Source organism: Blautia sp. AF32-4BH (assembly GCF_003460565.1).
GTDB classification, from domain to species: Bacteria; Bacillota; Clostridia; order Lachnospirales; family Lachnospiraceae; genus Fusicatenibacter; species Fusicatenibacter saccharivorans.
In genome coordinates, this window is record NZ_QTVL01000003.1 from 249,728 (window position 1) to 307,398 (window position 57,671).

Consider the following 57,671-nt stretch of genomic DNA (forward strand, 5'->3'; position numbering starts at 1 on the left):
TTGAAACGATTGGCAATATAACAGATGAAGCAGTTCAAAAGTATATAAAAGAGTAAGCAGAAGAATCGAGACGAGAAGATTCGAGTAGTACCGCTTTATAGCGGGCTAGCAAAAGTGCTTGCGATACCGCCCTTTGGGGCGAGCAGTAACAATAGCCCTTTGGAGGGCTAATAATAAACCACCAGTTGAACAGGTGGTTGCTAACTAGAATGTAGGAAACATTGTTTTTCGGCAGAAATACATTTACGGAGCTTCATTTCCTGCTTATGATGTTTGGCATATATCCCATAGTAGCGAAGCATTTTAAAATGTTTTTCGGAGATGTGGACAATGAGTTTTTGAATGAAGTTCAAAGCAGGAATGGTTTCAGTAACAGTTTTATTGTCTTCGTGTCTGGTGTAATGAAAGGTTACATTTTTGCCGTCATAAGTATCAATACGCGATGTGGCAATAACAGGTCTGCCGAGGTATCGGCTGATGTATTTAATGGTGATATCAGGAGTGCAAAGATTTGGCTTTGCACGGACATAAAAGCCGTCAGCGTGTTTCGTGTACATTTCATTTTTGACTTTGCGAAAAGTCGGACCAATGCGGGAGGTAAGTCGTTCAAGCAGGACTTTGCGGAAAGCATTACGAAGGAAACTGTAATCAAAGTGTTTGACAGGACGCCAAGGAGTGATGTTACCAGCCCCACCCTCGGAGATGAGATCGTGGATATGAGGATTCCATTTTAAATCACGCCCAAAAGTGTGAAGAATACAGATAAGCCCAGGAGTAAAGTTTTCGGTTTTATTCATTTTGGAAAACATGCGTAAAACAACATCACGAACAGAATGAAATAAACAATCTAAGAGAGTCCTGTCTTCGAGAAAATAAACGCGAAGTTCCGCTGGGATAGTGAAAACACAATGGCGATGAACGCAAGAAACAAGCTTACAGGACATATGAAAAGAACGAAGCTGGTTGTATTTGTTTCCGCAGGAAGGGCAAAAACGGCTTTTACAGCGAAAGGGAACAAATTTAAGATTTCCACAGTGAGGACAGCCATACATGGCACCACCGTAAGAAGGGTCACCACAATGAATCATCTTGTTGACATTTTCAATGACAGCAGGACGAGGATGGAGTTCATAATAATCGGTAAAGATGGATTGTAATATATTCATAATAGAATTTTACAATAAAGAAGGAGATAAGAAAACCCCTTCCCCTCATGAATGAGGGGTTAGGGGAGTTGAGAGTGTCGCAGACACTTTTTTATTGTGGGAGAAGCCTTGACCGCGGTCTTTGCTGAAGATGCATTGCTGGGCAAAATCAAGGCAAACCCTCTTGGCTGTATGGACAATTTGAGGCAGAACGATTGGTTCGGCTTTTTTGGGGAGACTGCGTTTTTACCGGCTCCCGTTACAGCTCTTCGTACTTGGGCAGCGACTTTACGGTGCCGCCTTCCATGGCGCTTTCGTGGGCCAGGAGACCAACGCCGGTCCAGTAGGCCGCATCGATATCGGAGGGGAAGGGAGTTCTGTCTTCCAGAATGCTGGTAACGAACTCATGGACCAGATGCGGATGGGAACCGCCATGACCGCCGCCCTGCTTGAAGGACAGATGGGGATTGACCTCGTCATAGGCCACTTCGTAGGTAAACCGGCCAATGACGTCCGGAAGCAGATGGGCATAATCGGGGACCTGAACGTATTCCTCATCGATCTTGCCGCCGCGGTTCTCGTTCTCCCAAACCAGATCCCGGCTGAACATCACATGTTTGTCGCCGTTGAGCTGATCCCACTCAAAGGACTTGTTTTCACCATAGATATTAAAGCATTCGCTGTAGCCACGGGCGACATGGTACAGGAAGCGCTCCATTTCAACGGTCGTCTCGCCATCCTCCAAGGCCACCAGAGCAGACTCAAAGGCGAAGGGGCAGCCGTACTGCTTTTCCAGTTCCGGACGGACCTTGCCGGAGCCTCTGCCGAAGACGCTGACCGGACGCTGCCCTGCCAGAGCAAAACAGGGGCCGATGGCATGGGTGGGATGTGCCAGGGGCGGGAAGCCGTCCCAGTAAGAGGGCCAGCCCTCCATATCCTGATAGTGGGCGCAGCGCATATACTGCAGCTTGCCCATTGCGCCGGATTCGTACAGCTCCTTCACATACAGATACTCGCGGGTGTAGACGGAAGTTTCCATGAACATATAGTGTTTGCCGGAAGCCTTCCGCGCCTTGATAACGTCTTCCAGCTCCTTCATGGACATACCCATGGGGATGGTGCAGGCGCAGTGCTTGCCTGCGTTGAGCACCTGAACCGACATGGGCGCATGCAGCGCGGGCGGAATGACCAGATGGACCGCATCCACATCCGGGTTCTGCAATACCGCTTCAAAGTCGGTGGTGTAGTAGCTTTCGTCCAGCAGGTACATATCTGCCAGCGCCTTCAGCTGGTCCGGATTGGTATCCACCATAATGACATGCTCCACATCCGGATGCTTCAGATAGATGGGCAGGAAGCAGCTGCCGAAACCCATGCCCACGATGGCAACCGTCAACTTTCCATTTTTCATAAAATTACTCCTTTCATGCTGTGAGCGACTTGCTGTTTTCATTTTATTTTTTTTTGCATTCCGTGTATGTTATTCGACGAGTGAAATACTGATACAGGCAACGCTGCGGGGTGGAAGCTTCGCCTTGATAATATCATCCTTGACATGAATCATCAGGGGATTTTCCGTAAACGGGGTACCAGGCAACAGATTTTCGGCCTGAAGTACCTTGTTTTCCAGAATTGTTCCGCATTTATTCAGAGAGTAAGTAGTTTCCTCCTGCCAGTTCAGGTTGAGCATCGTCAGGGTCAGCACATGATGATCATCGATGGTGGCAACGACTTCAAAGTCTTCTACACCATCTACCGTACACAGCTTTCCGCCGGCATGCCGGGAGAGCAGCGCAAAGGCCTGACCGGTTGCCGTCAGCTCGGTATGATCCGGATGCACCTGCATGGCGCCTTCGTTAACCGGCTCAAAGTAGCAGGCCATGGGCATGCGCTGTTTTTCGCTTTCATGCATGAACATGTGCAGCATCTGCGCAGTGAAGATGCCCTCCATGGAGGAAGGATTGCGGCACCATGTTTTCCACAGATTCCATTCATCGTAGGAGATGAATGTCTTTTCCGGGAGCATGTCATGCAGCCTGCGCAGGATTCCTAGATTGTGGATGGGCATGCGGATCATTTCGTTATAGCAGCGCTCCATGCCCTCCGGAGAGGTGAAGTCCCAATGGACTGAATTGTACGTATGCAGAGAAACGTATGGCGCAATGGGAGCCAGCTTCTTGATGGAAACATCTACCCACTCCTGATTCGGATAGGGGCCGGAAGAAACAAATTTCAGATCCGGCGTAACCTTCAGCATGGCACGCGCATGCGTTTCCACCAGCGATGCGTATCCATCCGGCGTATTTGCGCCCTCCATGTGGCCATAACCCATTTCGTTGCCCAGCGACCACCATTTGACATTGTAGGGCTCCTGATGACCGCGCTGGGCACGCAGCCTGCCGTATTTGCTCTCGGCAGGGCCGTTGCAGTATTCCACCCAGGCGGCGCATACTTCGGGGGAATCCCAGGCGGCATTGATGGTGAGGAAGGGCTCCGCGCCGATCTCACGGCACAGTGCAATAAAATCGTCGGTGTCTATTTCATGCATGTCATAGCCGTGTGTAAAGGGCTGCGTTTCATTTTCCATGTAGCCCTCCATGGGAGCGCGCCTGTCGGGATGCAGGAACATATCCTGCCAGCGATATTCGCCGGCAAAGTTGCCACCCGGCCAGCGCAGCAGACGCACGCCGATTTCCTTGAGCTTTTCCACGGTGTCCCTGCGCATGGTATGGAAATGATTGTCCGGCATCATGGAAACTGCGCCGATGAGCAGTTGTGCCTGCTCCGTGTAGGTAATGCTTATCACGGCATGCGCATCGTCGACGCCGGGGGTCAGAATCGTCTCAAAGCGCTGCCATTCATCCACCTCTTCCTGTGCATCCTCCTTCGCTAGAACGGGCTGAACAGGAAAAACGGTTTCCGCATAAATCTGCGTACCATCGGCGTTGGTGAGCGCGACGCGCACATCCAGCGGCTGCTGTACTTTGACAACGACGGCAAACGGATAGCTCCTGTCCTTTTGAAGGAAGAGCTCTTTTTGACGGATACCGCTCACCTGATTCGGAATTGGGTTCTGAATCATCTGGGACTGACATTCGTTACGCCGCCACATGCCGTTGTGCGCGTAATGACATACATAAGCTTCGTTTGCGTTGCTACCGGGAAGGCGGTGTTCATTGGCAAAGTACACGCATTCGCCGATGCCTTCCCAGTCCAGCGCTACGCCGTTGCGCGCCGCAGCGCCGGCAAACTTCCGGTTGCGGATCATCTGGGCGCTGAGACCATCCATGATGCTGGCTCTGGTATGCTCCAGGTTGTGGCCAAACAAATGGGGCGACACCGTAGAGGTGGTTTTGAGATCGATATACAGGTAATGGCTGTGCTGCTGCGCCGCAAACAGCGTGTCCTGCGCAGGATCTTCCGTGGTCTGGCAGCCGGGGGTATTACCGAATTTGCCGTCGTATTCATCCAGCAGTTCCTGCACCGTCAGACCCAGAACACGGCATAGAGGCACCAAAAGCGAGATGTCAGGAAGTGTGACGCCACATTCCCACTTGGAAACGGCTTTGTTGGTTACACAAAGCTTTTCCGCTAACTGCTGCTGTGTGAGTCCCAAACGTTCACGGGCTTGGATTATTTTGTTGGAAACAAGGGAGCATCGCATTGGTGAGATCGTCTCCTTTCACTATTGTAGATTGTAGCTATGTGTTGCAACATCACTGCTTATGGCAATATCGTATCATGCTTTTTTCGAAAGCACAATCGCTTTACAAGCGATTTGATGGGGCTGTTGCCCCGAAAGACCGTAACAAGAAAATGAAAAAAGAGTGAGCAAGGATATGTGCGTTGTGCCCTTAAAAAAGACGTGTTGGGGATGTGGGTAGGAGAAAACGAAAGTGCCAAGTACTGGGCAACGGTACTCAACGGGCTAAAAAACGAGGCGTGGAGGACATTTTCATTGCCTGCACGGATAACCTGACGGGATTCTCTGCGGCGATTGGGGCTGTATTTCCCAAGACGGAAATTCAGAATTGCATCATCCATCAGCTGCGTAATTCGAGCAAATACGTAACGCCATTCCTCAATCCAAAGACAAAAGCCACAGTTTTGTTTTGAACTGTGGCTTTGCTCAATTGTCTTGTAGCTTTCTTACACGATTCCCATGCCCATCTCCACTAGCAGCGCCACAATTACAACCAGCGCAGAAATGATGAAACCGTGAATCATGGGGCGGATGCCAGCCTTCTTCATGCTGGCGAAGGAGGTATTCAATCCGATGGCAGCCAGTGCGCAGACCATCAGGAACTTGCTGGCAGTCTTGGTGCCGCTCACCGCCGTACCTGCCCAGATGCCAAAGGCCTGATCCGTCATACCCAGTGCCCGGCCCATGATGGGAAACAGCACGATCATCGCCATGTCAAATAGGAAGGTGGCGGACATGGCGTAGGCAACGTCGTTGTCGTCCGCGTCGATGGTGGGGGCGATAGCGGCAATGGCAGAGCCACCGCAGATGCCTGTGGACTTTGCAATAATTGAAGGCGTGTTCGATAAAGAAAAGTATCCGCACCGCCTCTATAAAAAAGAGAGCTTTTTGGGCATATGCAGCCGCCGTCATTCTTTTGCAGGCAGAACCGTTTCTCTTGAGGAAGTTCTTCAGGAAAGCCTGCTTGTGCGTGAGAAAGGTTCCGGAACACACATGCTTCAGGAACAAGCCGTGGCCGCAAGAGGTTATTCACTGGACAGCTTCAGTCGGCATTCGTCCATCAGTAATTTTTCTATTATTTGCGACTTGGTTGCAATGGATCATTTGATTACTTTTGCATATGAACCAATTAGCCACTGCCGAAATGACTTGGCAACATTTAGAGTGGAGGACATGGAGATCACTGGTGAATTCAATCTTGTTTATATTAACCGTTCGGTTGCAGAACCTAAAGCCGATCTATTTCTTGCAACCTGCTAAAGCTCTGATTTGTCAGATAGTTTCTAATAGAAAAACGAAAGCTCGGTGTTGCACCCACCGAGCCTTTTTTGCTTTATAGGAAATTTCTCAAATCGTCAGAAATAGTGTATAATGGGCTGGAAATAAAAAATGACATAACAAAAGAGCGAAGGGGGCTTCGCCATGACGTTGTTTATGAAGTTTTTTGTTTTGGTTTAGGTTAGCTGCACTATCTGACTATGGAGAAAGAATTATTATGAACATGGATTTATCCATATTTATTTCCCGTCTTTCTGCGAAAGCCACCAATGCGCCATGAAACGTGTTGGTTACCTTCACTTTCTATTTTTGTTCCCTTCTGATATGATGGTTCCATAAGACTGACACACTACAGAACACGTGGAGGTGAGTGGCGGGGCTGTATAGCGGCAACCTCGCATATTTATATGTTGTCGGTCATCCGTTAAGGCATCAATGAGTGGCGCATAACTGTAGCCCGGAAACTTATCTCTTCCGAAGTCGACTCGATCTCGCCGGATGACCAGTCACTGTCCGTTTTATCATTATGCTATCAGGAGGTAGTTACTTGTCTTTTAAAATTTTTAAATTTAACTGCTGTGGACTTGATGTCCACAAAACATGGATTTATGCCTGTATCGGTATCACGGATTCCAATAATCGTACAGAGTATAAGCAGGCTCGCTTTTCTTCCTTTTCTAAAGGTTTGCATCAGCTGTGTGTCTGGCTTGCTAAATACAACTGTAACGATGTCTGTATGGAATCTACCGGCAAGTATTGGATCCCTGTTTTCAATATCTTAGAGCAACACAAAATCCGGGTTACTCTATCCCATCCGAAATACACCAAACCCATGAAAGGAAACAAGACCGACCGCAAAGATGCCAAATGGATCTGTGATCTATACATGTGCGGCATGGTGAAACCTTCTTTTATTCCACCTGCTGACATCAGAGAACTCAGGGATCTCGTAAGATACCGTTTCAAACTCACCTGTATGATTACCGGTGAGAAGAATCGTGCCCAAAATTGTCTTACTGTTTCCAATCTGAAGCTTGATGATGTCTTTTCTGATGTATTCGGGAAATCTTCCCGTTCCATTACGGAACAGATTTTGCAGCACCCTGGGGAAAAATTTGATGTGTCACCCTTTGTTGACAGCCGCTGTAAAACTCCAATAGAAGAAATTCAGGCGGCCGTTGATGGTAATATCTCGAAAGAACAGGATGTAAAGCTCAGACAGTGCCTTGATCACATAGACGAACTTCAAAAGCACATTTCAGAAGTAGAACAGGAAATCCTTCGTCTCAGTGATAAATACGAGGCTGCTTTAAACTTAATAAGAACGGTTCCTGGATTCGATAAGAATCCAATGACTGCAATTCAGGTGCTTTCAGAGATTGGTGGTGATATGCCTGTCTTCCTCACAGCAAAACACCTCGTCTCCTGGGCTGGATGTTGTCCCCGAAATGATAAGAGCGACCGTAAAATCAAATCCACTCGGATTTCCTGTACTGGTTCTTATTTTAAACCAGTTCTGGTACAGATTGCAAATGCTTTAATCAAATCGAAGAAACATTTTGAATTTACCACCCGCTATAAGCGTATCAAAACACGTCGTGGCCACAAGAAAGCCATTATTGCACGCTGCCGTATGATCCTGACCGCTATCTGGCACATACTCACAGATTTAAAACCTTATACATCCGATGGTTTTCTTGAATCACGTCCTGTGAAAAAAGAAAAAGTTCTTACAACTTCACAGGCACTTAATCTTCTAAGGCAACGAGGGTATCTCATTAAAGATGAGCCTTCGCCGGTCTCCTAATTAGGTGTTGCGTTTATATATTCAATTTTCAAAACCAGCTAATCCGGTGGTTTGTTTGCTATGCCCTCTATTTCGTGGCTGTTCTCTACTTATTTGTTTCAAACTTCATTTTTGGTTCTTGGCGAACTCTTGTATCATACACAAAATCTTCAAAAATTACAATAATCTTGAAATAGTGTTATGTTTCTTGGAATTTTATTATATCTTATTTTGGAACTTTTTCTTATAATAACATCATCAAGAAAAACAAAGAAAAGTAATCATAAAAGGAGGATTCAATTATGAAGAAGAAAAAGATTCTTGCACTTGTACTTGCAGCTTCAATGGCAGGAGGAATGCTTGCAGGATGTGGAGCCACATCAAGCGGAGATGAAACAGCGAAAGGAGATAAGTCATCCGGAAAAGTTTATTATCTGAACTTTAAACCAGAGCAGGCTGACCAGTGGGTAGAACTTGCAAAAGAGTATACAGATGAGACGGGTGTTCAGGTTGATGTACAGACAGCAGCATCAGGAACTTACGAGTCACAGTTGAAATCAGAGATGGCAAAAGATGAGGCACCAACATTGTTCCAGGTAAACGGACCGGTTGGACTTGCTACATGGAAAAATTATTGCTATGACCTTTCAGACAGCGATGTTTATAAAGATGTCGAGTCTGACGATTATATATTAAAAGATGGCGACGCAGTAGATGGAATCGCTTATGTTATTGAGACTTATGGTCTGATCTACAACAAAGCTCTTCTGAACAAATACTTCGAATTGCCGGATGCAAGTATCAAATCAATTGATGATCTGAATAACTTCCAGGCACTTAAGACAGTTGCAGAAGAGATTCAGGCACACAAAGATGATCTTGGAGTAGAAGGAGCTTTTACTTCAGCAGGAATGGATTCTTCCTCTGACTGGAGATTCAAGACACACCTTGCAAATCTTCCAATCTACTATGAGTATAAGGCAGACGGAATTGACAGCACAGATGCAATCAAAGGAACATACCTTGACAACTACAAACAGATCTGGGATCTGTATCTGAACAACTCTACATGTGAGCCATCTATGATTTCTTCTAAGACAGGAGATGACGCAGCAAGTGAATTTGCACTTGGCGAAGCAGTATTCTATCAGAATGGTACATGGGCTTACAATGATATCAAAGATAATGAAGTAGCAGATGAAGATATGGGAATGCTTCCAATCTACATCGGAGTTGATGGAGAAGAAAATCAGGGACTTTGTACAGGATCTGAGAACTACTGGTGTGTAAATAAGAACGCTTCAGAAGAAGACATTCAGGCAACACTTGATTTTATGAAATGGGTAGTTGAGAGCGATGAAGGTCGTGACATGCTGGCTAACGAGATGGGATTTGTAACACCGTTCACAACATTCTCAGATTACCTTCCGGACAACCCGCTTGTAAAAGCAAATGCTGAGTATACAGAGGCAGGAAAGACACCAGTAAGCTGGAACTTTACAACAATGCCATCTGAGAACTGGAAAAACAATCTTGGTGGAGCTCTTCTGAACTATGCACAGGGTACAGGCGCATGGGATAGTGTACAGACAGCATTTGTTGATGGATGGGCTGAAGAATACGCAGCAGCAAACGAATAAAAAAGACTTTTCACAGGATAGGCAGATAAAAAGGCTGTGAAATAGAGAAGAAGATCAAACAGCCTGCCAACGAGCATACCGGGGCAGGCTGAAATTATGTAATTAGAATTGTGAAAAGCAAAGGCGCAGAAAGGCTTTTTACAGAAAAGAAAGACAGGAGGAGAAGAACATGCAAAAAGCAATAAAGAGATATTTTCCGGTATTTGTATTACCGACGCTGATTGCATTCACGATAGGTTTCCTTGCACCGTTTGTGTTAGGCGTATATCTTTCGTTCTGCAAGTTCACAACGGTGACAGACGCTAAATTTATTGGACTTAGCAACTATGCAAAGATCCTTGGAGACGGAGATTTTCTTCACTCTCTTTGGTTTACCGCATTATTTACAATTGTGACAGTATTATTGATCAACATTTTTGCATTTGCGGTAGCAATGCTTTTGACAAAGAATATTAAGGGAACCAATATTTTCCGTACTGTATTTTTTATGCCGAACCTGATCGGTGGTATTGTACTTGGATATGTATGGCAGCTGTTATTAAATGGTATTCTGGCACATTTCCAGAAAACACTTACATATTCTTCAAAATATGGTTTCTGGGGATTGGTTATCCTGATGCTCTGGCAGCAGGTTGGATACATGATGATCATCTACATCTCAGGAATCCAGAATATTCCTGGAGAGCTGATCGAGGCAGCACAGATTGATGGAGCGAATAAAGTACAGCTTTTAAGATATGTTACAATTCCGATGGTTATGCCATCCATTACAATCTGTACTTTCCTGACACTTACAAACGGATTTAAACTTTTCGACCAGAACCTTGCATTGACAAACGGTGGACCGGACAAGATGTCAGAAATGCTTGCCCTGAATATCTATAATACATTCTATGGAAGAACTGGCTGGGAAGGTGTAGGACAGGCGAAAGCAGTTATCTTCTTTATTATCGTAGGAGTGATTGCATTGATCCAGAATAAACTGACAACATCAAAGGAGGTGCAGCAGTAATGAATAAAAAAGTAAAACATGGTACATTATTAACCGTTATTTTTACACTACTCAGCCTGCTGTATCTGTATCCGATCATACTGGTATTTATCAACTCCTTTAAGAAAAAAGCCTATATCAGTAAAGCACCGTTCAAGATACCGACCGGAAAGATGTATGTCGGATTAGAGAACTATATCCGTGGTATTAAGCAGACACAGCTGATTCAGGCATTTGGATGGAGTTTATTTATCACAATCTTATCTGTAGCAGTGATTATCTTATGTTGCTCCATGTGTGCATGGTATATCTGCCGCGTGAAGACAAAATTTACAAAGATCCTTTACATGCTTTGCCTGTTTGCAATGATCGTGCCATTCCAGATGGAAATGTTTACATTATCCAAGATCGCAAATATGCTTCATATGGGAAATCCGTGGGGACTGGTTGTGATCTACCTTGGATTTGGTGCAGGACTTTCCGTCTTTATGTTTACCGGGTTCATGAAATCCATTCCATTGGAGATTGAAGAGGCTGCAATGATTGATGGATGTACACCAATCCAGACATTCTTTAAAATTGTACTTCCGATTGCCAAGCCGACTTGCGTAACAGTTACAATTCTTCAGGCAATGTGGATTTGGAACGACTACCTGCTTCCATCACTTGTACTGGATCAGAGAAAATATAAGACAGTGCCGATGGCAGTTCAGTATCTGAAAGGTGGATACGGTTCTGTAGATATGGGAGCAATGATGGGAACTCTGGTTCTTGCAATTGTGCCGATTATCATCTTCTACCTGTTCTGCCAGAGATATATTATCGAAGGCGTTGTAGCCGGAGCGGTTAAAGGCTAGTGTGGACATTGTCTAAAAAATGAATTAAAATAGAATTATAAAAATTAAAAAAAGACAGCAGAGAGTGAGTGAACATTCCCTGCTGTTTTCGGACGTTATAAAAGGAATAGTGAAAATGTAAAGTGAACGTGTGGGAGGCGTGGGGAAATGATTACAATATTGATCGTGGATGATGAAAAACTGGAGCGAAGGGGAATCCGCTTTCTGTTAAAGAGGGAGGAAGGAGAATTCCAGATCCTAGAAGCAACGAATGGAAAGGATGCACTGGGAGTATTAGAATCAAACCATGTGGATATTTTATTTTCGGATGTAAAGATGCCTTATATGAATGGACTGGAGCTGACGAAAGCAGTGAGAGAAGATCATCCGGATATGGAAATCGTGATCTTCAGCGGATATAATGATTTCTCTTATGCAAGAGAAGCATTGCGGTATGGAGTTGTAGACTATGTTCTGAAGCCGGTTGATCCGGAGGAATTCCATAAGACTTTTCAACGAGTGATGGAAAATATTTCTTCCAAGATAGAGAAAAAAGAGCAGCAGGAAAAGAAAGAAGATTATCTGAAAAAATACTTTTTACTGAAATATCTGTATGGGGGAAAAGAGGAAGATTTTGTTCAGTTTAAGAAACTTACAGATGGAATGGAAGATGATCTGTCCCAATTTACCCGTATGGTTCTTGTCAGTGCCTCAAATGGATTCTTCGAAACGGAAGAGGAACATTTCCTGATGAGCCTGAAGGAAGAGGTGCAGAGAGAGTTTCATTATGTGAATCTGAATTCGAACGAATCCATCTTTTTGTTCACGGAAAAATATGCAGATTATCATGGAATCGTAGAGAAAATGTACCGTTTTTTTGCGCACCAGTTTGACAGTGAATGTTATTTTGCAGTCAGTGAGGAAATCGAAGATGGAAAAAATCTGGCAGAGGAATTTAAGGTGCTGGAAGGAATGTTAGAAGAGCAGTTCTATCAGCCACGTCAGCATCTGTTTTTCCACGGGGAGAAGCAGGAAGAGAAGAAAGCTGATCCAGCAGAAGATTCTGAAATCATGGAACAGATTACGAAAGATATTCAATATAAAGATCTGCCACATCTCCGTCAGGATTTTCAGAGACTGGAAGAAAAATATCGTGCGCATAAGCAATTTTCGGATATGTATATAAAGTTTGTATTTTCTGGAATTATGAAAGAATTGCTCGACCAGATGGAAGGGCTGGATGAAAAGATGCTTTCAAAGAGAGTGGATCGATTATATCGTTGCAGAAACCTTAATGATGTGATTGCTATAGTAGAAGAAGTACTTCAGGAATATGAACATTGCATACAAGAGCAGGAAGATGGGTTCCGATCAGAAGTTACAACCGTGAAGGGATATATTTATCACCATTATAAGGAAAAGGATCTGGGAGCAGAGACACTTTCCGCAATGGTTTTTCTGTCACCGGGATATTTAAGTGCTGTATTTAAAGAAGAAACAGGGATGACACTGAACCGTTTTATCCGTGAAGTGCGAATGAATAAAGCAAAAGAGCTTTTAGAGACAACGAATATGAAAATCTCCCAAATTGCGAAAGAAGTAGGATTTTCCAATAACTCATACTTCTGCAGAAGTTTCAGAGAGTTTTTCGGAGATACACCGGAAGCATGCAGGAAAGGAATAGCGGCGGATGAAAAAACAAATACGGAAGTTGATCCATCGATTTGAAAATCTGAAATTTCGTAAAAAACTGTCTGTTTTGATGCTGATTGCAGGACTGGTTCCGGTAGGATTCCTTGCTTTTTCCATGCAGTATGGCATGATGAATCAATTGCGAGAGAAGGAACAGTACAATCTGGAGAAAATGTTGGAACAGTCAGTGAGTTCGATTGAGAATCAGTCTCAGATCTATAAGAACCTGGTTGATTATCTGTCTTATTCTCAAAATCTCAGGAATATTTTTGATGTGGAGACAGAGTCGGATTATGAGAAGTATTTGAAATATGTGAAGGTGGCTGATCCACTGTTGCAGATGCCGACGATCTATCACAAAGAGATCCAGAGCATTACATTATATTCTGACAATATAGAAGTGCCACATGGAGATACACTTCTTCCAATGTCGGAAGCGGAGAATCAACAGTGGTATTCCAGGTTGAATGAGGGAACATTAATGCAGTGGAGCATCACTCGCGGTGTGAATAAATCAATCATTGCCAGTCGGAAATTCTATGACAATGATACGATCAAAGCGGTGTTGGAGATGCGTCTGGATTATGAAAAAGTTCTTGAACCATTCATGAGCCAGCTTACAGATAATACAGGAGGCATGATTCAGGATGATAATGGAAATATTGTCTATGCCGAGTGTTCTATGGATAAGAAATATCGTCCGAAGGATATTGAGAGTCCGAAAGATATCAGTGAGAATTATTATCTGGTACAGCGGACAATGAAGGATACAGGATGGAATTTCTATATCTATCGTCCAAAGGCAGTAAGTGAAAACGCAATCCATAAGCTTTTGCTCAAAAATATTCCGATTATTTTGATCAGTGTTCTTCTTCTGAGTTTTCTGGGATATGTTTTTTCCCTCCGTATGGTATCGCAGTTGGAGTTATTGACTGAAAATATGAACCTGATCAATATGGGACTTCGTAAAGTTACCGTGCAGAGTAAATCCAAAGACGAGGTGGGTGTGCTGATCCGGTCATTTCGGCGCATGATGGATCAGATGAACCATTTGATCTCAGAAGTATATGAGAGTAAGATCCAGCTTCAGAACAGTGAGATGAGAGCACTGCAGGCACAGATCAATCCACATTTCCTTTATAATTCGCTTTCAATCATCAACTGGAAAGCAATTGAAGCGGGTGAGGATGAAATCAGTCATGTGACATTGGCACTGTCTACTTATTATCGGACAAGCCTGAATCGTGGTGAAACAATGACCACAGTGGCAAAAGAAATTGATAACATCCGTGCATATCTCAAAATCCAACTTGTTATGCATGATAACGAGTTCCGTGTGGTTGAACAGATTTCGGATGGTCTTAATGATTATCTGATACCGAAGTTGATCCTGCAGCCACTTGCAGAAAATGCAATCGATCATGGAATTGATGTGTCAGATAATGAGAATCCGACGTTGTGGCTGACGATTCGTGAAGAGGCTGAGCACATTTTCTTTGAAATCAGGGACAATGGTGCGGGAATGACGCAGGAGAAGGCGGATCAGATTCTGACATATCAGTCCTCCGGTTATGGTGTGCGAAATGTCTGTGACAGAATCCATGTCCTTTATGGAGAAAAAGGTGAGATGAAGATAGAAAGTACTCCAGGAAAAGGAACGCGGGTCTTTATCCGGATTCCGAAGAACACGGAGGCGAAGGTGTTATGAAAAACGATATGAAAAAGCGAATTCTCTCAGCCCATCTTGCATTAATTTTATTGCTGATGCTTTGGTGCGGAACCTATTTTGAGACGAAGGAAAGTCAAAGACAGATGGAACAGTTAAAAGCATCTCAAAGTGAGTCTGGTGCAAGCAATGCAGTTAAAGTGAAAAGAAAGCTGATGTATAAAGCGATGCATACACCACTTGGGAAATATCCTGAGACTGTTACCTATACACTTGGCAAGATTGCAGGGGCGAATAATTCGAATCTTCCTGTAGGAGATACGTACGAAAATAATGCATATACGAGATATTTGAAGAAAATACTTAATATTCAGAATGAAGATGTCTTTGAATTGCAGGATGGCAATACTTATGAAGAGGCGGTCAATGTAGCGATTGAAGATCGTGATATTCCAGACGTGCTTGTTGTGAAGGGAAGAGATAACCTGCTCCGCCTGATTGAAGCAGGCCTGATCGAAGAACTTACAGAAACGTATGAAGAGTGTACGACAGATACGATCAAAGAAATGTATGAAAGTTATGGAGATTCTCTTTTACAGTCTGCAACCGTGGATGGAAAGCTATATGCATTTCCGAATACGGTGATTGACGATGGAACTCCGCTTCTTTGGCTGCGGAAAGACTGGATTGAGAAGTTGGGATTAAAGGAACCGGAAACAGTAGGAGAAGCGTTGGAAGTGATCCGGGCATTTGTAGAACAGGATGCAGCAGGAGACGGTCAGACAATCGGCCTTGCCTGTAGTACAGACGTGGTTGCCGGTGCGGATCAGACTTATGGAGTGGATGCAACTTTTATACATGCCGGTGCAATGCCATGTCACTGGATCCTGGATAAAAATGGAAATGTAGTTTATGGGTCAGTAACACAGGAAACAAAAGAAGCGCTTTTGAAACTTCACAATCTATATGAGGATGAGATACTCGACCAGAGATTCCTGCTACGAAAGACGGAAAACATAGATGATCTGTTAAAAACCGGACATTGCGGTGCTATCTATGGACGCTGGTGGGCTCCGAATAACCCGTTGAGTGCAGCATATAATGTCGATTCAAATGCAGAGTGGAAACCGTATCTTTTAGACAAAGAACAGGTAAATGAGACGCAGAAGATATCAGTTTTTGAATCGTATGACCAGTGGATGTATGTGGTGGTGCGTAAAGGATATGAGCATCCGGAAATTGTAGCAAAGTATGTGAGTGCGATTTTTGATCAGTCTAGATATGCAAATGATAGTGCGGCAAGAGAAGTGAATGATTATTTTTCTATTAATGTAGATCCGACGGCCCGGCCACTGAATATTAATGTGGATTATGAGGATGCACTTTACCGTACGACAGAACATATTCAGGCAGCACTGGATAAGACGCTTGATGTATCAGAGCTTAGCGGTTTGGAAAAGTCTTATTTTAATACATGTAAATCTTACTTGAATGGACAGCTGACAACCGCGAATGGATGGGCGGCGTATGCGTCAAGAATTCAGGCTGTGGGGGAACTGCAGAAGGCAGGAATAACAAGTACATCGACATTGCCTCTGGAAAATGTAAATGCAGAAATTCCGCAAGAATTACAGGAACTGGAACAGGAAGCATTTCTTCAGATCATTAGTGGGGAGAAACCAGTGGATTACTTTGATACTTTTGTGATAGAATGGTATGCAAACGGTGGAAAAGTGCTGACCGAACGGGTGCAGAACGCCTATGAAAGTGGAAAGAACTAAAAAGCTTGGATATTAATCAGAGACTGACAGAAGAATTAAAGAAACAGATTCTGGCAGCGGAAACGCTTGTGGCAGTAGAAGACCTGTATCGCCCATATCGTCCAAAGCGCCGCACACGTGCGACAATCGCGAAGGAGAAAGGTTTTGACAGGTTCTGATCTGATGAAATGTGATGACAGGATAAGCGAAAAAAGGTATAATGATTTCATGAAATCAGAAGCTGGAGGAAACATACATGAAAATTGTGATTATTAACGGAAGTGCCAGAAGGGGAAACACGCTGACGGCGATTGACGCATTTATAAAAGGGGCATCAGAAAAGAATGAGATTGAAATCATCCAACCAGACAGACTTCATATAGCACCTTGTAAGGGATGTGGGGTCTGTCAATGTTATAAAGGATGTATTGATCAGGATGATACAAATCCCACGATTGATAAAATTACTGCTGCAGATGTGATTCTTTTTGCTACTCCGGTATATTGGTGGGGAATGTCTGCGCAGTTGAAACTTATCATTGATAAGTGCTACTGCCGCGGTTTGCAGCTGAAAAATAAAAAAGTTGGAACAATCGTTGTGGGAGGATCCCCGGTGGACAGTATCCAGTATGAGTTAATTGACAAACAGTTCGACTGCATGGCGAAATATCTTTCATGGGATATGATTTTCCAAAAATCATATTATGCAACAGCCAGTGATGAACTTGCAAAAAACAAGGATTCTATAAAAGAACTTGAAAATATTGGAAAAAACTTATAAAGCATATTTAAAGTTCCAGGTTTCAGGAAAGAAAGAAATAAAAATAATGATGAAAGCATTTGTCAGGATGTCTGGGACTCGAAAGAGAAAATAAAAAAATCTAAAAAAACATAAATAAATTATACCATCCCAGAAAAATCGCAACCGGTAGAACACTTACTATAAAGTGAAGCGGCCTTGGTCGTCTCCCGTGAAGACGTGAATTGAAATGAAGAAGAATAACAGAAAAATACACTCAAAATCAATTGAAAAATCAATCGTAAAAAGTTACGATTGATTTTTCGCGTATTTAAACATATAATATAATCATTAAGACTGGGAAAGGAAATGATTGCTATGCGTGAAACAAGAATATTGGAATTCAAGGAAACGATTACGAATACTTTTTTGAAAACAGTCAGTGCCTTTTCGAATTATAATGGCGGAATGATTCTTTTTGGCGTAGATGATGATGGAAATGTAAAAGGCTTGCCAGATGTAAAGCAGGCTTGCCTGGATATCGAAAATAAAATCAATGACAGTATTTCGCCTCAGCCAAATTATATGCTTGAACTACAGAACAATGATCAAACGATAAAACTTACTGTAAAAAGTGGTCTTCAGAAGCCATATTTATATAAATCGAAAGCATACAAACGAAATGATACAGCAACGATAGAGGTAGACACACTTGAATTTTCAAGGCTTGTATTAGAAGGAAAAAATATTAGCTTTGAAGAATTACAGTGTAAAGATCAGGAGCTATCTTTTGATTTTTTACAGCATAAACTAAAAGAAAATATTCAGATTGAAAGTTTTAATCAGGATACTTTAAAGACACTGAATCTGTATGACAATGTAAATGGTTTTAATAATGCAGCAGGACTTTTAGCAGATAAAAATCATTTTTCCGGAATTGATCTTGTTAAGTTCGGTGAGAACATCAGTATTATTCAAAAAAGAGTAACCTTTGAAAATGTATCAGTTTTAGATGTATATGAAAAAACACTTGCTGTATTTAAAGACTATTACCAATATGAAGTCATACAGGGCGCTGATAGAAAAACGATGGAGAAAATACCACAAGCAGCTTTCAGAGAAGCAATTGCAAATGCTTTAATTCATAGGGTATGGGATATTGATTCACACATCAGAGTTTCTATGTTTGATGATAGAATAGAGGTTGTATCTCCTGGTGGATTGCCAGCTGGAATAACAGCCGAAGAATATTTATCAGGTAAACTTTCTGTTTTAAGGAATAGAAATCTTGCAAATGTGTTTTACAGATTGGGATTTGTAGAGATATTTGGAACGGGAATTACACGAATAAAACAACTGTATACAGAGAGTCTGATAAAACCAGATTTTGAGGTATCAGAAAATGCTATAAAAATTGTGCTGCCGCTATTTGAAACGAATGTTAATTTGACTGAGGACGAAAAAGTAATTTACAAATTATTAAGTAAGACGATGTTAAAATCAATAAGTGAAATTGCACCATATGTCCCATTTGGAAAATCAAAAACAACACATTTACTTAAAACCATGGGAGAAAAGGGTGTGGTTGCAGTTGAAGGAAAAGGCAGAGGAACAAAATATATAATTAAGTGACCGAGAACATAGAAGATTCATAGCATTGGGGTCAGCGCCTTACATCAAGAGGAAACATAAAATAATGACTTATGATAATCGAGAAGACCAGTTTTTACGCTAGCGATTGCAGAAAGAAATCCCGATTTTGAGGGCATTAATCCAGAATTTGTATCAGGAACTGGACCGGAAGTTTCATTTAAACGGAGCAAAAATCCCGATAACTTTTGGATTTGACACGGATTCTCTGGGATCCTATACAAGACGACATCTGCAACAGGTACCTGACCCCGCGAACACGGGAAATGCATCAGATCATTTTTGGACACTTGAGAAGCGCATTAGGCAGGACAAGAAAAATCTAGGAGTTCTGATTGAACTTCGGAAATCTACGGCAATTTGGGATATTGCATATTTAGTCGGAGATGGAGTTATTAAGATGGATGAGCTCGAAGGATTTAGTGAGGATCTGATTGATGCAGTAAAGCTGATTCTAGGCAGATAAAGGTTCAAAAGGTCGGAATTAAAAAGTAAGAACTGAAATCTTGTATAATCAAGGAAGAAAGTATGTAAGATAATACGCAAGATTATGGCATACGGCAATTTTGGCTCCAGAAGGGAATATTACAATGAATATACAAATATTTGGAACAAAGAAATGCAACGATACAAAGAAAGCCGAGCGTTTTTTCAAAGAGCGCGGCATCAAGTATCAGTTTGGAGATATGAAGGAAAAAGGCATGAGTAAAGGGGAATTTAATTCTGTAGCTCAGGCAAATGGCGGACTGGAAAATATGATTAATTGGGATGGCAAAGACAAAGATTTATTAGCTTTGATTAAATACATTGCCGATGAGGATAAGCTTCAAAAAGTGCTGGAAAATCCATCTGTAATTAAGACGCCGGTGGTCAGAAATGGAAAACTTTCTACGCTCGGTTATCAGCCGGAGATATGGAAGAAGTGGCAATAGAAAAGCTGGGAGGAAACATGAAAGAATGACTTATTATGATCAAGAAAACCAGTTTTTACGCCAGCAGTTACAGAAAGAAATCCCGATCTTGACAGCATTAATCCAGAAGTTGTATCAGGACCTGGACCGGAAGTTTCATTTGAACGGAGCAAAAATACCGGTAACATTTGGATTTGAGACAGATTCTCTGGGATCCTATACAAGGCAGAGTGCTCATGAAAAGGAACATTTTCATTTTTCCCTGCTCTTTGTTGCGTATGGAGTCAACAATCCGTTGTCAAAAGAGGACCGTATCGATTTATTCAAGCATGAATATGCGCATTACATGCAGTACAATATGCGGATACCTGAGAAGTATAAATGGCAGGCTGGAACACATGGAAGTGCGTGGAAATATTGTTGTTCTCTTATAGGTGCAGCACCGACACCTTATTATAAGGCAGGAGAGGCGCTGTTGGATCATAACTATGATAAAGTATTAAAAAGCCGGATTCATGATAAGACAGTGCCGATTCGAGATACGTATCAGCGCCAGCAGAAAGCACAGAAGCAGAAGGATGAAGTTGTTCAATATAAAATTGGAGACAATATCACACATCCGAAATTCGGAGATGGAATCATAGAAAAGATTAATCTGAGATCTGGTGGAGTTCATCTTCATATTCGGTTTGATGGTGAGGTGAAATGTATTGATCAGAAGTGGTTGATGAGGAGGAAATATACATAGGTTTATAAAAATTTCAGAAAGACAACATGGCAAAGATACTACAAATTATTATAGTAAAAATAAAGGAGGAACCTAGCTATGGACATATCTGATTTTATAGGAGCTGCAAAAACATTTCACGTTCTTGGAATAAAGGTCACAAAAGATGGCGACCTCATAAATGAATGGTACAGCGAACCCGAATGCCGTAGAAATATCTATTCTGCAACGAAGAGCTTCACATCCTGTGCAGTTGGTTTTGCTGTCCAGGAGGGATTATTGTCCTTGGATGAAAAACTGACCGATGCCTTTCCCGAAGATTTACCCGATGTGATCGATGATAATCTGAAAATGGCAACGGTTCGAGACCTGCTTACGATGTGTTTAGGACAGGAACAGGGCAGCCTTATGGGAGAACAGCGGCCATTATACCAAGAGGATGACTGGGTAAAAATGTCTTTGGCGATTCCGTTTCAATATAAGCCAGGTACACATTTTGTATATAATAATGTTGGTCCCTACCTGGCAGGCATTCTTGTACAGAGACGTTCCGGATGCGATCTGGTCTCTTATCTTACACCAAGGCTTTTTAAACATCTTGGAATCAAGCGGCCGACATGGGAGACAGATCCTCTTGGAAACAGTTTTGGCGCAGGTGGATTGTTCCTTACACTTTCTGAACTTCATAAATTCGGATTGTTTTACCTGAATAAGGGAAAATGGAATGGAAAACAGATTTTATCCGAAAAATGGATAGAAGAAAGTACAGCAGCATCCGATACAGACAATTATGGTTATCTTTTCTGGAGAGGAGAATACAATTCCTACCGGGCGGATGGAAAATATTCTCAGATTTCTATGATCCTTCCGGACAAGAATGCGGTTATTTCGATGGTCGCAGAATGCCGGAACGGGGAAGAACTTATGAGTGCTTTGTATGATTTGGTATGTGCAAAGTTATAGATTATTATTGCATAATTGTGAAAAAGGAAAGACCAAAAGAGCTCAAACAGCTCGTCTATATAAGATAGATGGGCTGGATTCCGAAGCTGATGAAGGTGCTGGAATTGATCTTGGAAGAAGGAAAATAATTGCCGATCCTCCGTTCCTGTGCTGAAATGATTCCGGCAAAAGATACAGGATTATGGATAAATTATATTTGATTGGAGATGGAGAAATGTTATTTATATGTTACCCAAAATGCTCAACCTGCCAGAAAGCGAAAAAATGGTTAGATGCACAGAAAATAGAATATACCGAGCGCAACATCGTGGATGTGAATCCAACCTGCGGTGAGTTAAAGGAATGGTATTCTAAGAGCGGCTTTCCACTTAAAAAGTTCTTTAATACCAGCGGCCTTCTTTATAAAGAAATGAAACTGAAGGACAAACTTCCTGCCATGAGCGAAGAGGAACAGCTGCAGCTTCTTGCCACGAATGGTATGCTGGTGAAACGCCCGCTGCTGATCGATGGTGATACCGTGCTGATCGGCTTTAAGGAAGCAGAATGGTCTGAAAAGCTGGGATGATTGGAGAAAGATTGGGAGTCAGATGAACGGATAGAGTAAATTCATTGCCGCATTTTCCCTTCTGTGCTAAAATGGTTTCCGGTATGAAAATTTAAGCAAAGAGAGGAACATGAAAATGAACGAAAAACGTACCGGCCTGTTCGAGAATGGCCTGATCTGGTTTGGGGCAGGTGTCTCGATTGCCGAAATCCTGACCGGAACCTACCTTGCACCGCTCGGCATGGGAAAAGGTCTGGCAGCGATTCTTATCGGCCATATCATCGGATGCCTGATGCTGTTTCTGGCGGGCGTGATCGGCGGAAGGGTCAGAAAAAGTGCCATGGAAACTGTAAAAATGAGTTTTGGACAGAAGGGAAGCATCCTTTTTGCTGTCCTGAATGTATTGCAGCTCGTTGGCTGGACCGCCATCATGATCTATGACGGAGCGCTCGCCGCAGACGGCGTAATGCATACGGGCAGATGGATCTGGTGCCTTGTGATCGGAGTCCTGATTATTCTCTGGATTGTGATCGGAATCACGAATCTTGGTAAAATCAACACGGTTGCCATGGCAGCATTATTTCTGCTTAGCCTGATCCTGAGCAAGGTCATCTTTGCCGGAGGCGGAGCAGGAGCGCCATCGGATGACAGTATGACATTCGGTGCAGCAGTAGAACTTGCGGTTGCGATGCCGTTATCCTGGCTGCCGCTGATCAGCGATTACACAAGAGAAGCAAAAGAACCGGTCAAAGCAACGGCCATCAGCGCGGTTGTCTATGGAATCGTCAGCTGCTGGATGTATGTGATTGGAATGGGAGCAGCGATCATCACCGGAGAATATGACATCGCGCAGATCATGCTGAAGGCAGGCCTTGGCATTGCGGGCCTTCTGATTATTGTATTTTCAACAGTAACAACGACATTTCTGGATGCCTACTCCGCAGGAATTTCCAGCGAGACCGTCGTAAGCAAATGGAATGGAAAGCATGTGGCCATCGTTGTCACCGTCATTGGAACCATCGCAGCGATTGTATATCCGATGGACAACATCACAGATTTCCTCTATCTGATCGGCTCGGTCTTTGCACCGATGATCGCAATTCAGATTGCCGACTTTTTCCTGCTGAAACGGGACAAGAGCAGCCTGGCCGTACATATTCCGAATCTGATCATCTGGGTGATTGGATTTGTGGTATACCGAATTCTGATGAACATCGACATGCCGCTGGGAAACACTCTGCCGGATATGGTGATTACGATTGTAATCTGTCTGATCGTTGGAAAATTTGTTTCATAAAAAGTGAATAAAAAGATCAGATGACTGTTCTGCCTGCATTTGAGCAGGCGGGGCAGTCATTTTGTGTGCCGAGCATGGCACTAATCTTGCTGGTGCAAGTCCAGTCACGGGTATTTACCGCCAAGTGTAGCGGACAATAAATTGTTTAATCCTCTTAATGTCCGTGTATAGCAGATTTGTTTGTACAGTTTTTCAAATTTGCTCATTTATAGCTATACATTTAAAAGTTTTGCACTTGCTTTTTATCTCACCAAGAAAATTGTAAGAGGGTCAGACCCCAATGTCTCTCACACGCTTTCTTTTATACTCTGCGAGATGCTTTTAATCCTCGATTGCTGCCTTACGGGCATTGATTGCCTTTATCACATCCATATCAAACTTGGGTTTACGTTCATAGGTATACAGACCGTTTAACTCCTGCTCCACATCATACAGCTGGGTATAGCAGAAGGCAAACATATGGGGATTGTCCAAAAGGGCATCGGTCAGTCCCTTATATCGGTTCAGGAATTCCTCCTTGGTAGCAGGACCTGCACCATAGCCCCAGCCATCCTTTTCAACACCTTCCTCGTCCCACTTGATACCGCCATACTCACTGATGAAGGTAGGGATACCCTTTACAGGTGTCTGCCTGTAGCCATGATTATCTTCCAAATCACCTCCCTGTTTAAAGGACTCGTAGGTTGCTGCAAACTTTGCCGGATCCTGCTCATAATTGTGTAAGTCATAGATGTCCGTCACCACATGATAATTTCCGCTGGTATCAATGCAGGGTCTGGTGGTGTCATACAGCTTTGTCATCTTATACACATTGGCCAGTAAGCTGTCATCCTGCCTTCTTCCCTCATAATCCCATGTCTCATTAAACGGACACCAGCCGATGATGGCGGGATGGTTGAAGTCTCTCTCCAAGGCTTCCATCCACTCAGGCAGGAAATATTTTAATGCTGCGGGATTGCTGTAATCCAGTCCCCAACAGCCCTGCTCGCCCCATACCAGATAGCCTGCTTTATCGCAGTGATACAAGAACAGAGGCTCAAATACCTTCTGATGGAGTCTTGCGCCGTTGAAGCCTGCAGCCATGGACAGTTCCACATCCTTGACAAGTGCTTCCTCTGTAGGCGCTGTGTAAATGCCATCCGGATAGAAGCCCTGATCCAGCACCAGTCTTTGGAACACGCTCTTATCGTTGATGAGGAATTTCTCTCCATCCAGTCTTACCTCACGCATACCAAAGTAGCTTTCTACCTTATCTTCTCCATAGGTTAATGTAAGGTCATACAGTCTGCCATGACCCGGCTCCCACTTTTCCAGACGGGACAAAGGAAGTGTCATGGTAACGGTGCCGCCCTCTGACTTTGCGCTTACGCTGCCACAGGGCTCTCCCCCATAAAAGGCCTTTGCTTCCAGTGTGCCCTGCCCCTTTACTACCGCCTTAATTCCCAGAGTTGCCTCTGCCAGGTTTGGATAATATTGCACTTTTTCAATGTAGCTTTCCGGTACCCACTCAAGCCATACCGTCTGCCAGATACCTGTCGTTCTGGTATAATCACAGCCTCTGGAGTTGAAGAAATGACTCTGCTTTCCCTTGGGCTGCTTTCCGCCTCTCACATCATCTGCTGCAAAAAGCGTAATGTCATTTTCTCCTTCCTTTACAAGCTTTGTAATATTAAACGTAAAGGAAACATAACCGCCCTGGTGTCTGCCTGCCTCTACTCCATTGATCCATACTCTTGCATCATAGTCCACTGCGCCGAAGTGTAAGAGAAGATCTCCCTTCAGCTCCTCCCCTGTCAATGTGATGGTACGGTGATACCATACGCCGGGGATAAAGTCCTTATAGCCGATTCCGCTCAGATCACTTTCCGGGCAGAAGGGCACCAGGATCTTCTTCTCCCAATCTGTCTTTCCTTCCTGCCATTTCTGATCTATGCCGCTGCATCCAAAGTCAAAGGAAAAATCCCATTCTCCATTCAGGTTTTTCCAATGCTCCCTCTTCATCTGGGGCTGGGGATGCTCCGGTCTGGGTATTTGTGTCATAATTTTGTCCTCCTGTGATCATTTATTTGGGTTGATTTCATTTTTATTTTATATAGTGAAAGCCATAGTTGACAGGCTTGCTCCTTTTTACTACAATGCTGTTATTACATTATTGCAATTTGCTTTCAAAAAATGGAGGAACCACCATGCCTCAGGAAATTACACGCACACAGACTGAAAAATACACTGTCTACACCGGCCCTACCGCGGAAAGCTTTTCTCCCACCATGGCCGGTATCACTTACCCGGATCCTGCCTATGAGATCCTGGTTTATCGCAGACCCCTGTGTGTGTTTGAATACGTTTTAAGCGGCCGTGGACATATCGAGCGAAACGGCAGTATCCTCACTGTAAATGCCGGAGATGCCTATATCCTTACTGCCGGCACCTACCACCACTACTATTCAGACAAAGTTGATCCCTGGACCAAGATCTGGTTCAATGTCAGCGGCAGTCTGGTACAGCATCTTCTCTCCGATTACGGCTTAGACGGTGTCACCCTGATCCCCCGCTTCCATAACGAAACACCTCTGACCCGGATCCTTGATGCCTTTACCGCCGACCCTGTACACTCTGCTGACAAGCTGGCTGTACTGCTCCATCAATATATTCAGGAGCTGGCGGATTTTCTGGCAAACAAAGTTCCCATCAATCCTACTGCACTGGCGATCCGCAATTATATCGATATGCACTTAACAGAAAGTCTGTCCTTGGATCATCTGGCAGATACCGTTTCCCTGTCCCGCTCCAGGCTCATCCACCTGTTCCAGGAGGTATATCATGTTGCTCCCTACCAGTATTACCTGTCCCAGAAGTGCAAGCTGGCCCAGTCCATGCTAAGCCGCACCACTCTTCCTGTTTCTGCCATCTCCACACAGCTTGGGTTCTTAGACCCTCACCACTTTTCTTCCTTTTTCAAGAAACAGTGCGGTCTGTCCCCGGCTTCTTACAGAAAACTCCACACAGCGCCTGGGAATTTTCCCACCTAAGTATTATTCTTTCTAAAAATGGAACCAAGGCAACGAAACTACTTTTTTAAGTACTTTCATTGCCTTGGATTATAGTGTATTTTCTTTCTGTTTACGATACAAAATACAGCTAAAAAGGTATGAATTATTGCTACTACATATTTACTCCTAAGGGAGTCAATTATTTCTTACAGTACTTTCTCCTCATTTTTTTCGGGGACAGGCACCGGAAGCTGTAGCCAATCTCGTGTGGTCTATATTTTTTTGGTGGTCACAGATCAACGATATACAGAAAATGTTAGCTTTGCAGAATAAGCTGCAGTCCAATCGGATTGATATGAAAGGGGTCATACAGGAATATCAGGAGACTCAGAGAACTGCTGAAGTGAGTGAGAAGAAACAAGCCTTTCTTCAGGATTTTAAAGAAATGATTACGGAGGCAATAAGGGCGTTAAAATCGGACACAGAATGGGCAGAGCTGGACTTATCAAAATACTTTGACACACTCAATCATGAAATTCTCATGAACTTACTTCGCAGGAATGAAAAGGATGAACGAGTGGTGCAGCTGATTAAGCGTTATCTGAAAAGCGGTGTAATGGAGAATGGAGTAGTCATGGAAGAAGTTTAAGTCAAAGCTGAAAGGATTATCTTCCCGTAAATCCGTACAGGCAATTAAACCAAGCTTTGTCGTAGCCGATGTATTCAAAATGAACATTCCAGTAGCGTGCCATAAGACGTAAGGTATCATATCCATAGCCGCTTCGTTTTCCGGTTTCATCCTGCATATGGTATCCGTCCATCTCAAAGAATCCCACGCGTATGGTTTCACGCTGTGAAATGGCTTCGGTGGCATAGGGCGATTGTGGATACAGTACGATCACACAGATAAATGTTAATAGTATTTCAAGATATTTTTGGTAGTTTGATATCATACAACATCCCCATTTCATAAGGAATCCCCATTTCCATTATGATTTTTATATATTTGTTTATAAAATATCATATCTTTTGGTATATATTGTCAATAAATGTTGATTTTATCGAGAGTTCATTGTATACTACAAAGTTTTATTCCATATATGGACAAAAAAAATTATGGATGTATACTATTGTAGTATTTACTAAAAAGCAAAAGCAGGAGGAAATAATACTGTGCGCGATGTACTGCGGGAAGAAAAGAAATTTCTACTTAATCAGGCAGAAGCATTAAAACTTCGGAATTATTTGTCAAATGTGGTTCATACTGACTCACATAACGGACCGGATGGTTATCAGGTACGTTCTTTGTACTTTGATTCTTTGTCAAATCGGGATTTTCAGGAAAAGGAAGATGGTCTGGAGTTAAGAAGGAAGTTTCGTTTGCGGGTATATAGTCCTGATGCGGATTTTGCACTGTTTGAAATGAAGCAGAAGCAGGGACCTTATCAGCGGAAGCGATCATTAAGATTATCCAGAAGGGAAGCGCAGGCTCTCATTGAGGGTGATTATTCTGTACTTTTAAACAGTGGCAGTGAGTTTGGACAGGAATGTTATTCAATTATGGAAATGTGGGCATACCGTCCTAAAACAGTTGTAGAATATGACAGATTTGCATTTATCGCGCCGGAAAATTCTATTCGAATAACTTTTGATTCTGGAATACGGGCTAATGAAGTAAATTTCAATATATTTGATAGAAATCTGGTGTTAAACAGTGTAATGTCTCCTTTTGCTGTAGTGTTGGAAGTAAAATATAACGGTTTTTTGTTAAGCTATATCAAGCATATGCTTCTGCCCGTTCAGAAAAGCGAGCTTTCTGTGAGCAAATACTGTATGGCAAGACAAATTGGCTGTGACTACAGATTTTAGGAGGAAAGGAAATGAAAGAGACGATTTATAACCTGCTTGCCCAGCAGGGGGATATGACCTGGCAGCAAATTACAATGCATATTCTGGTAAGTGCTGTCATTGGTCTGTTTATTTTTATTTCATATGTGATCTCACATAAGGGAACGATTTACAGCAAAAAATTTGGAGTAACACTAATCGTTCTGACTGTTATGACAGGAACAGTTATGACTGTCATAGGAAACAATATTGCATTGTCGCTTGGTATGGTCGGTGCATTATCTATCGTGCGTTTTCGAACTGCAATAAAAGATTCCAGAGATACTGTATATATTTTCTGGACGATCATTGTGGGAATATGTTGTGGAGTTGGAGATTATCTGGTTGCTGCAGTAGGCAGTTCTGCTATTTTTCTTATCTTTCTTATCATGGGAGCAATCCGCAGTGATAACCGTATGCTTTTGATCATCCGTGCAAAAAGAAGCCGCTGTGAAAATATAGAATCCCAGATCTTTCGTTATTTTGGGACTGGTGCCGTTCTTCGGGTAAAAAATACGACAGAGGAGAATGCTGAGTACATTTATGAATTATCCAGAAAAATACTGGAAAAAGTTCAGAAACAGCATCCGGCTTTAACAGATGATTTCTATAACCTTGGACAAATTGAAAGTGTTAATATTGTAGCTCAAAGCGATGAGATTTATAACTGATATGAAATATAAAATAATAGGATTTACATGCTGCTTTGCGGTTATTCTGATTGCCGTTTTTGCGCCATTGTTTTATAAGGACTACCGAAAAACAGAGAGAATTCATCAGCATGAACAGGAAATTCCCCAAGAACCATGTACGGATCCTGCGGATGGCGGTCTGTGTACATATCTTCCGATTGTCAAAATTGATACAGATGGGGTGGTAATCCCGGGAAGACCCATTAAGGATGATGGAAACAACCGCATTTATACACGTGCTGCTGATGGGGAAACTACAATTGCTGCTCAGATGGATATAATCGGAAATGACAGCAAAGAGTACCATCATGCAAATGAAACGGCAGATGTATCTTCTGCAATCCGCATACGAATGAGAGGTAATTCCTCAAGAGAGTTTGATAAGCCAAGCTATGCCATCAGACTTGTAGATAAAAAAGGGGAAAACAATCCGCTTTCCATTATGGGAATGGATGCGCACCATGAATGGGTATTATACGGTCCCTGGCTCGATAAAACAGCCATACGAAATTATATGTTTTACAATCTTGCCGGAGAAATGATGTCTTATGCGCCAAATGTAAGATTCTGCGAAGTAATTCTTAATGGTGAATATGAAGGTCTATATGTAATGACTGAAATGATAACCGGCGGAAAAGATGGCGCCAGGCTGGGACTTCGTGTAAATGCCAAGCGCAGCACATTTTCCGGATACCTGCTTCGCCTGGATCATCAGCATGCGGGCGAAGAAGCTTTAAACAGCTTTACAACGTATACCTACAAAACCCCCTTCATGCTGCAGATAGAATATCCCGGAAGCAGGAACAGGGATGCCAGACTGACAGAAGAAATCCGGCAGGATTTTTCAAATTTTGAAAAAACTCTGTACTCATATGATTATGACAGGGAAAAACATGGCTACACTTCTATGATAGATGTAGACAGCTTTGTAGATTACTTTATTATCAATGAGCTTTCCAGTAATGCAGATGCCGGAAACTATTCCACTTATATTTATAAGGGAACAGATAATCTGTATCATATGTGTGTATGGGATTTTAATAATGCCTGTAATAACTATTTCGAGGAGGAACTTCCTTATACTGGATTTTTCCTGAACAACCGATTATGGTTTGAAATGCTTATCAAAGATGAGGATTTTACTGAACGGATCATCCAGCGATATCATTCCTTGCGAAAAGGTCTGTTAAGTGAGGAATCACTTTATCGTTATATTGATGAAACCCTTGATTTTATCGCACCAGCTCTTGCAAGAAACGATGCACGATGGGGAAGTGTAGAACAGCAGGCAAAGGGACTTCTGGTTCCGGTATCAAGAAATCTGGACAGCAGATCTGCCGCTGAAGGACAGCTAAAAGGTTACTTGCGAAACAGAGGAAAATGGTTGGATGAAAACATTGAGACTCTGCGTCAGTATTCAGCATCCTCCCGTGTAAAGCAGTATAATGAGGTTAATGATTAAAATATGAAACGATTTATTATCAGCATATCTGCCATCATTCTGCTTCTATTTATTGGATTTATAGCTGTGTTTTATGGCGGATTTTATATGGACTCAGACCGGGACAATCATATAAACACATTTGTCCGGACTGAGAATAAAGAGATACTTATAAAGGACAAAGATAAGTGGAAACCATTTGAAGTCAGGGGAATTGATATGGGAAGCGGTATTCCTGGTGAATGGTCTACAGATTATGCGATCACCAAAGAAACCTATCTGCACTGGTTTCAGCTGATCCAGGAAGCAGGAGCAAATACGCTGAGAGTCTATTCTGTCCAGAATCCGTCTTTTTATAAAGCGTTCTATGAATACAATTCCCAACATGAGGAGCCGTTATATTTACTTCAGGGAATCTGGGTAAATGATTATATACAGAACTCCCGAGTGGATGCATATGCCGACTCCTTTGCAGGAAAGCTTCTGGATAATTGCCTGGTCACTGTAGATGTGATCCATGGAAAACGACTTATCATCAATAATGATGCAGATACAAGTACAGGACTTTATTTACACGATGTCTCGAAATGGGTGCTGGGATATATTATCGGAAATGGATGGGAAGATACAACAGTTGCATATACAGATGAGAAATATCCGGATATGGAACCTTATAAAGGAACCTATCTTATTGCTTCAAAAGATGCCTCTGCCTTTGAATCCCTGCTTGCCAAAACAGGTGACAGGATGCTGCACTATGAATCAACAAGATATGATGAGCAGCGTCTGATCTCCTTTTCCAGTGGAAATGCAACAGATCCCTTTGATTATCCTAAAGAGATTGCAGAATATTTCAGAAAATGTGCCCGGATCGACACAGAACATATAACTGCAACTGATAAATTTATATCAGGTCAGTTTGCCAGCTACAGTGCATCTCCATATGATCAGGATTACTTTTCCTGTATGGAATACACAACATGGAACAGCTTGTCTGATAAAAAGATTGACTTTAGTGACTGTATCACTCCTGACGGAAAACGGAATACTTATCGGGCATATTTAAGACTTTTAAACGAACATCATACAATGCCGGTTTTGGCTGTTGAATTTGGTGCAGCCACAGGACGAGGTGAGATTCATGAGAATCAGGTGACCAGCAGAGGACTTGGATACTATTCTGAAAAAGAACAGGGAAAGATTCTGGTAGATTGTTATGAAGACATTATGGCTGCCGGACTTTCCGGAGGCTGTGTCTATTCCTGGCAGGATGAATGGTTCAAGCATACCTGGAATACCATGTATGCTGTAGATTTAAGCCGTAATATTTACTGGGAAGATGCTCAGACAAATGACCAGCATTTTGGCCTGCTGGCATTTGACTGTGGGGAAAAAGAAAGTGTTTGTTACGTGGACGGTGATACTTCCGAATGGACGGATAAAGATAGGGTGATCCAATATGAAGACGGCTCTTTCATCAGTGTGAAGTATGATGCCTCCGGTGTTTATTTATATCTCCATAAAAAGGACTTTGATCTGGAAAATGACACGCTGTATGTTCCGGTTGATACGACCAAAAAAACAGGCAGTACCCGTATGGAAAATTGTACAGCAGAATTTGAAAGACCTGCAGATTTTGTACTGGTCTTAAATGGAAAAGATAATACTCGTCTGTTGGTTCAGGATCGGTATAATCCCATTCATGCCAATTATGAGGAAGATATTACAGGAAAAGATCCTTATATTGATCCACCAGCCAGGGACAGCGCTGTATTCGAAAATATCAGCATGGTATTACGGGATGTTATTGGTCAGTATCAGGATGCTGCCACACCGTTAAAAACCTTTGAAAGTGGAAAGCTGTATTATGGTAATGGAAATCCATCTGCATCTGCTTATGATTCCAGGGCAGATTTTATCTGTAATGGAGATGATGTGGAAATTAGAATCCCATGGCAGCTGCTGAATTTTTCTGATCCGTCCCGAATGCAGATCCATGATGATTATTATGACGGAAATTATGGCATTGAATCAGTGGGGATCAAAGAGATGTTTATAGGTTTTGGCGGAGAAGGAAATACAATCGAGATGGGAGGCCTTAAACTGAAAGGATGGGAGAATACAGTATCCTACCATGAAAGATTAAAAGAAGCATACCAGGTTCTGAAGACATACTGGACAGGAAAGGAATACGAATGATAGCGCAGCTTGTGATTGTTTTTTATTTTATTGTCTGTGTGGGGATTATCATTTTTAACTGCTTTACAGAGATAATTTCAAGATATCGTTCCTGTGTTCTGAAAAGGAGGGAACAACGATATTGCGAAGAATACAGACAGTTGTTTTCAGAAAATATAACGGAAAATAAAAAGCAGGAAAAAAGGCTGGTTAAAGAGCTTCATTCAGCCAGCAGACTTCTGACGTTCAGTGAAGCATTATCTAAAGTTGAAAACAGTATGCCGGAACAATTCCAGCAGGGAATAGCATCTGTAAGTCGGCTGATGGAAGAACTGATACCGGTTTATAAAAGAAAACCGGATATGGAAAAGGCCTGCCTGGCTTATGTATTTGCCATATTTCATATGACGAAATTCCAGGCTAAGGAAATTGTTTTCCCATTTCTTTTTGACCTGCTTGGAAATAAAAGTCTCTATTGCAGGGAGAATGCTTTGCGGGCATTATACAGTTCAGAAGATATACAAGCGGTTATGCAGGCATTGACATTTCTGGATGCAAATGAGCAGCTGCTTCCGCATAAAAAAATACTTGCAGATGGACTTCTTTCCTTCGATAAAAAAGAAGAACTGATACCACTCCTTTGGAAAAAATTGAGTGAATTTCATCCAAGGATGCAGGTAAGCTTGTTGGATTATATTCGATATGCATCGTCAAACTGGAAGGATGAAATGCTGTCTATGCTGGAAACAAGCCAGGATATGGAAATTCAAATCGCATGTGTCCGCTATTTTGGCAGATATCAGGATGAAAGAAGTGTTTCTTTTCTGCTTCATCACGCTGAAGAAGAAAAGGAAGGGTTCTGGGAATTGCAGAATGCCTGTATTTCTGCTCTTGCTGTGTATCCCGGACCGCAGACACTGGAAATCTTGAAAAAAGAGACTTCCAGTAAAAACTGGTATGTCCGTTATAATGCTGCAAAAAGCCTTGCAGTTCTGAATACAGACAGGGATGCATTAGCTGATATTTTACAGGGAAATGACCGCTACGCAAAAGAAATGTTAGAGTACCAGCTGGATGAAGTAAAAGTACAAAGGGGGGCGGGTTTATGACCGATGCATTTCGTTTTTTTCTGGAATGTGTCAATCTGTTTTTTATTATATACCTGATTGGATATTCCAGCTTTTTGTTTTTGTCGGTTGTAGCAGGCGCAATTGAGCTGTACAGATCATACCGCCTTGAACAGATGCACAATAAACTGTGGCAAAGCTATTACATACCGGTTTCCATTCTTGTTCCGGCTTATAACGAAGAGGTTACGGTGAAGGATACAGTCACTTCACTTCTCAACCTGGATTATAAACTATATGAAATTATAGTAATAGATGATGGTTCTAAAGACAAAACATCTCAGGTTCTGATTGATGCATTTCATATGGAGCGAGTGGAACGCCCGATCCGTCATCTGATCCAATGTCAGCCTGAGGAAGAAATTTATGAATGCCCGAACCAGAAAGTGCCCATTACTTTGATCCGCAAGAAGAATGGCGGAAAAGCAGACAGTTTAAATGCCGGAATCAATGCAGCCAGGTATCCCTGGTTTATCTGTATGGATGCGGACTCTATTTTACAGCATGATTCGCTGGAGAAAATCGTTCGCCCGGTTCTGGAGGACGAAAATGTAATAGCCGTTGGTGGAAGTGTCCGCCCAGCCAATGGTGTTGTCATAAAAAAAGGTCATGTGATAAAATACAGGCTGCCCAGAAATATAATAGCAAGAATGCAATCCCTGGAATATGCCCGTTCTTTTCTGGCAGCACGTATCCTGCTGGATAAAATCAATGCAAACATGATCATATCCGGAGCTTTTGGATTATTTGAGAAAAAAACAGTGATTGCCGTAGGCGGATATGACAACAGTACAATGGGCGAGGATATGGAACTGGTAGTCAGACTTCATGAATTCAGCCGCATGAATCGTAAGCCATATAAGATTGATTTTGCACAGGATGCCATCTGCTGGTCGCAGACTCCGGAAAAATTAAGTGAATTAGGCAAGCAGCGGAAAAGATGGCAGAGAGGATTGTTCCAGTGTATGTGGGGACACCGTAAAATGCTGGCAAACCCACGGTACGGAGCTGTAGGACTTTTATCCTATCTTTATTTTCTGCTTTACGAATTATTGTCACCATTTATTGAACTTTTGGGTGTACTTACAATGGTTTTATCTGTGATGATGGATATGCTGAACGTGAAATTTATGCTGGTATTTCTTGCATACTATGCCCTGTATGGTATTTTACTCACATTAACTGCATATTTTTCAAGAATCTATACCATTGACCAGAGGTTTTCTTTTCGAGAGCTGATCCTTGCTATTACTGCTTGTTTTTTTGAAACAACTTTTCTCCGCTTTTATCTGGAGTTTGTCCGTGTGACTGCATTTGTGGGATACAAGAAGAACAAACTGAACTGGGATAAACTGGAAAGAAAGAAAATGAACAGAATATAGTTTTATTACTATGTCAATTTATCTAGTAGATCAAATAATAAATAACTGGCTACATTTTACGAAACGTCTTCTGGTGAAATTTCATCGGGCTTATAAGTCCAATGATAGACTACTGGATCTGCATTTACTTCATCGAAATATTTATAAATTCTGTCTTCAAGTTCCTGCTTTGTATTAACTCGAATTCCCTTCAGCATCTGCTTTGTCATCTTGCTGAAAAAGCTTTCAATCAAATTTAGCCAGGAACTATGGGTTTGTGTAAATACAAACATGTAGCGTCCTTCTGGTTTTGTTGCAAGGTAGTTCTGAACCTCTTCTTGCAAAATATAACCATGTATGTGCTGCATGTGGAAGAACCCCGAAAGATACAGGGTTTCAGCAGGATCATAAAGTGCCGAGACTTAGAGGGGGAAGTGATGAAATTTCAAATTGGCAACCATTGTGTGATGAATGCAATAACTTTAAAAGTACTGCTTGCAGAGATTGCCAGTTAGATTGTGAAACTTGTTGTTGGGCATATCCTGAAAAATTTAAACCTTTTCATATTCCTGGAGAGTTAGTTAAATGTTTGCGCGAACATGCTCAAAAGCTTGGCAGGAATCCCGATGAATTACTCACTGAAATTATTACAAATTATATTGAAAACCAAAATTAGAAAAACACACAGACTCATGGTTAGTGTAATAAGGGTCTGTGTGTTTTTCTGTTATAGAGGAAGAGAGTAATTATTGTTATGAGGATCAGTGCGGTATTTATATTCCTGTAATTTTTCATCTTTGTTAATCAGCATAGAATAGATAGTCTCTAAGAGGAATGGCAGATAAAGATGTTGTATGTTATAATCTTATAAAATGATGAAAAGTGTAGGAATGGCCATTAAAAAATTAAATGTGTTATATACCATTGACGATAAAGAATTTCCATCAATGGATTATATAAATGTACTTGAAAAAATGGAAAGGTTATAGAACGCCCAGACCATATTTGGAGTCAATGATGTGAAGTACATCATCCGCTACGATGAGGCAGTCCCCCGTTCCAAAGCCATCCGGTACCCATCTGGAAAAATCAAGTCTTTGTTCTACAAGCACCAGAGGATCTTTACAGAGTTTCTTTGCTTCTTCGAACTGTTCTATGACGAAGTTGCAGTATTCCTCTGTGCAGTTTTCCATCTCCACATCGTAGTAATCCAAATCTGCAGTCGGATCACGCCCGGATTTTCCAAGAGCTTTCAGAACTTTGTATTCACAGAGTTTATGTGCATCTGTTCCCTGCTGTGCATAAGGACTTGCCCGATCCCTGATCTCAGCACATAACCTTACGGATGGTGGGCAGTTCAATCACTGCTTACTTGAGGGAGCGGAGAGCAATGCGTGTTTAGGCATTGCCGATCACCTCCAAAGCTGCGATCACTTCCGGGTATTTATCAGCAGGAACTCCGGTCAGAGTACCATCGGAAGAAAAGGTTGCTACGATCTTCTTCACATCCGCTTTATACTTTCCGGCATCTGCCTTGGCCTTCTGAGCCAGTCTTGCTCTGACATCTTCTTTGGTATAAGTGATGGTTTCGGATTCCTTTTCAGGAGAAACTTCCTGCGCCGCCTCAGATACTTTTTCTGCTTTGACTGTTTTTTACTTTTTCGCTGGAGCTTTCGGCTGTGTCACGTCTTCTGTGGAAGAGTAGATTTCACTAAGCCGTGTGAAGCTGTCAGCAATGGTCTTAAATAACTTCGCCAATTCTTTTTCCTTCATCGTCTTTTGCCTCCTTTGACATATGGTTGACTGCGTTTTTCTTTGCAAGCTGTCTGGTAATGACACTGATTGCAATCAGCACATCTGAGATTTCCTTATCAAGTTCTGCATCGCTGATTATGGCAGCATCTGTTTCTGTAACATTTCCCATCGTTTACACCGCCTTTCTGAAAGACTTTTCCTTTCACTATCCCATGGACACAAAATCCCAAAAAGGGCGGGAGAAAAATTTAAAGTGGTCGGATTGGATTTTTACATTTATATAGAAGAAACCCGCTCAAAGGAAAAAAATTAAAAAAAGTGCCGCCCAATTCGCAGATTCCTGTCCATGGGATAGTGAAGAGATAAATACACATCTCTACCATTTAACGAAAGGAGCTATTCTTATGGGAGTAGGTTATAGAAACCAGGAAGGCTATGCCGATCCGGTGCCATATCTGGCAATCTCCAATATGAATGTCCAATATTACCCCTCATGTTTGCAGACATGCAGGAACAAGAGTGCTGCCGATAACAGAAGATGTGGCAGAAATGTTTCGAGCAATCATCGAAGACAGGAATGCTCCTAAAGTGGAAAAATCCATTGATGGCTACAGTGGATTCCTTTTCTACGATGACAATGGAATGCCACTTGTGGCAATGCACTGGCAGCACCGATTCAACCACATGGTCGGCAGATACAATGATATCTATCGGGTGCAGATGCCTAATATCACACCTCATGGTCGAGTTATAATAAGGACAAGTTAGAAAACTCCAGTAAATACAAGGGGTTGCACTAATTTAGTCCTTATTTTTAACTCCCTGAAAAAGGGAAAAATAAGGCAGCGCTGTCATTCCAGAATATGAATTATTACAGATCCAGACTGGAAATGGATTTGTGTAAGACAAGAGTAAAAACAACAGAATTATTGTAATTATAGGACTGAATTAGCTCGCATGGAATATAGATTCCGGTTGTCTAATTCAGTCCTCTTTTTGATTGACGACGATGAAAGGTGATGAAAAATGGCTAGAATTATTTCTATTGTAAACCAAAAAGGGGGAACGGGAAAATCCGCATGTACAGCTAATTTAGCAGTAGGATTAGCACAAAAGAATATGAAAGTGTTGATTGTAGATGCCGATCCACAGTCTGATGTATCCGCAGGATTTGGATATCGTGATTGTGATGACAGTAATGAAACACTTACAGCTCTTATGGATGCAGTAATGAAAGATGAAGATATTCCTTCAGACTGTTATATCAGACATCAGGCAGAGGGAATAGATATTATCTGTTCTAACATTGGACTGGCAGGTACGGAAGTACAGTTGGTAAATGCAATGAGCAGGGAATATGTATTGAAACAGATTTTATATGGTATCAAGGATCAATATGATGCAGTCATTATTGACTGTATGCCATCATTGGGAATGATTACGATCAATGCGCTGGCTGCATCAGATGAAGTCCTCATTCCAGTTGAAGCGTCCTACCTGCCAATCAAAGGCTTGCAGCAGTTGTTAAAAACGATCGGTAAGGTTCGTAAGCAGATTAATCCGAAGTTGCAAGTCGGTGGGATTCTGTTCACGATGGTCGATGCGCATACAAATGATGCCAGAAATAATATGGAACTTCTCAGAAATGTATATGGAAGTCAAATTCATATCTTTGATAATTATATTCCATTTTCTGTAAGAATGAAGGAAGCAGTCAGAGAAGGACAGAGTATTTTCTCTTATGATCCGAAAGGCAAAGCTACAGAGGCTTATCGGAGAGTGACGGAGGAGGTGCTAGAAGATGCCATCTAAAAAAAGAGCAACTCCCATTTCCTTACAGCCACTTGATGCGTTGTTTGGAACAAACGAAGAAACAAACAATGGAATTTGCGAGATAAAAATAGGAAGCCTTCATCCATTTCCAAATCACCCGTTTCAAGTAAAAGATGATAAGAAAATGGAAGAATTATTAGAAAGCATTACACAATATGGCGTGTTGGTTCCTGGTATTGTGCGGTTGAGAGAGTCTGGTGGTTATGAGCTGGTAGCTGGTCATCGGCGAAAACGAGCATGTGAACTTGCTGGACTAGAGAAAATGCCGGTTATCATCAAAGATCTTACAGATGATGAAGCGACGGTGATTATGGTAGATTCCAACATTCAACGAGAAGAGCTGCTGATCAGCGAAAAGGCATTTGCTTATAAAATGAAATATGAGGCGTTAAAGCGTCAGGGAAAACGATCTGATTTAACTTCTTGCCAAGTTGGCAAGAAGTTGGCGGCAGAAGAAGTCAGTCAGAATACAGGAGATAGTTCCAGACAGATTCTTCGATATATTCATCTGACAGAGTTAGTAGCAGAGCTATTAGAATTGGCAGACGAGAAGAAGCTTCCCTTTAACACAGCTGTTGAACTTTCTTATTTGAGAACTGAAGAGCAGCAGATATTATTTCAGTATATGAGTAATCACAATATGGTACCGTCCATGAAGCAGGCAAAGGAATTGAAACAAATTTCAAAAGAGCGGATGTTGACGTATCCAGAGATTGACCAGATTTGCATGAATGAAAGTACTGAAAAAGTTCAGGTGCAGATTCCGGCGAAGAAATTGAAACAATATTTTCCAGAGACATATACAAAGACTCAGATGGAAGAAATTATATTTATGCTGTTGGCATCGTGGGCAGAAAGAGAGGGGAAAGAATGAGCAATGAAGATATGGCAAGTAGAATACAAGTCTATCTGAAAAAGATAGAAAAGATACGTGTTAAACGGATGAAAAGAGAGAAGTTTAAACATTTGTTGAAAACATTAGGATTATCAGCAGGAAGGAAGTGAAAGTATGGCTTTAAAAATTGTACGAAGATATGATGCGAACGGAAGGGAGCTTACGGAGAAAGATCTGGAAACCTTTCGATTGGATTCTCCTGTGGTTAGAGAAATATTGGCAAACTTTAATCGGGAGGTGGCGGAAGGAATCAGACAGAGGGAGAAAAAGGGTGACGATTGAAGACGTAATTAAAAAATCAATTCTGCCGCTGGCATTTATGGTATTCTGGTTTTGGATGACAAAAACAATAATGAAAGTCAGTGGTCAGACAGATTGGTTCTGGTGGATATTTATTGCCGGATTGCCATTTGGAATACATAAAATGCGGCTGATTCTAATCCCTAGAGGAATGGATACCACAGCAACACTTGGTATGGCTGCATTAAGTGTCATCATTGGAGCATTGATCGGAAGTATCATAATTCCAGTGTATGTGATCAGAGCGATATACGTTTTTATACGGTATATCATTGGAAGATAGAAAATTAGTTTGATAAGAGGCAGGCTTGCGAAAACAAAAATCGTAAGTTTGCCTCTTTTTTTGTGCCTAAAAACAGGCAATTCAGGGTAAATCCCTTTTGCAAATATATATACTTGGAGGATTTTTAAGATGAGAGAGCGAATTGAAAGTAAGCATGTAACAAAAGAAATCAAAAGTCAGATGCCAGTGATCCCGGTGGAAATTGTTAAAGAAAGAGGCTGTACGTTCTGCCCGTATTATCTGGGCAATTATGAGAAACAGCCACGCTGTATGATGAAAACCTGTGCCTGGGATGATGAAAATGAACGTTTCCATCCAGTTCTTCGTGGACTGATTCCATTTTATAAAGAGAAGATGGAAAAAGCAGAAGAGAAGTTCCTTGCAATGAAAAAGATTTATACAACACTGTTAGGAATGTTTGCCGATGAAATGAAGCAAGAAGAGTTGGAAAAAGATGAATGTTACGGATGTGCCTATGGAAAATGTGGACCATGTATCGGCATCTGTTACAAATCAATGAAAGTATAGGAGGGTTAAGCCAATGAATACAACAGTTATTTCCGGGCGATTGGTAAGAAATCCCGGATACAACGAAGTGGAGAATGAAAAAGGATTTCATAAGATTGCCAAGTTTGTTCTGGCAGTCAGAAGAAATTATTCCGATGAAGTCAGTTTCATTCCGGTAAAGGCTTTTGCAAAGAAAGCAGAATTTGCCAGAGATTATCTGATGCAGGGAACGAAGGTCATGGTGGAAGGCGAGATTGTCACAGGTAATTATGAAGATAAGGATACCGGGAAAAAGATTTATACCACCGAAGTGTATGCAAACCGGATTGAATTCGCAGGTGCAAAAATGGTTGACAGACCACCGTTTCCAGAAGATGCGGAAGGGTTCTTAGAGATCCCAGAGGGCATGGAAGAAGAAATGCCGTTTAGATAGAGGAGGATAAAAGATGGTTTCAGTAGATCAGGCGTATATGGTAGGGCATATGAAGAATGCCGATGGAAGTATCAATAACAAAAATGTAGTGCTGTCAGCAGCATGTGAAGCAGCGGAATTGTTCCAGTGCATGATGTCAGTAAATCAGAAACTGGAGGACTGGCAGAGATTTAACCACACCTTGGAGCAGCATCTTAGAAGTGTGGAATGTGAGAAAATCCATGATATCTGTCAGGCAGTATATGGAATGAAACATCTGTCCGATGAACTGGAAGGATTGTATCTGGCAAGAGAGGATGAACAGATATGCCTTCTGTACTATCAGGTATTTGTAGGGATGTTGGAAATCAATATCAATTCAGCTGAAGTGCTGTACAAACAGAAGGAGGAAACAATCAATGAGTAAGATGGAGTATATGCCGGTAGATTGTCTGCAGGTGCCGAAGGTGCTGTTCCAGATGGAAAAATACAAAAATCTGTCAAATACAGCAAAGATTTTATACAGCTTATTTCTGGATCGTTTGAAATTTGCGGTGCAGAATGGTTGGGTAGATGGTAAGGGGGATTTGTATGTAATTTATCCAAAAAGTGAAATGAAGAAAGACCTGAATACAACCAGATATGGGGTAGATCAGGCAGTACAGGAACTGGTGGAGGTTGGAAATCTGGTGCGTATCATTCCGAACAATGGAAAGGCAAACCACTTTTATATCAACGATATTTATGAAAATGAGATGGAGGAAGAATCAATGATGACATTAGACAGCATTATGGCAAATATGCCGATGGAAGAAAGAGAAATTATCATGGACAAGATGGTGGCAGCATCCAGAGATATTCTGGAAACAATTGCAGATATGGGATATCTGGATGAATATGAGACACCACTGACTCCTATGGAAGAAAGAAATTATCGAGATGAGCTTGGACAGCTTGATATTGATCAGATTTCCTGTGATGGCTATGAATTTGGCATGGACCTGGCATTTGGAATCCTGGAAGAAAATGAGGAAAATGCTGATAGAGTACTGGACATTCAGCAGTATGTGAATAGGCAGAATAAAAAGTGTTCAAAAAAGAAATTTATGAAAGTTCTGGAGACTCTGGTACACGCAATAGGAAATGATGAAGGATTTATTGCCGATATGTATGCGTGTGATAAAGAGGCAAGGAAAATTTATCTGGAAGAAGCGGTGAATGCGTTCAATTATGTGCTTGATGAATTGTGTCATGGCACAGGAAGTGCAGCAGGGTATGACTTCAACAATATGGAAGAATAGGAAATAAATTATGGCAGATTTTGAATACTTCAGAGCAGAAGAATCTGACCAGTTTTCTTTTTTCCGAATACCGAAAGCTCTGTTTACAGAAAAGGAATTTCAGGGTCTTTCCACAGATGCAAAACTCTTGTATGGAATCCTTTTAGACCGCATCAGTCTATCAAAGAAAAATGGATGGATTGACAGTGACGGTTATGTCTATATCATTTATACGATTGCAGAACTGCAGGATCTTTTGCGGATGTCCCATACGACTGTAACAAAGCTCCTTTATGAACTTGACAGTGTGCATGGAATTGGACTGATTGAACGTTACCGGCAGGGAAATAACCGTCCCTCTGTCATATATGTGAAAAATTTTGTGAAACGGGTCAGAGGAAAGCCAGACAGATATTTTCATTCCGGATTGCAAGAAAATGGAAGTCCGGATAGCAAGGAGTTGGAAATTCGGATAGCAAGAAATTGGAAGTCCGGGCAGCAAAAAAATAGAAGTCCGGACTGCAAGAATCTGGAAGGAAGTAATACTAAGATAAATAAGACAGAAAAGAATCATACTGATAAGAGTAAGAGCAACACTCACGCTTTGGAAGAAAATTTCAGTCAGTATGGGAGATTCAAAAATGTTGTTCTGTCGGAACCGGAACTGCAGGAGTTGATGACTTTATTTCCGTGGGACTACCAGAAACGGATTGATCATCTTTCTGTTTATATGAAATCCAGTGGAAAAGAGTATCAGAATCATTTTGCAACAATCTGTCTTTGGGCAGAACGAGATGGAGCCAGGGCAGGAATGGGCAAATATGAATTTCAGGAAGGAGAAAGCCTGTGATGGAAAATAAAGTAACAGCAGATTATCTGGATGAAGAGGGATGTCTTCATTGTGGTATCTGTGGAAAAAGAAAACAGATGAAAGTCAGTCTGATGGGATTTGAGCATGTAGTGTCCTGTTTGTGCGAATGCGAGGTAAAAGCCAGGCAGGAACTGGATGAGAAGATGCAGCGGGAAGAAGCACAGAGGCTGCTTTATCAGAGAAAGTCAGTCGGACTTCGGGAAAGAAGATTCTGGGAATGGAAATTTGAAAATGACAATGGAAGCAACCAGAAGATACTAATCGCCAGGCAGTATGTAGAAAATTGGACAGATATGAAGAGAAAAAATGTAGGACTGCTTCTGATAGGACCAGTTGGAACCGGGAAAAGTTTCTTTGCAGGCTGTATTGCAAATGCACTTTTGGAACAGGGAGAACGTGTCATGATGACGAATTTTTCCAGGATCTTAAACGAAATGACCAGCTATCAGGCAGATAAGAACCAGATTATACAAAATCTTGTGGATTATCCGCTGCTGATTATTGATGATTTAGGAATAGAACGAAATTCCGAGTTTGCTTTGGAGCAGGTCTATAATGTGATAGATAGCCGTTATTGTAAAATGCTTCCGCTGATCGTAACAACGAATCTGGGACTGAATGAAATGAAATCCACAGATTTGGATACTGCCCATCAGCGTATTTACAGTAGAATACTTGAAATGTGTGTTCCCATCTATTGTGGTGGAGAAGATAAGAGAAAAGAAGAAGGGACAGAAAAACTCGTACAGGTGCAGAACCTGATTACCGGTTAATCTGTCTTTTTTCATTAAAGGGGGTGATTGCCATGATTACAGATCTGGACAGCAGTTGAATCGCTGAAAGGAGGGAAAAGTCATGCAGGAAGAGGTAACTCAGAAAACGGTCACGTTCTGTATTCGGACAACTAAGATTACAGCAGACCTGTTGAAAAAGGTTCTTGTTGCGTATCTGCGTCATCAGAAGCAGAAATCAGTAGAGAAGAAAGCACAGAAAAATCAGCCGAAACAGGGAAAGGTCACGGTAAAAGAGCTGGCAAAACAGAATGCCGGGATGGTCAATATCGAGATCACGGACAAAAATATCAAGTCCTTTGAACGGTATGCTAGAAAATACGGGATCAATTATGCTTTGAAAAAAGACAAGAGCAAAGAGCCTCCGGTTTATCTGGTATTTTTCAAGGGACGTGATCAGGATGCCCTCAATGCTGCTTTCCGTGAGTTTTCCCAGAAACAGATTCAAAAAGCGAATAAGCCTTCCATTCATAAGCGTCTTGCAGCTTACCGGGCAATGATGCCAAAGAAGACGAAGGACAAAGTAAAGAACCGGCATCAGGAGCAGAGTCGATGAAAAAGAAAAGCGGCAAAACTCTGATGCAGAAGTGGAAGAATAAAATCGGGGGTAAGCTGTCCGCCCTGGATAAAAAGAAACTGGTTCTTACAAATATCCCTTATGCTCTGGCTGCTTTCTATGCAGACCGGGCATTTTTTCTTTACCGGAACAGTCCGGGAGAAGATATGGGGAACAAACTTTTATATGCAATGGAACACGCAGACCGGATTTTTGCTGGTTTTGTGTTAAGCAATAATTGGAAAGATCTGCTAGCAGGTATTGTTGTTGCAGTCGTTCTGAAAGTGTTGGTTTGGCAGAAACAGGCAGACGCAAAGAAATTACGGAAAGGCATCGAGTATGGTTCAGCCAGATGGGGAACCGCAGAGGATATCAAGCCTTATATGTCGGAAGATCCATGGATGAACATTCCATTGACAGCAACAGAAGCACTGACGATGGAGAGCAGACCGAAGCAACCGAAATATGCAAGAAATAAAAATATTGTAGTTATCGGCGGCAGTGGTTCCGGTAAGACACGTTTTTTCGTAAAACCATCGGTCATGCAGATGAACTGTTCCATGGTCATTACAGATCCCAAAGGCACTCTGATCGAGGAGTGCGGGAAGATGTTAGCAAAGGGACCGCCGAAGAGGGATAAAGATGGAAATGTCATCAAAGATAAATCCAGGAAAGTGGTATATGAGCCTTATGTGATTAAGGTTTTGAATACGATCAATTTTTCTAAATCCCTTCATTACAATCCATTTGCTTATATACGGTCTGAAAAAGATATCCTGAAGCTGGTGACAACAATCATTGTAAATACCAAAGGCGAAGGGGAAAAAGCTTCCGAAGATTTTTGGGTGAAAGCAGAGAAATTGCTGTATACAGCACTGATTGCTTTTATCTGGTATGAAGGTGATGAAGAGGAAAAGAATCTGAATACTCTTCTGGATCTTTTGAATGAAAGCGAAACCCGTGAAGAGGATGAAACTTACCAGAATCCAGTGGATATGATGTTCCAGGAACTGGAAGAAAGAGATCCGCAGCACTTTGCGGTCAGACAGTATAAAAAATACAAAATGGCCGCCGGCAAAACGGCGAAGTCGATTTTGATTTCCTGTGGTGCCAGACTTGCCCCATTTGATATCGCAGAGCTTCGTGAGATCATGTCTTACGATGAAATGGAGCTGGATAAGATCGGAGACAGGAAAACAGCCTTGTTTCTGATTATGTCCGATACGGATACCACATTCAACTTTGTGATTGCGATGTTGCAGTCACAGCTTTTCAATCTGCTTTGCGATAAGGCAGATGATGAATATGGTGGAAGACTTCCGGTGCATGTGCGTGTCATCGCTGATGAGTTTGCCAACATCGGACAAATTCCTCAGTTTGACAAGCTGATCGCAACTATCCGAAGCAGGGAAATCTCTGCTTCTATTATTTTGCAGTCACAGAGTCAGTTAAAGGCAATGTATAAGGATAGTGCAGATACCATTCTGGGCAACTGTGATACGACTTTATTCCTTGGTGGGAAAGAGAAGACCACATTAAAGGAAATGAGTGAGCTTCTGGGTAAGGAAACCATTGACCTGTATAACACTTCGGAGACGAGGAGTAATCAGAAGTCTTTTGGATTGAATTACCAGAAAACAGGCAAACAGCTGATGACAGAAGATGAGATTGCAGTCATGGATGGAGGAAAATGTATCCTGCAGATCCGTGGTGCCAGACCATTTTTCTCGGACAAATATGATATCACGAAACACAAAAACTATCGGCTTCTTGCAGATGAAAACGAGAAGAACCGATACAAAGTTGAGAAAGAGTTAAATCCGCAGTACACACCGAAATCTGAAGAAGAGGTGGAAGTAATTCATGTAGAACTGTCGGAGTAACCTTGGGAATGAACGAAAAATAATGAGGAAAGGAATAACTGACATTAGGTGCGCCGGCTTTTTAGTCGGTGTTTTTTCATTCCCGTAAACACCTGAAAAAAGTCAGTTTTGGTGAATGTATATGGCGTTTTTTAGCAGTGCAATTACAACTTTAAAAACTCTTGTAGTCGCAATCGGTGCAGGTCTTGGCGTGTGGGGTGTCGTAAACCTTCTGGAAGGATATGGGAATGACAATCCCGGCGCTAAGAGCCAGGGCATCAAACAGCTGATGGCTGGTGCCGGAATCATGCTGCTGGGAACTACCCTGATTCCACAGCTGGCAACATTGTTCTCTTAAGAGGAGTAGTAGATGAACACCATCATTGAGAGAATTACGGAAGCGATAAAGGATATCCTGATCGGGCTTATCAAGTCAAGTTTGGATAACATGTTCACGTCTGTCAATGAGCAGGTGGGAACCATAGCCGGGCAGGTGGGACAGACACCGCAGGGATGGAATGCAGGGATTTTTAATCTGATTCAGAATTTATCCCAAACAGTGATTGTCCCCATTGCGGGACTGATCATCACCTTTGTCCTGTGCTATGAATTGATCACGATGGTAACACAGAAAAACAATTTCCATGAATTTGAGACTTACAATATTTTCCTCTGGATCTTCAAAGCGTATGTAGCTATTTATCTGGTGACAAATACGTTCAATATCACGATGGCGGTCTTTGACGTTGGCCAGCATGTGGTCAACAATGCCGCCGGAGTAATTTCCGGAAACACAGCAGTGGACGCATCGGAAGCAATCACAAGGATTGTGGATGCACTGGAAGATATGGAACTGGGGGATTTGTTCCTGCTATCCATGGAAACGATGTTGATCAGTGTTACCATGCACATTCTGTCAATTATCATTACGGTAATCTTGTACGGCAGGATGATAGAAATTTACCTTTATACTTCCATAGCACCAATTCCGTTTGCCACTATGACGAATAAGGAATGGGGCAATATCGGAAACAACTATTTAAAAGGCTTGTTCGCACTGGCATTTCAGGGATTCTTCATGATGGTCTGTGTGGGAATTTATGCAGTTTTAGTAAATGCAATGACCATATCCAGTGACCTTCATGCAGCAATGTTTTCAGTAGCGGCTTATACCGTGATTCTTGCATTTTCATTATTCAAGACCGGAAGCCTTAGCAAATCGATATTTAATGCCCACTAACGGGCAGGAAAGGAGCGCATACCATGGCGTATGTACCAGTACCAAAAGACCTTACCAAGGTCAAAACAAAAGTAGCGTTAAATCTGACAAAGCGGCAGCTGATTTTCTTTTCACTTGCCGCAGTTGTGGGAATTCCGTTTTATCTGTTCATGAGAAAACCAATTGGTTCCAGTATCGCAGCCATCCTGATGGTAACGATCATGCTTCCATTTTTCTTCATGGCAATGTATGAAAAAGACGGGCTTCCATTTGAAAAAGTGGTGGCAAATATCATTCGACAGAAGTTTATCTGTCCGGCGGTAAGACCATATAAGACAGAAAATTTTTATCAGGAGATTTCCACCCTTGTAAAAAAGGAGGGTGTGCCGGATGGCAAAAAAGACAAAGCAGGAGGCTCAGCAGGAGCGTCTGTCCCTGGCGGAAAAAAGAAACCGTCAGGAAAGAAGAAACAAAAAAAGCAGAAAAGAAAGAGAACAGGAAAAGCGTAGGAAGAAGCAGGAACGGGATCGTAGGAAACAGAAAAACATTCCTACAACTGCACAGCAGAGTATTCCGTATATTCGGATGCTGCAGGATGGTATCTGCCAGGTGACAAAGACCTTTTTCTCTAAGACAATTCAGTTTTATGACATCAACTATCAGCTTGCTTTAAATGAGGATAAGACCACGATATTTGAAAATTACTGTGATTTCTTAAATTACTTTGATTCTTCCATCAGTGTGCAGCTGTCCTTTATCAATCAGCAGGTGGATGTGGCAGAATTTGAGAAAAGTATTGATATTCCGGATCAGAACGATGACTTCAATGCCATTCGTGAAGAATACCGTACCATGTTGAAGAATCAGCTTTCCAAGGGAAATAATGGTCTGGTGAAGACAAAGTATATCACTTTTGGAATTGAAGCAGAGAGTCTGAAGGTAGCAAGACCGAGGCTTGAAAGAATCGAAACAGATATCTTAAATAACTTTAAGGTTTTGGGTGCACAGGCACATTCACTGAATGGTCTGGAAAGGCTGGAGATTATGTATCATGTGTTCAACCAGGATCGGATTGAACCATTTAAGTTCCAGTATAAGATGCTTCCGGAAACAGGATTAAAGACCAAAGATTTTATTGCACCGACTTCCTTTAACTTTTCCAAGAATCAGACATTTATGATGGGAAGAACGATGGGAAGTGTGAGTTATCTGCAGATTCTTGCACCGGAGCTGACAGACCGAATGCTTGCAGACTTCCTGGATGTAGATGACAGCATCAATGTCAACATTCATATCCAGTCCATTGATCAGAGTTCAGCAATCAAAATGATCAAGAGCAAGATTTCAGATTTGGATAAGATGAAGATCGAAGAGCAGAAACGAGCGGTACGTTCCGGTTATGATATGGACGTGCTTCCGTCGGACCTTGTGACTTATGGAGAAGAGGCGAAGAATCTGCTGGAAGATCTGCAGTCCAGAAATGAGCGAATGTTCCTTGTGACAGTTCTGGTAATGAATACTGCAAAGAAGCGTCAGAAGCTGGATAACAATATTTTCCAGGTGCAGGGGATCGCACAGAAATATAACTGTTCTTTAAAACAGCTGGATTATCAGCAGGAAGCAGCACTCATGTCCTGTATTCCACTTGGAGTCAATCGGATTGAAATCCAGAGAGGGCTTACCACATCTTCAACAGCGATCTTCGTGCCATTTACGACACAGGAGTTGTTTCAGGAAGGGGAAGCTCTTTATTATGGATTGAATGCATTATCCAACAACATGATCATGGTTGATCGGAAACGTCTGAAGAACCCGAATGGACTGATTCTTGGTACACCAGGTTCCGGTAAGTCCTTCTCAGCAAAGAGAGAGATTACAAACTGCTTTTTGATTACGGAGGACGATATCATTGTCTGTGATCCAGAAGCCGAATATTCGGCACTGGTGCAGGCACTGCATGGGCAGGTGGTACGGGTTTCTCCGGTATCTGACCAGTATATCAATCCAATGGATCTGAACTTGAATTATTCCGAGGAAGACAATCCGCTGTCATTAAAAGCAGATTTTATTCTGTCTTTGTGTGAACTGATCGTTGGTGGAAAGAACGGACTGGAACCGGTAGAAAAAACGATTATTGACCGTTGTGTGCGGTTAGTATATCAGGAATACCTTGCCGATCCAATACCGGAGAAGATGCCAATCCTGGAGGACTTATACAACCTTCTGAGAAAACAGGAAGAGCCGGAAGCACAGCGGCTGGCTACTTCATTAGAGATCTATGTTACAGGCTCTTTGAATGTATTTAACCATCAGACAAACGTGGATATCAATAACCGCATTGTCTGCTTTGACATCAAAGAATTGGGAAAACAGCTGAAAAAGATTGGGATGCTCGTAATCCAGGATCAGGTCTGGAACAGGGTAACGATGAACCGTTCTGCCCATAAGTCCACCAGATACTATGTGGATGAGTTCCATCTTCTTTTGAAGGAAGAGCAGACTGCAGCCTACAGCGTGGAGATTTGGAAGCGATTCCGTAAATGGGGTGGTATCCCAACGGGCATCACCCAGAATATTAAGGATTTATTGTCTTCCAGGGAAATAGAGAATATATTTGAAAATTCAGATTTTATTTATATGCTGAACCAGGCTTCCGGAGACAGGCAGATTCTTGCAAAACAGCTGAATATCTCACCAACCCAGCTGTCCTATGTAACCAACAGTAATGAGGGGGAAGGACTTCTGTTCTATGGAAATGTCATTATCCCGTTCGTAGACAGATTCCCGAAAAATTCCCTCTATAAAATCATGACAACCCGCTTAGAGGAAACTTCCGAAGCAGGTTAAATCAAAGGAGAAGACAATGTTACGAGCAATTTCATATGTATTAACTTTTAGTGGCGGTGCTGTATTTGGCATCGCTTTTCTCTGCTTATTACAGGCAGGGAAAGGGTATCCGAAGAAGGAGGAGTAAGTAGTGGCAGAACAGAGAATGAAAGTCAGGGACAAGAAAGTCCAAAAGATGACCAAGGATGGTCTGGTGGAAGAAAACCTGACAGATAAATCTTCTGTTCGTGTCAGTAACCGTGCCAGTGATGTGCAGATGGGAAGAAAACAGGGGGAAAAAGAAGAAAACCTTGTGGATAAGTCTCCCCGCCAGTCTGAACGGAGTGGGAAAAATATCCGTCCCTTTGTGCAAAAATCCAGAGATGCGCCGGAACTGATACGGACAGAGAAGCAAAGTGAGGATTTTGGACAGAGTAGTAAACAGCAAAATAGAAAAAGAATCCGTGCTGAAGTCGGAAAAGAATCCAGACTTGCAGAAAAATCCGAAGCCGGACAGTCAGGGAGACTGAAAGAAAAACGTGCGGATCTATCAGAAAACAGGGGAGACAGCCGGAGAAATCAGACCGGTGGCAGCAAAAAGCCAAAACAAAAACAACGTTTGAAGTTTGCTTATGAGGAAACTGGTGCTTCTGTGAAAAATGACAAAGATATGGAGAAATTGAACCAGATGGATACGGATGGAGTCAATTTCCGCCATCAGAAACAGAAAGAAAAAGCCAAAAAGTTTTCTTATGAAGAAGCAAGAAAGAAAAAGGAAGCTAAGCAGCATTCCAAGAAAGCACAGGTCTATCAGGCAAATGAAGGAGAATCTCCTGGAAAGAAAAAATCCCGTTTGAAGTTTGGTGAAGGGGAATCTGTGAAAACAGAAAAAGCTTCTGTTGTCAAGAAAGCAGGAAGTGCAACTTCCGTAGCATTGCACCGTGAGATCAGCAAAAAAGAAGACGATAATGCGGCGGTAGAAGGTGCCCATAAGTTAGAAGAAAGCGGCGAAGGTGTTTACCGGCTGGAACAGAGAAGTGCCAGACGCAGGAAACAGAGGGCATCCAGAAAAAGAAGCAGACTTGAAAGACAGGAAGAGAAACAGACACAGGCGGCAACCCGTCAGGAGCAGAAGAAACTGAAAAAACAGATTCAGAAGCAACAGATCAAACGGGATTATGCCAAAGCGAAGCGAAGTGAACAGACAGTAGGAACAGCTACAAAAGGTACGATTGATTATATCAAGAAGATTGGCGGCAAAGTCACCAACTTCTTTAAAGAAAACCGGAAGGTGTATATCAGTGTAGCAGTTCTGATCGGATTGATGTTTCTGATCATAACGAATGTCACGTCATGCTCTGCAGTGTTTTTACAAAATGTGATCACTTATACCGGAACCAGTTATCTGTCATCGGATCAGGCAATCCGGGAAGCGGAACTGTATTACACACAGCTGGAAGCTAATCTGCAGGAGCGGATCAACAACATGGAATCTGAAGAACCGGGACATGAGGAATACCGATATAACATCGGACCTATTGAGCATGATCCGTTTATCCTGATCAGTTATTTGTCAGCAAAGTATGAAGAATTTACCTTTGAACAGGTCAAGCCGGAGTTGGATGCATTGTTTGCAGAGCAATACCATCTGACTACGGAAGCAGTGAATGAAACCGTGACGGAGACAGCAACGGTGAGGGTGGGAGAATCTTTGGGACAAGTTGTTACCAGTGGGTATTGTAACTGTCCAATCTGTTGTGGCATCTGGAGCGGCGGACCGACTGCCAGTGGAGCATATCCAACTGCCAATCATACCTTAGCAGTAGATGCTTCCAATCCGTTTGTTCCAATGGGAACAAAAGTGGTAATGAATGGTGTCGAATATACTGTAGAAGATACCGGAGCTTTCGCAAGATACGGTGTACAATTTGATGTCTATTATGACAGTCATGCGGCAGCATCTGCACATGGCCATAAGACCTGGGAATGCTATCTGGCAGATGATAATGGAAGCCAGGAAGTGGAAGTGACCAGGACAAGAGATGTAGATGTGCTGAATGTCACCTTAAACAGCGGAAATCTGATGTCGATCTGTCAGGACAGGCTGGGATTTTTCCAGAAAGAACTGTTCAGTGCCTATAACGATACGAAAGGTAATTTACAGATGTTTGCGACACCGGTTGATTTTAACTGGTATTCCAGTGTGACAAGTTATTATGGATATCGGATTCATCCAATTTCAGGAGCAAATCAGCTTCATAATGGTATGGATATCGGAGCGCCGGAGGGAACAAAAGTAATGGCAGGGCTGACCGGAACGGTTACAACTTCTGCTTATAACGACAGCTATGGCAATTATGTTGTGATCAAGGACAGTAAAGGCTATGAACTGCGGTATGCACATTTAAGCAGCCGGAGTGTATCTGCAGGTGCATCCGTCACGAAAGGTGATGAGATTGGTCTTGTAGGAAATACTGGAAATTCTACAGGAAGCCATCTTCATATTGAACTTCTGAAAAATGGAGAGCGCTTAAACCCGATCTTTTATCTGGAAACTGGAGAAGGGGCAGGCTTTGGCGGCAATGAATACACCAGTGAAGCGGCACAGCGTTTGTTGAACGAAGCAGCGAGATATCTAGGAACACCGTATGTGTGGGGTGGATATTCTCCAAGTGGATTTGACTGTTCTGGATTTGTAAGTTACTGCCTGACAAACTCTGGTGTAAGGAATACAGGAAGATTGACTGCACAGGGACTGTATGACATCTGCACGCCGGTATCTCAGTCAGAAGCACAGCCGGGAGATCTGATCTTTTTTACAGGCACTTATGATGCAGGAGTTCCGGTAACGCATATTGGAATCTATGTAGGCAATGGTCAGATGATCCATTGCGGTCATCCGGTGCAGTACACGTCCATCAATTCACCATATTGGCAGAGCCATTTTTATGGATTTGGACGTTGGTAAAGAAACAGGGCGGTGTAACAGCCGCCCGGAAAGGAGAAGCGATGAAAAGTCTTGAAAAAGCAACGGCTGACTATGAGAAAGCCAAGGAAAAAATGGAAGCATCCAAAGCCAGATATGAAACAGATTTAAAGCGTTTCAAGGCTGCGGAGATTGCAAAAACAGAAGCGGAAAATCTGGAAATTGTAAAAATTATCCGTGCAATGGATATGAGTATTCCGGAATTGGAAGCTTTTAAAAAGAGAATGAAAAATGGACTGCCCGGCAGGGTAGAAATACAGAAGGAGGAAACAAGGTCTGATGATGAATTTAGAGAAGATGAAACAGAAGAGATCTAAAAATAGCGTGAAAAAAGGATTGCTTGCAGCAACGACATTTCTTTGCCTGACAACACCTTTGCTCCAGACACAGACTGCTTATGCAGCTGAGAATACCACACCTGCAATCACGATTGAGAAACCGGATGGTTGGAAGCAGGGAGAAACAACCATTGCTGTTACGGTAGATGCCAGCCATATGCCGGAAGGTTTCTCAATAGCAAAGATTGAAGCAAAAGCAGGAAAAGATGGAAGCTGGCAGGATGTAACCGGAAGCGGAAGTATCACGATCACTGGAAATCAGACAGTGTATGTGCGTGTGACAGATGGTGAGGGGAAGGTCTATGAGCAGAATCGCTCTATTAAGTGTTATGACACGGAAAAGCCGACACTCTCTGCGTCCCTGACAGATGGTGTGCTGACGATTCAGGGGAATGATACAGTATCCGGGATTACTGCGGTAACTGTCAATGGCACCACTTATACAGACTTGAAGGATGGAATGCTGAGAGTGCAACTGACACAGAAAGATTTTACTACAAAACAGATTGAGATTACGGTAACAGACGGAGCTGGAAATACTTCTGAAAAGTATGTGTTGCAGAATCCTTATTATGAATGGGCAAAGAAGCAGGAAGAAAAACAGAAATCTTCCAGTGACAGCAATGGTGCAATGGCAACTACGACCAGTGCAGATGCAACGGGGACTGAAAAAACAACGACTTCTCCGCTTCCACAGGATGCACAGGCTTCTGAGCCGACAGATGCAAAAGGAACCGTGGATGATCGGACAGTGACAGGTATTGAGGAACAGCTTAATAAAGAAGGCGAGACGGCAGAATCCGTTACAAAAACAGCTACGGAAGGCACAAAAGAGTTTTATACCATTTCAACGAAGAGTGGTAAGATTTTCTATCTGATCATCGACAATTCAAAATCTCAGGATAATGTGTATTTCCTTACCGAAGTCAGTGAGAAAGATCTGATGAACTTCACACTTTCTGATTCAGTGACACTTCCGGAAGTGGATACGGTTTATGCAGAACCAGAGAAAAAAGCAGAGGAAGAAAAGCCGGAAACGACAGAGTCATCCGAGAAAGATAAGGTAGAGGATGATATTCAGATGCCTGAAGATAAAAGTCCATTTGGAACGTATCTTTTGATTGCACTGGTTGCAGTCGGAGCTGCGGCAGGAGGATATTACTTCAAAGTCTATAAACCAAAGCATGAATATGATGACGAGGATGAGATGGAAGAGGATGAAGATGGATCCGAAGATTCAGAGTCAGAAAAACGGGAAGTAGACGATGCAGATGAGCAGGAAGAAAGTACAGAACCGGAAATCCTGAGAGATGAAGATTTTGACGATAATGTGCTGGAAGATGAAGAAGAGGAGTAGGAGTAAATGAAATTAGTGATTGCAGAAAAGCCATCGGTTGCGATGGCACTGGCTTCCGTGCTTGGAGCCAGAACAAGAAAAGATGGCTACGTGGAGGGAAACGGTTATATCGTTTCCTGGTGCGTAGGACATCTGGTTGGATTATGCGATGCATCGGAATACGATGAAAAATATAAAAAATGGAGATATGAAGATCTGCCGATTGTGCCGGAATGCTGGAGACACAAGGTTTTGGATGGAACAAAGAAGCAGTACGGAATCTTGAAAAAACTGATGAGAGATTCCAATGTAGATGAAGTGATCTGTGCTACTGATGCAGGACGTGAAGGAGAGTTAATCTTTCGTCTGGTGTATGAGCAGGCAGGATGCAAAAAGCCGATGAAGCGGCTCTGGATCTCTTCCATGGAGGAACAGGCAATTAAAGATGGATTTGCGTCATTAAAAGACGGTTCGTGTTATGACAGTCTCTATCAGTCAGCACTTTGCAGGGCAAAGGCAGACTGGCTGGTGGGAATCAATGCGAGCCGTCTTTTTTCCGTTCTGTATAACCAGAATCTGAAAGTCGGAAGAGTGCAGACACCAACACTTGCCATGATCGTGGATCGAAATCAGAAGATCAAGGAATTTACCAAAGAAAAATATTATATGGCTCATATCAAGTTTGACGATATGGATGCAGTCACAGAGCATTTTCAGAAAAAAGAGGATGCAGATAAAGTGGCTGCGGACTGCCTGGAGCGGATGTGCGAAGTGGAAAAGGATGATGTGAAAGAGAAAACAGTCCGCCCTCCGAAGCTTTATGATCTGACCACCCTGCAGAGGGAAGCTAACAGAATGTTTGGCTATACCGCACAGCAGACATTGGATGCCGTGCAGGAGATGTATGAGCAGAAGCTTGTCACTTATCCGAGAACAGACAGCCAGTATCTGACAGATGAGATGGGAGAAAGCACAGAAACTCTGATTCAGATGTTACTTGGGAAAATGCCTTATGCTGAAGGCCTGGAATATCAGCCGGACGTGAGTAAGGTATTAAATTCAAAGAAAGTATCTGATCACCATGCGATTATCCCAACCATGGAAGTAGCCAAAGCAGATATTGGTGAACTGAAAGAGCGAAACCGCAAGATTTTGTATCTGATCAGTGCCAGGGTGCTGACAGCAACTGCAGATCCTTATATTTATGAGAGTCATAAATGCCAGATTACCTGTAATTATCATACGTTTTATCTCACGGCAAAGAAAACAAAGCAGGAAGGATTCAAGGCAATCGAAAATAAATGGAAACAGTTCTTTGGCGTAAAGATTGAGAAAGAAGAGCCAGAGCTGGATATCTGGGCAGGCAAGCATTACGGCCCTTGTGATTCTTTTGTATCGGAGCATTTTACACAGCCACCGAAACAGTATACAGAAGATACCCTGCTTTCTGCAATGGAACGTGCAGGAAATGAAGAACTGACCGAAGATACGGAAAAGAAAGGACTTGGTACTCCGGCAACAAGGGCAGCCATCATTGAAAAACTGATTCAGTCTGGTTTTGTGAAAAGGGAAAAGAAAAATCTGGTGCCGACAGATGATGGCAATGTACTGATTACGGTTCTGCCGGATGAGATTAAATCCCCGAAGATGACAGCAGAGTGGGAAATGGCATTGAATCACATTGCCCAGAATACAGAGACAGCAGATGAATTCCTAAATGGGATTACAGAGCTGATGCAGGAACTGGTTGCCAGATATCAGGGTATTTCAGAAGAAAAGAAAGGGCAGTTTCAGGGAAAGGCAAAAGGAGAAGTCATTGGCAAATGTCCCCGCTGTGGAGCTGATGTCAGGGAAGGAAAAGTAAACTTTTACTGTTCTGACCGGAACTGTGCTTTTACCTTGTGGAAGAATGATAAATTCCTTGCAAGCCAGGGGAAAAAGATGGATAAGGCGGCAGCGAAGAAGTTCCTGTCTAAAGGAAAAATCCATTATAAGGATCTGGTATCAAGAAAAACAGGGAGACAGTATGAAGCAACTGTGGAAATGGTTGATCCCGGCGAGGGGAATGTGCAGTTCAATCTGATTTTTCACAACGATAAGTAGTGTATTGCAGGCAGTCCAAGGACTGTCTGTTTTAATACAATTATTATGAAAGAGAGGACCTTAGCATGAAGAAAAAAGGTAATTTTAGAAAAGTAGTATCTGGCTTGCTGGCAGGCATGACAATGCTTAGTACCGTGTTATCTCCGATGACTGCATATGCAGCGGAGATCCAGCCGGAGGAAAAACCGCCACTTTATGAGGAAGTGAAAGACCTTCTGGATGAAGATGAGGTGGTGACTGCCAAAGATTATGAAATCGAAACAGGCAGTGTATTTGATGTGAAATCAGATTACACAGGACTGGAAATCAAGGATGATAACAAGGTCAAAGTCACATTCGAGGAAGCAAAGAACGACAAGGATGAGGATTTTACGACAAATCATGCGGACACTTACAAAGCGGTCTATTATGTGGAACCGGTAAATCAGGAGCATCCGAAGTATCAGATCAGCCGAAAGCTGATTGTGCGTGAGAAAGAAACAGAAACGCAGACAGAAACTGCAGGGAGTGAAGC

55 protein-coding genes and 5 pseudogenes (1 of these 60 cut by a window edge) are annotated in these 57,671 nt (G+C 42.4%); 51 read left to right on the top strand and 9 right to left on the bottom strand.

Annotated elements, in window-relative coordinates:
- Positions 1-212 precede the first annotated feature (212 nt).
- The 3 genes and pseudogenes from DWZ44_RS05835 to DWZ44_RS05845 all read right to left on the bottom strand — a co-directional run.
- Positions 213-1,166, bottom strand: a pseudogene (locus DWZ44_RS05835) (IS91 family transposase); the annotation flags it as partial.
- A gap of 238 nt (positions 1,167-1,404) precedes the next feature.
- The gene (locus tag DWZ44_RS05840) at positions 1,405-2,556 is read right to left on the bottom strand and encodes a Gfo/Idh/MocA family protein (RefSeq protein WP_117510865.1); all 1,152 of its coding nucleotides are present in this window, start codon (positions 2,554-2,556) and stop codon (positions 1,405-1,407) included.
- 69 nt (positions 2,557-2,625) lie between these two features.
- On the bottom strand, positions 2,626-4,809 hold the full coding sequence (locus DWZ44_RS05845) for a helix-turn-helix domain-containing protein (protein ID WP_117761804.1): 2,184 nt from the start codon (positions 4,807-4,809) through the stop codon (positions 2,626-2,628).
- Positions 4,810-5,004: 195 nt separating this feature from the next.
- Between DWZ44_RS05845 and DWZ44_RS05850 the strand changes: the two are divergent.
- Positions 5,005-5,216, top strand: a pseudogene (locus DWZ44_RS05850) (transposase); the annotation flags it as partial.
- Between the two features lie 78 nt (positions 5,217-5,294).
- Here the strand turns inward: DWZ44_RS05850 and DWZ44_RS05855 are convergent.
- Entirely contained in the window at positions 5,295-5,678 is a 384-nt protein-coding gene (locus DWZ44_RS05855) for a putative sulfate exporter family transporter (RefSeq protein WP_117761805.1), read from the bottom strand.
- Between DWZ44_RS05855 and DWZ44_RS05860 the strand changes: the two genes are divergently transcribed.
- The 17 genes from DWZ44_RS05860 (at position 5,638) to cytX (ending at position 23,328) form a co-directional block, all read left to right on the top strand.
- Complete coding sequence (locus DWZ44_RS05860; RefSeq protein ID WP_158565833.1) at positions 5,638-6,108, top strand: LysR substrate-binding domain-containing protein; 471 nt, start codon at positions 5,638-5,640, stop codon at positions 6,106-6,108. The two genes, DWZ44_RS05855 and DWZ44_RS05860, sit on opposite strands and share 41 nt — an antisense overlap.
- Before the next feature lie 565 nt (positions 6,109-6,673).
- Positions 6,674-7,933, top strand: a complete 1,260-nt coding sequence (locus DWZ44_RS05865; RefSeq protein ID WP_117761807.1) for an IS110 family transposase — start codon at positions 6,674-6,676, stop codon at positions 7,931-7,933.
- A gap of 281 nt (positions 7,934-8,214) precedes the next feature.
- The gene (locus DWZ44_RS05870) at positions 8,215-9,552 is read left to right on the top strand and encodes an ABC transporter substrate-binding protein (protein WP_055222161.1); all 1,338 of its coding nucleotides are present in this window, start codon (positions 8,215-8,217) and stop codon (positions 9,550-9,552) included.
- 169 nt (positions 9,553-9,721) lie between these two features.
- Positions 9,722-10,564, top strand: coding sequence for a carbohydrate ABC transporter permease (locus DWZ44_RS05875; protein WP_117761808.1), 843 nt, complete (start codon positions 9,722-9,724; stop codon positions 10,562-10,564).
- Complete coding sequence (locus DWZ44_RS05880; RefSeq protein ID WP_117761809.1) at positions 10,564-11,400, top strand: carbohydrate ABC transporter permease; 837 nt, start codon at positions 10,564-10,566, stop codon at positions 11,398-11,400. Before DWZ44_RS05875 ends, DWZ44_RS05880 begins: the two co-directional genes overlap by 1 nt.
- Before the next feature lie 147 nt (positions 11,401-11,547).
- Positions 11,548-13,107 carry a response regulator transcription factor gene (locus DWZ44_RS05885; RefSeq protein ID WP_117761810.1) on the top strand — a complete coding sequence of 520 codons (1,560 nt, stop codon included), beginning with the start codon at positions 11,548-11,550 and terminating at the stop codon, positions 13,105-13,107.
- A complete protein-coding gene (locus DWZ44_RS05890; RefSeq protein WP_117761811.1) occupies positions 13,070-14,779 on the top strand; it encodes a sensor histidine kinase in 1,710 nt (569 codons plus the stop codon). Before DWZ44_RS05885 ends, DWZ44_RS05890 begins: the two co-directional genes overlap by 38 nt.
- The gene (locus tag DWZ44_RS05895; RefSeq protein ID WP_117761812.1) at positions 14,776-16,518 is read left to right on the top strand and encodes an extracellular solute-binding protein; all 1,743 of its coding nucleotides are present in this window, start codon (positions 14,776-14,778) and stop codon (positions 16,516-16,518) included. Before DWZ44_RS05890 ends, DWZ44_RS05895 begins: the two co-directional genes overlap by 4 nt.
- A 5-nt stretch (positions 16,519-16,523) precedes the next feature.
- On the top strand, positions 16,524-16,676 hold the full coding sequence (locus DWZ44_RS05900; RefSeq protein WP_330410166.1) for a Tex-like N-terminal domain-containing protein: 153 nt from the start codon (positions 16,524-16,526) through the stop codon (positions 16,674-16,676).
- A gap of 77 nt (positions 16,677-16,753) precedes the next feature.
- On the top strand, positions 16,754-17,278 hold the full coding sequence (locus DWZ44_RS05905) for a flavodoxin family protein (RefSeq protein WP_117510850.1): 525 nt from the start codon (positions 16,754-16,756) through the stop codon (positions 17,276-17,278).
- Positions 17,279-17,614: 336 nt separating this feature from the next.
- Complete coding sequence (locus DWZ44_RS05910) at positions 17,615-18,868, top strand: ATP-binding protein (RefSeq protein ID WP_117761813.1); 1,254 nt, start codon at positions 17,615-17,617, stop codon at positions 18,866-18,868.
- 127 nt (positions 18,869-18,995) lie between these two features.
- On the top strand, positions 18,996-19,352 hold the full coding sequence (locus DWZ44_RS05920) for a hypothetical protein (RefSeq protein WP_330411380.1): 357 nt from the start codon (positions 18,996-18,998) through the stop codon (positions 19,350-19,352).
- Positions 19,353-19,476: 124 nt separating this feature from the next.
- A complete protein-coding gene (locus DWZ44_RS05925; RefSeq protein ID WP_117761814.1) occupies positions 19,477-19,818 on the top strand; it encodes an arsenate reductase family protein in 342 nt (113 codons plus the stop codon).
- A 25-nt stretch (positions 19,819-19,843) separates the two neighbouring features.
- Positions 19,844-20,545 carry a hypothetical protein gene (locus tag DWZ44_RS05930; protein ID WP_117761815.1) on the top strand — a complete coding sequence of 234 codons (702 nt, stop codon included), beginning with the start codon at positions 19,844-19,846 and terminating at the stop codon, positions 20,543-20,545.
- A 78-nt stretch (positions 20,546-20,623) separates the two neighbouring features.
- Entirely contained in the window at positions 20,624-21,487 is an 864-nt protein-coding gene (locus tag DWZ44_RS05935; protein ID WP_055228665.1) for a serine hydrolase domain-containing protein, read from the top strand.
- A 214-nt stretch (positions 21,488-21,701) separates the two neighbouring features.
- Positions 21,702-22,052 (top strand): arsenate reductase family protein, encoded by a 351-nt coding sequence (locus tag DWZ44_RS05940; RefSeq protein WP_022462799.1) that lies wholly within the window; start codon positions 21,702-21,704, stop codon positions 22,050-22,052.
- Between the two features lie 115 nt (positions 22,053-22,167).
- Positions 22,168-23,328, top strand: coding sequence for a putative hydroxymethylpyrimidine transporter CytX (gene cytX / locus DWZ44_RS05945; protein ID WP_022462800.1), 1,161 nt, complete (start codon positions 22,168-22,170; stop codon positions 23,326-23,328).
- A 321-nt stretch (positions 23,329-23,649) separates the two neighbouring features.
- On the opposite strand, the gene DWZ44_RS05950 is transcribed toward cytX, so the two are convergent.
- The gene (locus DWZ44_RS05950; protein ID WP_117804406.1) at positions 23,650-25,368 is read right to left on the bottom strand and encodes a glycoside hydrolase family 2 protein; all 1,719 of its coding nucleotides are present in this window, start codon (positions 25,366-25,368) and stop codon (positions 23,650-23,652) included.
- Between the two features lie 146 nt (positions 25,369-25,514).
- Between DWZ44_RS05950 and DWZ44_RS05955 the strand changes: the two genes are divergently transcribed.
- Both DWZ44_RS05955 and DWZ44_RS19270 read left to right on the top strand, forming a co-directional pair.
- A complete protein-coding gene (locus DWZ44_RS05955) occupies positions 25,515-26,357 on the top strand; it encodes a helix-turn-helix domain-containing protein (protein WP_055268294.1) in 843 nt (280 codons plus the stop codon).
- A gap of 457 nt (positions 26,358-26,814) precedes the next feature.
- Positions 26,815-26,958 (top strand): annotated as a pseudogene (locus DWZ44_RS19270) (group II intron reverse transcriptase/maturase); the annotation flags it as partial.
- 25 nt (positions 26,959-26,983) lie between these two features.
- Here the strand turns inward: DWZ44_RS19270 and DWZ44_RS18065 are convergent.
- Complete coding sequence (locus DWZ44_RS18065) at positions 26,984-27,271, bottom strand: hypothetical protein (protein WP_118700397.1); 288 nt, start codon at positions 27,269-27,271, stop codon at positions 26,984-26,986.
- Between the two features lie 220 nt (positions 27,272-27,491).
- Here DWZ44_RS18065 and DWZ44_RS05965 point away from each other — a divergent pair, with 220 nt between their 5' ends.
- From DWZ44_RS05965 to DWZ44_RS05990, 6 genes are all read left to right on the top strand, one after another.
- Entirely contained in the window at positions 27,492-28,187 is a 696-nt protein-coding gene (locus tag DWZ44_RS05965) for a polyphosphate polymerase domain-containing protein (protein WP_117510843.1), read from the top strand.
- An 11-nt stretch (positions 28,188-28,198) separates the two neighbouring features.
- Positions 28,199-28,876: a DUF4956 domain-containing protein gene (locus DWZ44_RS05970; RefSeq protein ID WP_117804407.1), complete on the top strand. Its 678-nt coding sequence runs from the start codon at positions 28,199-28,201 to the stop codon at positions 28,874-28,876.
- 1 nt (position 28,877) lies between these two features.
- On the top strand, positions 28,878-30,359 hold the full coding sequence (locus DWZ44_RS05975; protein ID WP_158565834.1) for a CotH kinase family protein: 1,482 nt from the start codon (positions 28,878-28,880) through the stop codon (positions 30,357-30,359).
- A 198-nt stretch (positions 30,360-30,557) separates the two neighbouring features.
- Positions 30,558-32,537, top strand: coding sequence for a hypothetical protein (locus DWZ44_RS05980; RefSeq protein ID WP_243002035.1), 1,980 nt, complete (start codon positions 30,558-30,560; stop codon positions 32,535-32,537).
- A 257-nt stretch (positions 32,538-32,794) separates the two neighbouring features.
- Positions 32,795-33,625 (top strand): HEAT repeat domain-containing protein, encoded by an 831-nt coding sequence (locus tag DWZ44_RS05985; RefSeq protein ID WP_147342463.1) that lies wholly within the window; start codon positions 32,795-32,797, stop codon positions 33,623-33,625.
- Positions 33,622-35,025 carry a glycosyltransferase family 2 protein gene (locus DWZ44_RS05990; protein ID WP_117510833.1) on the top strand — a complete coding sequence of 468 codons (1,404 nt, stop codon included), beginning with the start codon at positions 33,622-33,624 and terminating at the stop codon, positions 35,023-35,025. Before DWZ44_RS05985 ends, DWZ44_RS05990 begins: the two co-directional genes overlap by 4 nt.
- A gap of 56 nt (positions 35,026-35,081) precedes the next feature.
- Here DWZ44_RS05990 and DWZ44_RS05995 read toward each other — a convergent pair.
- Positions 35,082-35,324 (bottom strand): annotated as a pseudogene (locus DWZ44_RS05995) (IS630 family transposase); the annotation flags it as partial.
- Positions 35,325-35,416: 92 nt separating this feature from the next.
- On the opposite strand from DWZ44_RS05995, the gene DWZ44_RS06000 reads away from it, so the two are divergent.
- On the top strand, positions 35,417-35,680 hold the full coding sequence (locus DWZ44_RS06000; protein ID WP_242991206.1) for an HNH endonuclease: 264 nt from the start codon (positions 35,417-35,419) through the stop codon (positions 35,678-35,680).
- Positions 35,681-35,987: 307 nt separating this feature from the next.
- Here the strand turns inward: DWZ44_RS06000 and DWZ44_RS06005 are convergent, their stop codons facing one another.
- Together DWZ44_RS06005 and DWZ44_RS06010 are read right to left on the bottom strand one after the other, a co-directional pair.
- The gene (locus DWZ44_RS06005; protein ID WP_330411384.1) at positions 35,988-36,365 is read right to left on the bottom strand and encodes a DUF2800 domain-containing protein; all 378 of its coding nucleotides are present in this window, start codon (positions 36,363-36,365) and stop codon (positions 35,988-35,990) included.
- Between the two features lie 380 nt (positions 36,366-36,745).
- Positions 36,746-36,928, bottom strand: a complete 183-nt coding sequence (locus tag DWZ44_RS06010; RefSeq protein WP_117510831.1) for a hypothetical protein — start codon at positions 36,926-36,928, stop codon at positions 36,746-36,748.
- Between the two features lie 338 nt (positions 36,929-37,266).
- Here DWZ44_RS06010 and DWZ44_RS19275 point away from each other — a divergent pair.
- The 24 genes and pseudogenes from DWZ44_RS19275 to DWZ44_RS06120 form a co-directional block, all read left to right on the top strand.
- Positions 37,267-37,500: pseudogene (locus DWZ44_RS19275) on the top strand (site-specific integrase); the annotation flags it as partial.
- Between the two features lie 285 nt (positions 37,501-37,785).
- Positions 37,786-38,571, top strand: coding sequence for a ParA family protein (locus tag DWZ44_RS06020; protein ID WP_015529850.1), 786 nt, complete (start codon positions 37,786-37,788; stop codon positions 38,569-38,571).
- On the top strand, positions 38,561-39,466 hold the full coding sequence (locus tag DWZ44_RS06025) for a ParB/RepB/Spo0J family partition protein (protein WP_074108874.1): 906 nt from the start codon (positions 38,561-38,563) through the stop codon (positions 39,464-39,466). The genes DWZ44_RS06020 and DWZ44_RS06025 overlap by 11 nt, the downstream gene beginning before the upstream one ends.
- Complete coding sequence (locus DWZ44_RS18985; protein ID WP_008371487.1) at positions 39,463-39,597, top strand: hypothetical protein; 135 nt, start codon at positions 39,463-39,465, stop codon at positions 39,595-39,597. Before DWZ44_RS06025 ends, DWZ44_RS18985 begins: the two co-directional genes overlap by 4 nt.
- A gap of 4 nt (positions 39,598-39,601) precedes the next feature.
- The gene (locus tag DWZ44_RS18400) at positions 39,602-39,769 is read left to right on the top strand and encodes a hypothetical protein (RefSeq protein WP_172680790.1); all 168 of its coding nucleotides are present in this window, start codon (positions 39,602-39,604) and stop codon (positions 39,767-39,769) included.
- Positions 39,759-40,070, top strand: a complete 312-nt coding sequence (locus tag DWZ44_RS06030) for a DUF6050 family protein (RefSeq protein ID WP_074108872.1) — start codon at positions 39,759-39,761, stop codon at positions 40,068-40,070. The genes DWZ44_RS18400 and DWZ44_RS06030 overlap by 11 nt, the downstream gene beginning before the upstream one ends.
- Positions 40,071-40,199: 129 nt before the next feature.
- A complete protein-coding gene (locus tag DWZ44_RS06035; RefSeq protein WP_074108870.1) occupies positions 40,200-40,598 on the top strand; it encodes a hypothetical protein in 399 nt (132 codons plus the stop codon).
- A gap of 13 nt (positions 40,599-40,611) precedes the next feature.
- Positions 40,612-41,010 (top strand): single-stranded DNA-binding protein, encoded by a 399-nt coding sequence (locus DWZ44_RS06040; protein WP_074108867.1) that lies wholly within the window; start codon positions 40,612-40,614, stop codon positions 41,008-41,010.
- 13 nt (positions 41,011-41,023) lie between these two features.
- Positions 41,024-41,416: a hypothetical protein gene (locus DWZ44_RS06045; RefSeq protein WP_055039906.1), complete on the top strand. Its 393-nt coding sequence runs from the start codon at positions 41,024-41,026 to the stop codon at positions 41,414-41,416.
- Positions 41,409-42,290 (top strand): replication initiator protein A, encoded by an 882-nt coding sequence (locus DWZ44_RS06050; protein WP_015529851.1) that lies wholly within the window; start codon positions 41,409-41,411, stop codon positions 42,288-42,290. Before DWZ44_RS06045 ends, DWZ44_RS06050 begins: the two co-directional genes overlap by 8 nt.
- Positions 42,291-42,300: 10 nt before the next feature.
- The gene (locus DWZ44_RS06055) at positions 42,301-43,119 is read left to right on the top strand and encodes a replication initiator protein A (protein WP_055039905.1); all 819 of its coding nucleotides are present in this window, start codon (positions 42,301-42,303) and stop codon (positions 43,117-43,119) included.
- On the top strand, positions 43,119-43,913 hold the full coding sequence (locus DWZ44_RS06060) for an ATP-binding protein (RefSeq protein ID WP_074108865.1): 795 nt from the start codon (positions 43,119-43,121) through the stop codon (positions 43,911-43,913). The genes DWZ44_RS06055 and DWZ44_RS06060 overlap by 1 nt, the downstream gene beginning before the upstream one ends.
- Positions 43,914-43,995: 82 nt before the next feature.
- Complete coding sequence (locus DWZ44_RS06065) at positions 43,996-44,487, top strand: PcfB family protein (protein ID WP_055039903.1); 492 nt, start codon at positions 43,996-43,998, stop codon at positions 44,485-44,487.
- Between the two features lie 23 nt (positions 44,488-44,510).
- Positions 44,511-46,370: a VirD4-like conjugal transfer protein, CD1115 family gene (locus DWZ44_RS06070; RefSeq protein WP_330411391.1), complete on the top strand. Its 1,860-nt coding sequence runs from the start codon at positions 44,511-44,513 to the stop codon at positions 46,368-46,370.
- A gap of 121 nt (positions 46,371-46,491) precedes the next feature.
- Positions 46,492-46,707 (top strand): Maff2 family mobile element protein, encoded by a 216-nt coding sequence (locus DWZ44_RS06075; RefSeq protein WP_017144663.1) that lies wholly within the window; start codon positions 46,492-46,494, stop codon positions 46,705-46,707.
- Positions 46,708-46,719: 12 nt separating this feature from the next.
- The gene (locus DWZ44_RS06080; RefSeq protein WP_027090294.1) at positions 46,720-47,589 is read left to right on the top strand and encodes a VirB6/TrbL-like conjugal transfer protein, CD1112 family; all 870 of its coding nucleotides are present in this window, start codon (positions 46,720-46,722) and stop codon (positions 47,587-47,589) included.
- Positions 47,590-47,612: 23 nt separating this feature from the next.
- The gene (locus tag DWZ44_RS06085; protein ID WP_012744297.1) at positions 47,613-48,077 is read left to right on the top strand and encodes a PrgI family protein; all 465 of its coding nucleotides are present in this window, start codon (positions 47,613-47,615) and stop codon (positions 48,075-48,077) included.
- Positions 47,959-50,415 (top strand): VirB4-like conjugal transfer ATPase, CD1110 family, encoded by a 2,457-nt coding sequence (locus DWZ44_RS06090; protein WP_074108861.1) that lies wholly within the window; start codon positions 47,959-47,961, stop codon positions 50,413-50,415. The genes DWZ44_RS06085 and DWZ44_RS06090 overlap by 119 nt, the downstream gene beginning before the upstream one ends.
- A 16-nt stretch (positions 50,416-50,431) precedes the next feature.
- Positions 50,432-50,542: a hypothetical protein gene (locus DWZ44_RS06095; RefSeq protein ID WP_008688066.1), complete on the top strand. Its 111-nt coding sequence runs from the start codon at positions 50,432-50,434 to the stop codon at positions 50,540-50,542.
- A gap of 18 nt (positions 50,543-50,560) precedes the next feature.
- Entirely contained in the window at positions 50,561-53,362 is a 2,802-nt protein-coding gene (locus DWZ44_RS06100; RefSeq protein WP_117804427.1) for a CD1108 family mobile element protein, read from the top strand.
- Between the two features lie 41 nt (positions 53,363-53,403).
- Positions 53,404-53,697: a DUF4315 family protein gene (locus DWZ44_RS06105; RefSeq protein ID WP_055039927.1), complete on the top strand. Its 294-nt coding sequence runs from the start codon at positions 53,404-53,406 to the stop codon at positions 53,695-53,697.
- Entirely contained in the window at positions 53,660-55,075 is a 1,416-nt protein-coding gene (locus tag DWZ44_RS06110; RefSeq protein WP_330411387.1) for a CD1107 family mobile element protein, read from the top strand. Before DWZ44_RS06105 ends, DWZ44_RS06110 begins: the two co-directional genes overlap by 38 nt.
- 6 nt (positions 55,076-55,081) lie before the next feature.
- Complete coding sequence (locus DWZ44_RS06115; protein WP_117804412.1) at positions 55,082-57,157, top strand: DNA topoisomerase 3; 2,076 nt, start codon at positions 55,082-55,084, stop codon at positions 57,155-57,157.
- 65 nt (positions 57,158-57,222) lie between these two features.
- A protein-coding gene (locus DWZ44_RS06120) for a SpaA isopeptide-forming pilin-related protein (RefSeq protein WP_117804413.1) crosses the window boundary here: on the top strand, positions 57,223-57,671 show its start. The gene runs 5,845 nt beyond the window's last position; only the first 449 of its 6,294 coding nucleotides appear in the window; the start codon lies at positions 57,223-57,225; its stop codon lies beyond the right edge, outside the window.

Bases quoted from the DNA above. Each gene is read 5' to 3' on its own strand.
- DWZ44_RS05840 (WP_117510865.1), bottom strand. From the start codon at position 2,556: ATGAAAAATGGAAAGTTGACGGTTGCCATCGTGGGCATGGGTTTCGGC.
- DWZ44_RS05845 (WP_117761804.1), bottom strand. From the start codon at position 4,809: ATGCGATGCTCCCTTGTTTCCAACAAAATAATCCAAGCCCGTGAACGT.
- DWZ44_RS05860 (WP_158565833.1), top strand. From the start codon at position 5,638: ATGGCAGAGCCACCGCAGATGCCTGTGGACTTTGCAATAATTGAAGGC.
- DWZ44_RS05870 (WP_055222161.1), top strand. From the start codon at position 8,215: ATGAAGAAGAAAAAGATTCTTGCACTTGTACTTGCAGCTTCAATGGCA.
- DWZ44_RS05875 (WP_117761808.1), top strand. From the start codon at position 9,722: ATGCAAAAAGCAATAAAGAGATATTTTCCGGTATTTGTATTACCGACG.
- DWZ44_RS05880 (WP_117761809.1), top strand. From the start codon at position 10,564: ATGAATAAAAAAGTAAAACATGGTACATTATTAACCGTTATTTTTACA.
- DWZ44_RS05885 (WP_117761810.1), top strand. From the start codon at position 11,548: ATGATTACAATATTGATCGTGGATGATGAAAAACTGGAGCGAAGGGGA.
- DWZ44_RS05890 (WP_117761811.1), top strand. From the start codon at position 13,070: ATGAAAAAACAAATACGGAAGTTGATCCATCGATTTGAAAATCTGAAA.
- DWZ44_RS05895 (WP_117761812.1), top strand. From the start codon at position 14,776: ATGAAAAACGATATGAAAAAGCGAATTCTCTCAGCCCATCTTGCATTA.
- DWZ44_RS05905 (WP_117510850.1), top strand. From the start codon at position 16,754: ATGAAAATTGTGATTATTAACGGAAGTGCCAGAAGGGGAAACACGCTG.
- DWZ44_RS05910 (WP_117761813.1), top strand. From the start codon at position 17,615: ATGCGTGAAACAAGAATATTGGAATTCAAGGAAACGATTACGAATACT.
- DWZ44_RS05925 (WP_117761814.1), top strand. From the start codon at position 19,477: ATGAATATACAAATATTTGGAACAAAGAAATGCAACGATACAAAGAAA.
- DWZ44_RS05930 (WP_117761815.1), top strand. From the start codon at position 19,844: ATGACTTATTATGATCAAGAAAACCAGTTTTTACGCCAGCAGTTACAG.
- DWZ44_RS05935 (WP_055228665.1), top strand. From the start codon at position 20,624: ATGGACATATCTGATTTTATAGGAGCTGCAAAAACATTTCACGTTCTT.
- DWZ44_RS05940 (WP_022462799.1), top strand. From the start codon at position 21,702: ATGTTATTTATATGTTACCCAAAATGCTCAACCTGCCAGAAAGCGAAA.
- cytX (WP_022462800.1), top strand. From the start codon at position 22,168: ATGAACGAAAAACGTACCGGCCTGTTCGAGAATGGCCTGATCTGGTTT.
- DWZ44_RS05950 (WP_117804406.1), bottom strand. From the start codon at position 25,368: ATGACACAAATACCCAGACCGGAGCATCCCCAGCCCCAGATGAAGAGG.
- DWZ44_RS05955 (WP_055268294.1), top strand. From the start codon at position 25,515: ATGCCTCAGGAAATTACACGCACACAGACTGAAAAATACACTGTCTAC.
- DWZ44_RS18065 (WP_118700397.1), bottom strand. From the start codon at position 27,271: ATGATATCAAACTACCAAAAATATCTTGAAATACTATTAACATTTATC.
- DWZ44_RS05970 (WP_117804407.1), top strand. From the start codon at position 28,199: ATGAAAGAGACGATTTATAACCTGCTTGCCCAGCAGGGGGATATGACC.
- DWZ44_RS05975 (WP_158565834.1), top strand. From the start codon at position 28,878: ATGAAATATAAAATAATAGGATTTACATGCTGCTTTGCGGTTATTCTG.
- DWZ44_RS05980 (WP_243002035.1), top strand. From the start codon at position 30,558: ATGGGAAGCGGTATTCCTGGTGAATGGTCTACAGATTATGCGATCACC.
- DWZ44_RS05985 (WP_147342463.1), top strand. From the start codon at position 32,795: ATGCCGGAACAATTCCAGCAGGGAATAGCATCTGTAAGTCGGCTGATG.
- DWZ44_RS05990 (WP_117510833.1), top strand. From the start codon at position 33,622: ATGACCGATGCATTTCGTTTTTTTCTGGAATGTGTCAATCTGTTTTTT.
- DWZ44_RS06010 (WP_117510831.1), bottom strand. From the start codon at position 36,928: ATGGGAAATGTTACAGAAACAGATGCTGCCATAATCAGCGATGCAGAA.
- DWZ44_RS06020 (WP_015529850.1), top strand. From the start codon at position 37,786: ATGGCTAGAATTATTTCTATTGTAAACCAAAAAGGGGGAACGGGAAAA.
- DWZ44_RS06025 (WP_074108874.1), top strand. From the start codon at position 38,561: ATGCCATCTAAAAAAAGAGCAACTCCCATTTCCTTACAGCCACTTGAT.
- DWZ44_RS18985 (WP_008371487.1), top strand. From the start codon at position 39,463: ATGAGCAATGAAGATATGGCAAGTAGAATACAAGTCTATCTGAAAAAG.
- DWZ44_RS18400 (WP_172680790.1), top strand. From the start codon at position 39,602: ATGGCTTTAAAAATTGTACGAAGATATGATGCGAACGGAAGGGAGCTT.
- DWZ44_RS06035 (WP_074108870.1), top strand. From the start codon at position 40,200: ATGAGAGAGCGAATTGAAAGTAAGCATGTAACAAAAGAAATCAAAAGT.
- DWZ44_RS06040 (WP_074108867.1), top strand. From the start codon at position 40,612: ATGAATACAACAGTTATTTCCGGGCGATTGGTAAGAAATCCCGGATAC.
- DWZ44_RS06045 (WP_055039906.1), top strand. From the start codon at position 41,024: ATGGTTTCAGTAGATCAGGCGTATATGGTAGGGCATATGAAGAATGCC.
- DWZ44_RS06050 (WP_015529851.1), top strand. From the start codon at position 41,409: ATGAGTAAGATGGAGTATATGCCGGTAGATTGTCTGCAGGTGCCGAAG.
- DWZ44_RS06055 (WP_055039905.1), top strand. From the start codon at position 42,301: ATGGCAGATTTTGAATACTTCAGAGCAGAAGAATCTGACCAGTTTTCT.
- DWZ44_RS06060 (WP_074108865.1), top strand. From the start codon at position 43,119: ATGGAAAATAAAGTAACAGCAGATTATCTGGATGAAGAGGGATGTCTT.
- DWZ44_RS06065 (WP_055039903.1), top strand. From the start codon at position 43,996: ATGCAGGAAGAGGTAACTCAGAAAACGGTCACGTTCTGTATTCGGACA.
- DWZ44_RS06070 (WP_330411391.1), top strand. From the start codon at position 44,511: ATGCAGAAGTGGAAGAATAAAATCGGGGGTAAGCTGTCCGCCCTGGAT.
- DWZ44_RS06075 (WP_017144663.1), top strand. From the start codon at position 46,492: ATGGCGTTTTTTAGCAGTGCAATTACAACTTTAAAAACTCTTGTAGTC.
- DWZ44_RS06080 (WP_027090294.1), top strand. From the start codon at position 46,720: ATGAACACCATCATTGAGAGAATTACGGAAGCGATAAAGGATATCCTG.
- DWZ44_RS06085 (WP_012744297.1), top strand. From the start codon at position 47,613: ATGGCGTATGTACCAGTACCAAAAGACCTTACCAAGGTCAAAACAAAA.
- DWZ44_RS06090 (WP_074108861.1), top strand. From the start codon at position 47,959: ATGGCAAAAAAGACAAAGCAGGAGGCTCAGCAGGAGCGTCTGTCCCTG.
- DWZ44_RS06095 (WP_008688066.1), top strand. From the start codon at position 50,432: ATGTTACGAGCAATTTCATATGTATTAACTTTTAGTGGCGGTGCTGTA.
- DWZ44_RS06100 (WP_117804427.1), top strand. From the start codon at position 50,561: ATGAAAGTCAGGGACAAGAAAGTCCAAAAGATGACCAAGGATGGTCTG.
- DWZ44_RS06105 (WP_055039927.1), top strand. From the start codon at position 53,404: ATGAAAAGTCTTGAAAAAGCAACGGCTGACTATGAGAAAGCCAAGGAA.
- DWZ44_RS06110 (WP_330411387.1), top strand. From the start codon at position 53,660: ATGATGAATTTAGAGAAGATGAAACAGAAGAGATCTAAAAATAGCGTG.
- DWZ44_RS06115 (WP_117804412.1), top strand. From the start codon at position 55,082: ATGAAATTAGTGATTGCAGAAAAGCCATCGGTTGCGATGGCACTGGCT.